Here is a 56,031-nt window from a genome sequence, read left to right as displayed (position 1 = left end):
AGGCCGCACGTTCCTACGACCGCGCGTTCAACCCGGAAGGCGTGCAGCGGCAATTGCTGGCAATCCTCGCCGAACCCAGCCGGGTGCCGCTGCTGAACCGTCTGCAGGTGCCGACCCTGGTGATCCATGGCACCGCCGATCCGCTGCTGCCGGTGATGCACGGCGTGCACGTGGCGGCGCATATCCGTGGCTCGGAGCTGAAGCTGATCCCCGGTCTCGCCCATCGCTTCCAGGAAGCCTTCAAGGAGCCGTTGCTGGCGGCGGTGGTGCCTTACCTGAAGGCCCATCGGCAGGCCAGCGTCGTCCAGCTCTGAAGCCGCGCTCGCGGTCTCAGGCGTGCAGGCGTACCCAGAGGCCCACCAGCACGCTTGCCGCCACCAGCCAGGCCAGCGCCGCCAGGGCCAGCGAGGTCTCCAGGCGGAAGCGCTCGACCAGCAGGTAGAGCGCGGCGAGATAGACGAAGTAGGGGATGATCGACCACATGCCGAAGACGATGGTGGTCTTCAGGTCGTCCAGCGAACGGCCCTTGCCGACGATGTAGTGGGCAATCAGGGCGAAGGTGGGAAACAGCGGCACCAGGCCGGCGATGTAGTAGTTGCGGGTCTTCGACAGGATGGCGAGGAGCACGACCACGGCGGCGCCGATCAGCGCCTTGAACATCAGGTCCACGGGATTCTCGACTGCGGCGGCGCCACCGGCTTGGTGGCGTCGCGCATTATGCCCGGATCGTCCCGTACCCTTCCATAACGAACGAGGCCCGCAAAAGCGGGCCTCGACGTTTCTGGCTGGCGATCAGGCCGCATGCACCCGCGGGCGATGCGGATGCTCGCTCTGCAGGTACTGGCTGAGGCGCACCTGCTGGCTCGGCGAGAGGAACAGGCCGAGCTTGCTGCGGCGCCAGAGGATGTCCTCGGCGTCCTGGGCCCACTCGTGCTTGCACAGGTAGTCCACTTCGCGGGCATACAGGCCGCCGCCCAGGTGCTCGCCGAGATCGGCTTCGCCATTGACCCCGTCCAGCAGGCGCCACACCCGGGTGCCGTAGGTGCGCGCCCAGCGCAGCGCCAGTTCGCGGTCGAGCCAGGCGTAGCGGTTGGCCAGTTGCTCGGTGAGCGCCTCGACGCTCTGCATCTGCTCGCCGCCCGGCAGCGGTGCCTTGGCGGTCCAGGCCGGGCCGAGATTGGTGAAGAACGGCTGGAGCTGCGCCAGCGCCGATTCGGCCAGCTTGCGGTAGGTGGTCAGCTTGCCGCCGAACACCGAGAGCAGCGGCGGCTCGCCGTTGCCGGCGGAGAGCGACAGGGTGTAGTCGCGGGTGATCGCCGAAGGCTCGTCGGACTCGTCGTCGCACAGCGGACGCACGCCGGCGAAGCTGTGCAGGATGTCGGCGGCCGCAAGCTGCTGCTTGAAATGGGCGTTCACCACTTGCAGCAGGTAGGCGGTTTCCTCTTCGCTGATCGCCACCTTGGCCGGGTCGCCCTGGTACTCGCGATCGGTGGTGCCGATCATGGTGAAGCGGTCCAGATAGGGGATGGCGAAGACGATGCGGCGGTCTTCGTTCTGCAGGATGTAGGCGTGCTCGCCTTCGTACAGCTTCGGCACGATGATGTGGCTGCCCTGGATCAGGCGGATACCGTAGGGCGACTTCTGTTTCAGGTCGTCCTGGATGAAGCGCGCCACCCAGGGGCCGGCGGCGTTCACCAGGGCGCGGGCGCGGATCGAATACAGGCTGCCGTCGCTGCGCTCCAGGTGCAGGTGCCAGAGTCCCTTGCTGCGACGGGCGCTGACGCAGCGGGTGCGGGTATGGACGTGGGCGCCGTGCTCGCGGGCGGAGATCGCGTTGAGCACCACCAGGCGCGCATCGTCCACCGCGCAGTCGGAGTACTCGAAGCCGCGGCGGATCTCGGCCTTCAGCGGGCTGCTGCCGGTGAAGCGCAGGCCGCGCGAGGCGGGCAGCTTCTCGCGCTTGCCGAGGTGATCGTAGAGGAACAGGCCGGCACGGATCATCCAGGCCGGGCGCAGGTGCGGACGGTGCGGCAGGACGAAGCGCAGCGGCTTGACGATGTGCGGCGCCTTGGCCAGCAGGACCTCGCGCTCGGCCAGGGCTTCGCGGACCAGGCGGAATTCGTAGTGTTCGAGGTAGCGCAGGCCGCCGTGGATCAGCTTGCTGCTGGCCGAGGAGGTGTGCTGGGCCAGGTCGTGCTGTTCGCAAAGGAACACGGACAGGCCGCGCCCGGCTGCGTCGGCGGCGATCCCTACACCGTTGATGCCACCGCCGACCACGGCGACATCGTAGACTTCGGCGAGTGGAGCGGAGGGGGTGTGCGCTTGACTCATGTGAAAGGCCCTGAAGTCGAAAGTGAACGTAGTTTTGTTCGAATTCGAAAATAGCTTAGTCGATTGCGCAGTTATTGACCAGCCCGATTCACCAGGCTTTTTCAATTTCGAAGGGGGGCCCGGGCGCTACCGGTTTGCCCGTCCGCGCTGGAACAGCCCCTCTTCCGCATGCGGGAAAGCGGCCACCGAGGGTCGTGGCGCATGGGCAGGGGTCGGCAGGTGGCTTTTCTGAAACGAACATTCACGGCGCCGAACGGCGCCGTGGCAGGGGAAATGCCTCAGACCAGGTCCAGGTGAACCTTGTGCTGTGCCATCAGGCGGGCGATGGCGGCGGGCGGCGGGCTGTCGCTGATGACCCGGTTGACCAGCGAGATCGGTCCCAGGCGGACCACCGCGTTGCGCCCGAACTTGCTCGAGTCGGCGGCCAGGAACACTTGCCGCGCGTTGTCGATGATCGCCTGGGATACGCGCACTTCCTGGTAGTCGAAGTCGAGCAGGCTGCCATCCTCGTCGATGCCGCTGATGCCGACCAGGGCGAAGTCGACGCGGAACTGCTGGATGAAATCCACCGCGGCCTGGCCGACGATGCCGCCGTCGCTGCGTACGGTGCCGCCGGCGACCAGCACTTCGAAGTCTTCCTTGGCGCTGAGGGTGGCGGCCACGTGCAGGTTGTTGGTGATGATCTTCAGGTTGCGGTGGTTGAGCAGGGCGCGGGCGATGGCCTCGGTGGTGGTGCCGATGTTGATGAACAGCGAGGCGTTGTCCGGCACCAGGCTGGCCACGGCTTCGGCGATGCGCTGCTTCTCGTCGCGCATCTGGTCGGCGCGCATGGTGTAGGCGGTGTTCTCGATGCTCGAATCGTAGGCCGCACCGCCGTGGTAGCGGCGCAGCAGTCCCTGTTCGGCGAGCTGGTTGATGTCGCGACGGATGGTCTGCGGGGTGACCGCGAACATCTGCGCCATCTCCTCGATGCTCAGGTAACCGCGCTCGCGGACCTCCTCGATGATGCTTTGCTGTCGGGGGGGCAGGTTCATGGGTTGTTCTCGTGCTGCCGGGCCGGGACCCTGGAAAGTCGCCAAGAATGCCGCACGCGGGGGGCCGTTGTCAGCCGTGCATGAGTCGTAGAGGGCGCCGCGGCGGCACCCGGCCGCCGCGCGCAAACGTTACCCAGGGCATGCCAGAGCGGCGCCCGGGAACACGCCATTCGCCGCATTGCGGCGGACGAATGGCGCCAGCTCGTCACAGTTCGCCGTCGTCCCAGCCGCGAGTGCGCTCCACCGCTTTCTTCCAGCCGGCATAGAGCTTTTCGCGCCGGGGCTCGTCGCACTCCGGCTCGAACACCCGCTCGATCACCGCCTTGCTCTTCAGCTCGTCGAGGCTGCTCCAGAAGCCGCAAGCCAGGCCGGCCAGGTAGGCGGCGCCGAGGGCGGTGGTCTCGCGCATCACCGGACGTTCCACGCGGGTGCCGAGGATGTCGGCCTGGAACTGCATGAGGAAGTTGTTGGCCACCGCCCCGCCGTCGACGCGCAGGGCGCGCAGGCGTTCGCCGGCATCGCGCTGCATGGCGTCGAGCACGTCGCGGGTCTGGTAGGCGATGGATTCCAGGGTAGCGCGGATCAGGTGGTCGGCCTTGACTCCACGGGTCAGGCCGAACACTGCGCCGCGCGCATAGGGGTCCCAATAGGGCGCGCCGAGTCCGGTGAAGGCCGGTACCAGGTAGACGCCGTTGCTGTCCTTGACCTTGGTGGCGAAGTATTCGGAATCGAAGGAGTCGTTGATCACCTTCAGTTCGTCGCGCAACCACTGCACCGTGGAGCCGCCGTTGAACACCGCGCCCTCCAGGGCGTAGCCGACCTCGCCGCGCGGACCGCAGGCGATGGTGGTGAGCAGGCCATGGGTGGACTTCACCGCCTTGTCGCCGGTGTGCATCAGCAGGAAGCAGCCGGTGCCGTAGGTGTTCTTCGCCTGGCCCGGTTCCACGCACATCTGGCCGAATAGGGCGGCCTGCTGGTCGCCGGCGATCCCGGCGATCGGCAGCTCGCCGCCGCCGACCCCGCCGATCCGGGCGTTGCCGTAGACCTCCGAAGAGTTGCGCACCTCGGGTAGCATCGAGCGGGGAATGTCGAGCACCTCGAGCATCCGTGCGTCCCAGTCGAGGCTGTGGATATTGAACAGCATGGTCCGCGAGGCATTGGTGTAGTCGGTGACGTGGACCTTGCCTTCGGTGAGCTTCCAGATCAGCCAGGTGTCGATGGTGCCGAACAACAGGTCGCCGTTGCGCGCGCGTTCGCGGGCGCCTTCGACGTTGTCGAGGATCCACTTCAGCTTGGTCCCGGAGAAGTACGGATCGGTGACCAGCCCGGTGGTTTCGCGGATGTAGTCTTCCAGCCCGTCGCGCTTGAGCTGCGCGCAGATCGCCGCGCTGCGCCGGCACTGCCAGACGATGGCGTTGTGGATCGGCCGACCGCTGTGACGGTCCCAGACCACCGTGGTCTCGCGCTGGTTGGTGATACCGATGGCGGCCACCTGGTCGTGCTCGATGCTGGCCTGGGCGAGGGCCTCGACCAGGGTCGAACTCTGCGTGGCCCAGATTTCCATCGGGTCGTGCTCGACCCAGCCGGCCTGCGGATAGAACTGGGCGAACTCGCGCTGGGCCTGGCTGACCACGTTGGCATCGCGGTCGAAGACGATGGCGCGGGAGCTGGTGGTGCCCTGGTCCAGGGCGACGACGTATTTCTTGTTGTGCTTGTCGGTCATGGCTGTGGCCTTGTGGCTATGGCAGGAAAGAGCGGGCGGTCAGGAAGCGCGAACCTTCTCCGGCTCGGCTTCGGCGGGCGCCGCGGCGCTCGGCAGATGGCGCGCGATCAGTACACGATAGCCGCCGGCGCCGAGGCAGGCACCGAGGATCGGGGCGAAGATCGGCACCAGAAAATAGGGAATCTCGCGGCCGCCGGTGAAGGCGATGGGCCCCCAGCCGGCCAGGTAGGTCATCAGCTTGGGGCCGAAGTCGCGCGCCGGGTTCATCGCGAAACCGGTCAGCGGGCCCATGGCGCTACCGATCACGGCGATCAGCAGGCCGATCAGCAGCGGCGCCAACGGACCGCGCGGCAGGCCGTTGCCGTCGTCGGTAAGGGCCATGATCACCGCCATGAGGATGGCCGTGATCACCACTTCGACGAGGAACGCCTGGCCGACCGACAGCGCCGGGTGCGGATAGGTGGAGAACACCGAGGCCAGGGCCAGGCTGTCCTGGCTGCCGCGGACGATGTTCTGCGCCTGTTCGAACTCGATGAACAGGCTGCTGTAGAGGGTGTAGACCAGCGCTGCGGCGCAGAACGCACCGGCCACCTGGGCGGTGATGTAGAACGGCAGCTTGCGCCCCTCGAAGCCGGCGAACAGCCACAGCGCGATGCTCACCGCCGGGTTCAGGTGGGCGCCGGAGACGCCGGCGCTGAGGTAGATCGCCATGCTCACGCCGCCCCCCCAGATGATGCTGATTTCCCACAGGCCGAAGCTGGCGCCGGCGACCTTCAGGGCCGCGACGCAACCGGTGCCGAAGAAGATGAGGAGGGCGGTGCCGAGGAACTCGGCCAGGCATTGGCCGAACAGGGACGGGGTCGGGGCGGCGGTGGTCATGGGGCCTCTCTTGTCTGTTCTTGTAATTATGGCGGGCAGCCGTGAAAATTGTTCAGTTTCGAAAAAATATATTCACAAAGGAATGCTGTCAAAGCGCGAAGATGAACGTTTGTCCGAAAAACGACCCTCCGGTTTCGTTTTCGCGGCCAATCGAATATCGCTACCGAGGCACGCGGGCCGCGGCATCGGCGCCCGTGCAGCAGGGGCGGCGATGGCTTAAGGTAGGCGCCGGTTTTCAGCCAACGTTCTTCTCCGGGAGTGACCATGACCCCTGCCATCGACCTGCTGAAAAAGGCCCGCGCCGCGCACAAGGTGCTCAGCTACAGCCACGACCCCAAGGCACCTTCCTATGGCCTGGAGGCCGCGGAAAAGCTTGGCCTGGACCCGCAGCGGGTGTTCAAGACGCTGCTCGCCGCCACGGAGAAGGGCGAGTTGCTGGTGGCGGTGGTGCCGGTGATCGGCAGTCTCGACCTGAAGGCCCTGGCCCATGCGGCGGGGGCGAAGAAAGCCGACATGGCCGATCCGCAGGCGGCGCAGCGGGCCACCGGCTACCTGGTGGGCGGGATCAGCCCGCTGGGGCAGAAGAAGCGCCTGCGTACCTTCATCGATGAAAGCGCGCGGCAGTACCCGAGCATCCATGTCAGCGCAGGACGGCGCGGGCTGGAAGTGGAGCTGGCGGCCGAGGTGCTGGCCCAGCTGACCCAGGGTTCGTTCGCCGCCATCGGCCGCGAATGAGCCGCTAATCCCGCCGGCCTAGCGGTCGGCATTCGTCTTACTTTTCAATCTGTCAGGTTTTCCATGTCCCACTATCTCCTCGCCATCGACCAGGGCACCACCAGCTCCCGCGCCATCGTGTTCAGTGCCCAGGGCTTGCCGGTGGCGAGCTGCCAGCAGGAATTCAAGCAGTACTTCCCGAAGGACGGCTGGGTGGAGCACGACGGCGAGGAAATCTGGCTGACCACCCTCCAGGTCTGTCGCGACGCGCTCGCCCGCAAGGGCTTGCGCGCGGCCGACATCGCCGCCATCGGCATCACCAACCAGCGCGAGACCACGCTGGTCTGGGATGCCGCCAGCGGCGACCTGATCCACCCGGCCATCGTCTGGCAGGATCGTCGTACCGCCGACTACTGTGCCGAACTCAAGGCCGCCGGCCACGAGGCGAACGTCAGCGCGCGTACCGGGCTGCTGATCGATCCGTATTTCTCCGCCACCAAGCTGCGCTGGATCCTCGACAACGTGCCCGGCGCCCGCCAGCGCGCCGAACGCGGCGAGCTGCGCTTCGGCACCGTCGACTGCTTCCTGCTCTGGCGCCTGACCGGCGGCCGCTCCCATCGCACCGACGCGACCAACGCTTCGCGCACCCTGCTGTTCAACATCCACAGCCAGGACTGGGACGAGGAATTGCTGGCGCTGTTCGAGATCCCGCGCAGCCTGCTGCCGGAGGTACTCGACTGCGCGGCGGAGTTCGGCGTCAGCGAGCCGTCGCTGCTTGGCGCGGCGATCCCGGTGCTGGGCATGGCCGGCGACCAGCAGGCCGCGCTGATCGGCCAGGCCTGCTTCCAGCCGGGCATGGTGAAGAGCACCTACGGCACCGGCTGCTTCATGATCCAGAACACCGGCGAGCAGCCGGTGACCTCGAAGAACCGCCTGCTCACCACGGTCGGCTACCGCCTGGACGGCAAGGTCAGCTACGCGGTGGAGGGCAGCATCTTCGTCGCCGGCGCCGCGGTGCAATGGCTGCGCGACGGCATCAAGCTGATCGACCACGCCCACGAGAGCGAAGCCCTGGCGATCCAGGCCGGCGACTCCAACGGCGTCTACCTGGTGCCGGCCTTTACCGGCCTCGGCGCGCCCTACTGGGACCCGAAGGCGCGCGGCGCGATCTTCGGCCTGACCCGCGACACCGGAATCAAGGAGATCGTCACCGCCGGTCTGCAATCGGTCTGCTACCAGACCCGCGACCTGCTCGAAGCGATGCGCCAGGACGGCACGCCGCCCAGCGCGCTGCGGGTGGACGGCGGGATGGTGGTGAATAACTGGGTGATGCAATTCCTCACCGACATCCTTGGCGTCACCGTGGAGCGCCCGGAAGTCACCGAGACCACCGCCCTCGGCGTGGCCTACATGGCCGGGCTGAAGGCCGGCTTCTATCGCGACCTGGACGACATCGCCAGCCACTGGCACCTGCAGCGCCGCTTCGCCGCGCACATGGCCGAGGAGCGCCGCGGCGAACTCTACGCCGGCTGGCAGAACGCGGTGCGACGGGTGCGCAGCGAGGCCTGAGCGGCGTTTCGCGGAAAAAGGCGGCGTTTTTGCCGGCGGCTTCACAACGCCGGCAGGTCGCCGCAAACGCCCGCTCGGGCAATGGGTCGAAGGCAGGGCGAAGTCCCACTGTTACGATCGGAAAAGATCGCACTGTATCGCCCATCCCGGAGCCTGCGGCGGCATGCTGTGGCGATCGTTCCCAGGAGGTCTGCCATGCAGCTCGAGTTCCACCAGGTCGACGCGTTTTCTTCCCGCCCGTTCAGTGGCAATCCCGCCGTGGTCTATCGCCTCGACGCCTGGCTGGCGGACGAGCTGATGCAGATGATCGCGACCGAGCACAACCTCTCCGAGACCGCCTTCGTCGTTCGCGAAGGAGAGGCCTGGCGGATCCGCTGGTTCACCCCGAGCGTCGAGGTGGCGCTCTGCGGCCACGCCACACTGGCTGCGGCCCACGTACTGTTCGAGGTCTACGACGAGCCGGGCGAGCGCCTGGAATTCATCTCGCGCTCCGGTGCGCTGCGGGTCAACCGCGAGGACGAGCGGCTGGTCCTGGATTTCCCCGCGCAGTATCCGAGCGAGGTCGGTAGCACCGTCGAGCTGGAGCAGGCCCTGGGCCTGCCGCCGGTGGACGTGCTGGGCTCCACCGACAAGCTGCTGGTGCTGCTCGAGTCCGAAGAGGCGGTGCGCGCCTGTCGCCCCGACTTCGCGGCCCTGGCGCGGCTGCCCTGGCGTGGAGTGATCGTCACCGCGCGGGGCCTGCAGAAGGATTTCGTCTCGCGCTTCTTCGCCCCGGCGATGGGCGTCGACGAAGACCCGGTCACCGGCTCCGCGCATTGCAGCCTGATTCCCTACTGGGCCCAGCGCTTGAACAAACTGTCGCTGACCGCCCAGCAGTGCTCGGCGCGCGGCGGCGAGCTGTGGTGCCGGTTGGAGGGCGAGCGGGTGAGTATCGCCGGGCATGCGGTGCTGGTGGCGAGCGGAAGGATTCGATTGGGCTGAGGGGCGCTTCAGGAGGGGGATGACCTCGTGCATGCCAGACTTCCACATACCGAAGCCCTGATCCGTAGAGTGAATGACCGCTTGCGGTTATCCGCCCTACGGATCGGGTTCCTGGCATGCACGAAGGGAGGTTTGCCCTCCAAGTGGTGGGGCGGCAAACCCGCCCCGTCAGGAGGCCGAGCGGAATCGTTGCGGAGGGGGACGAGTGGCAGGATGCAGGGGCGAGTCTTTTGGTTCCTTTTGGACGCTTGCAAAAGGAACTCGCCTGGGAAGGCGAAACAAGAGGTCAAGGCAGGCACAGAAAACAGCTTGACCACCAAACATGACGCCCGCTCAAGCGCTAAGCAACAGCGCCCCCCCTCACTGCCGTGTAGCTAAGAAATCGCGAGCGATATAGTCCCGTAGGGCGAATACCGCCACAGGCGGTATCCGCCGATGCCCCGGACAGCCGGCGGATAACCGCAAGCGGTTATTCGCCCTACGGATCGGGCTCCTGGCATGCCCTCCGAGTAGTGGGGCGAGTCTTTTGGACGCTTGCAGAAGGAACTCGCCTGGAAAGGCGAAACAAGAGGCCAAGGCAAGCACGACAAGCAGCTTGACCGGCAACCACGACGCCCGCTCAAGCGCTAAGCAACAGCTTCCCCCCTTAGTGCCGTGCAGGCAGCGACGGGAGCTGGGGGCCAGTCACGCATTCACGGCCCGCCAGGCAGTCCCCGTGCACCCGGTGCCGAAACGCCACCTTCGTGCCCTGAGTCATGGCCAATGCTCCACGGCAAGTCGCTACCCCTCAGTACCCATCCGCCACCGGTGCCAGGTAGAGCCCGCCCGCACCGAGGGTAATGCGCAGGTTGCGGATCTCTCCGGCGCGCAGGGTCAGGGTCTGTCCGGCGAGGATGGTCATGCCGTTCCGGCAGGCGTCGCCAGGACCGTTCGGCGCAAGACGCACGTCAACCGCGCCGGGTTGCAGGTTCAGGGCCAGGCTGGCGCCCGGTTGCAGGTTGCCGACCAGTTCGTCGTGGACGTACAGGCCGATATCGCAGGCAGTGCCGGACTCGACCCGCTCGCGGGAAACGTTCAGCACCGCATAGCCGATCGGCGCCGGGTCGGGTTGCGCCCAGCCACCGCTGGCCGGTTGCGGGTCCGCGGCGAGCGCCGGGAGGGCGCAGGCCAGGGCGGCGGTATGGAGCAGCGGGCGAAGAATGGGGAACATGGCGGGCCTCGGCGGCGGGGGCGTAGGGAAAAGCTTGGCCGAAGCCGGGGCCCGGGACAAGTCGGGACGGGCATCCGCGTGCCCGTCCGTCGCTGGGGTCAGGCGCCGCGTTGCGGCAGCATGGCGCGCAGTACGTCGTCCTTCTGCACGCGGTGGTGCCAGATGGCCGCGGCGGCGTGGCCGAGGATCAGCGCGAAAAGCAGGTACTGGACGGTGACGTGGGTGCCGCCGGCGAACGCCTTGAAGGCTTCCGGCAGGTCGAACGGGCCGATCTGCACCAGCCAGAACAGGTCCAGCGGACGCTTGCCGGCGAGCATGCCGGAGAGCGGCATGACGATCAGCACCGCGTACAGCAGGAAATGCCCGGCCTTGGCGGCCGCGCGCTGCCAGTCCGGGTTCCCCTCCAGGGTATCCGGGACACCTTGGACGCGGCGCAGCGCCAGGCGTGTCAGGGTCAGCAGGAGTACCGCCACGCCCAGCGACTTGTGCAGGGTGAAGACGTTGCCCTTGCCGCCGAGCAGGCCGGCGAAGAAGTCGGCGCCGTAGGGCAGGGCGATGATCAGCAGGACCGCGACGGCGCTGAGCCAGTGCAGGGCGATCTGTGATGGGGAATAGCGGCGGATGGACATGGTTCTACCTCGTGAAGAACAAGGTGAACATGTTAACCATGTGCTTTGTAGGGTTTAAGCCTCTTTACTCCGCCTTTACCCGTTCTTGACGCTTTGTCGGTTACCGGATATTTCGAGGATTGACCTTGACACCATGTCAAGGTCGAAAATCGCCCCATCGATGACCAACAGGAGGCAATACCATGCAAGTCTTCAAGGTTCAGGGCATGACCTGCGGCCACTGCGTACGGGCGATCACCCATGCGGTGCAGGCGAAGGATTCGGCGGCGGACGTCCAGGTGGATCTTGGCGCCGGCGAAGTCCGGGTCGCCAGCCGGCTCGACAGCACCCAGGTACTCGAGGCGATCCGCGAGGAGGGCTACGGCGCCGAGCTGGCCTGACCCCAGTCGCGCACCAGGCCACGGAACATCGGCTCCAGCAGGTGTTCCGCGTCCGTATCCGGATCGAACAGGCGCGGGTCGCGCAACCAGTCGTTGAACAGGCCCAGGATCAGCGCGTGCAAGGCGCGCGAGGCGATCCTGCAGCCGCACACGGCATTCGTCGCGGGCGAACAACTGCTCGCAGAGTTCGATGAACATCTGCACGAAGGCGTTGTTGCGTTCCTGCGCCTCGCGCAGTTCCTCGGTGAATTCGCAACGTTGCATCAGGATGGTCAGGATGCGGCGCTTCTTCTCCTGCGTCAGCAACGATTGCACGGCCTCCAGGCAGAGGTCGTAGAGCGAGCGCAGCGGGTCGCTGCCATCGCAGCCGGACAGGCGCTCGGTGAGTTGCTCCGGCGGCAGGCGTACCTGGTTGAGCATCTCGTTGAACAGGTGGGCCTTGTTCTGGAAGTGCCAGTAGACGGCGCCACGGGTCACCCCGGCGGCCCTGGCGATCTGTTCCAGGCTGGTATGGGACACGCCCTTTTCCAGGAACAGTTCCTCGGCGGCCAGGAGGATGGCCGTACGGGTTTTTTCAGAATCTTCCTTTGTGCGTCGCATGCTGTGCTGGGTAGTCGAATCGGTCTCGGCAACGGGGCGGGGAGTGTACCGATTTTAGCCGCGCTCGGGCGGACTCGAAGTATTTCGACACCACCTTTGTCTAATGCTGCTCATTCATGAGTCGTGGATTCCGCGGTTCCACGGTCTCCGGCCATGATCGGCGGGCGTCTTCGGTGTTATGCTGCGCGCTGCTTTTTCGGCGACTCCCCGGCTGTCCGTAGCATCTTCCCGCCAGTACCGGCCTTCAGGCCTGGAGCCGCCCGCCCTCACAGACGATTCAATGATAGGCGTCGTCGTCCCGCTTGCCGGGAGCCGCGCAGGGAAGTGCCTTGCCTGCCACCGACGCGCCCCGTGCCGAGCGATCCATGAACCTGCGCATCCTGCTGATACTGGGAGCCCTGAGCGCCTTCGGGCCACTGGCCATCGATTTCTACCTGCCGAGCTTCCCGACCCTGGCCAAGGCCTTCGCCACCGACGTCGAGCACGTCCAGCTGAGCCTGGCCGCCTACTTCGCCGGCCTGTCCATCGGCCAGTTGCTCTACGGCCCGGTGGCCGACCGCTATGGCCGGCGCCTGCCGCTGCTGGTGGGGGTGAGTATCTTCACCCTGGCCTCGGCCGCCTGCGCCCTGGCGCCGAGCCTGGAGTGGCTGATCGCCGCGCGCTTCGTCCAGGCCCTCGGCGGCTGCGCCGGGATGGTCATCTCGCGGGCAGTGGTGCGTGACCTGTGCGATCCGATCGGCGCCGCCAAGGCGTTTTCCCAGTTGATGCTGGTGATGGGCCTGGCGCCGATCCTCGCCCCCGTGGCCGGCGGCCTGCTGCTGGACTGGCAGGGCTGGCAATCGATCTTCGTCTGCCTGACCCTGTTCGCCGCCCTGGCCGGCCTCGGCGTGGCGTTGTGGCTGCCGGAAACCATCCCGGCCGACGGCGAGCGACCGCCGCTGTCCGGCGCGCTGGGGCAGTACCGGCGGCTGTTCGCCGACCGCCTGTTTCTCGCCTATGGCCTTTCCGGCGGGGTGGCGATGGCCGGGATGTTCGCCTACATCGCCGGTTCGCCCTACGTGTTCATCCAGCTCTACGGGATTCCCGCCGAGCACTATGGCTGGCTGTTCGGCAGCAATGCCGCGGGCTTCATCGTCATGGCACAGGTCAACGCGCGGCTGCTGCGCTATCGCGGGCCGGCGTTCTGGCTGCGGCGGATCATCTGGGGCTACCTGGCGTGCGGCCTGGCCCTGCTGGGCATCGCTTCGCTGCAACCGGCCACGCTGTGGCCGCTGCTGGTTCCGCTGTTCGGATGCGTGGCCAGCCTCGGCTGCATCATTCCCAACGCTTCCGCCTGCGCCATGGCCGGACAGGGACAGCACGCCGGCAGCGCCTCGGCGCTGATGGGCAGCCTGCAGTTCAGCGTGGCGGCGGGCGCTTCGGCGCTGGTCGGCGTGCTCCACGACGGCACGGCGATCCCCATGACTCTGGTGATCGCCGTCTGCGGCGCGGTCGCGACCCTGCTCGCCTGGCAGACCGGGCGCCTGGAGCGCCAGGCCGCCTGAGCGCGGATCAGGCCGTTCGCTGTTTCAGTTCGGGCAGCACATGGGGCGCGCGCAGGCGCGCCTCGAGGCGGTCGACGAAACGCCGGGCCTCGCTTTCGCTACGGAAGTTGACGGCCTGCTGGTCGAGGCAGACTTGCCAGCATTGGCCTTTCGGGGTTTGCGACGGGCGGACGAGGATGTTCATGGCGATTCATCCATCGGGGCTGGAAAGGGAGCTTCAGTCTAGTCCTGTCGGCCCGGAAAACACTGACCGGGATCAGTTTGCCGACAACTGGTCGCCGCTTCGTTTACAGCCCCGCCGCAGAGCGCTTCAGGCTCCTCCCTCGCCCTGCCTTACCCGCTGCCGGTAGGCGCTCGGCGACAAACCCATGACCTTGCTGAACAGGCGCGAGAAGTAGTAGCTGTCGTCGTAGCCGACCGCCTGGCCGACCCGGGCCACGCTCTGGTCGCTGCTGTCTAGCAACTGGCAGGCGTACTCGATCTTCAGGTGCAGGAAGTGCTGGATAGGCGTACGGCCGGTGATCGCCTTGTAGCGACTGACGAAATGGAACTTCGACAGGTTGCAGAAGGCCGCCAGGCGTTCCAGTTCGAGGCGCGCATGCAGGTGTTCGCGCATGTAGGCGTGCAGCCCGTCGAGGTCCAGGCTGCCCTCGCGCAGCGGGCGCAGCAGCGGTAGCTGGCAGAGCAGGCTGCGCAGGCGGCTGGCGGCGAGCAGGAAGTGCTGGAAGCGGTAGCCGCTGTGGCGCACCTCCAGCAGTTGCTCGAAGCCGCCGAGCAGGGCGTGTTGCAGGCCCCAATGGCGCAGCGGGGTGTCGCGGTAGCCGGCGCTGTGTTGCAGCCAGGTGGCGCTGTCGCCGCGCAGGTGGGTCCAAAAGATGGTCCAGGGTTGGCGGTCGTCGGCGGCGTAGTCGTGGGCCATGCCCGGCGGCAGCCAGAGCAGGTCGCCGCTGCCGACCCGGTATTCGCGCCAGGCCTCGCCCTCGCGCACGCGCAACAGGCCCTGGCCTTCGCTGCAATAGATCAGCAGGTGCTCGTCATGGCGCTCGCGGCTCATGCGGTGGTCGCGGGCGCGCCGGTAGTGGCCCAGGGAGGTGGGGTAGAGGTCGCGGCTGAGCGGGTGGACCGCCAGTTTCTCCAGCAGCGCCGCCGGGATCGGCAAGCGCAGGCTGTCGGCCGGCAGGGGCCAGTCGGAGGTGTGCGACATGTCGGTAGCCGGCTCCGCAATATAGTCCATGAACAACACAATTTAGTCGATCTCGCGACCTTCCGCCCAGTGATAGCTTCTTGGCCAAAGCGAGGTCCGAATCGACCTCGTACCAGTCCGCCACAACAATAAAAGCCGGCCTGGCCGGTGCAGGAGGGTTCATGTCAGTCCCAGTCCGCCACCTCATCGCGGGAGCCTTCGTCGAAGGTCTCGGCGCCCAGCGCATCCCGGTCAGCAATCCCCTCGACAACAGCACCCTGGCGGAGATCGCCTGCGCCAGCGCGGAGCAGGTCGAGCAGGCGGTGGCCAGTGCCCGCGAAACCTTCGCCAGTTGGAAGGAAACCCCGGTTTCCGAGCGTGCGCGGGTGATGCTGCGTTACCAGGCGTTGCTCAAGGAACACCACGACGAACTGGCGAAGATCGTCTCCAGCGAGCTGGGCAAGACTTTCGAGGACGCCAAGGGCGACGTCTGGCGCGGTATCGAGGTGGTCGAGCACGCCTGCAACGTGCCCTCGCTGCTGATGGGCGAGACGGTGGAGAACGTCGCCCGCAACATCGACACCTACAGCATCACCCAGCCGCTGGGCGTGTGCGTTGGCATCACCCCGTTCAACTTCCCGGCGATGATCCCGCTGTGGATGTTCCCGCTGGCCATCGCCTGCGGCAACGCCTTCATCCTCAAACCTTCCGAGCAGGTGCCGCTGACCAGCGTGCGGCTCGCCGAGCTGTTCCTCGAGGCCGGTGCGCCGAAGGGCGTGCTGCAGGTGGTGCATGGCGGCAAGGAACAGGTCGACCAGTTGCTCAAGCACCCGCAGGTGAAGGCGGTGTCCTTCGTCGGCTCGGTCGCCGTCGGCCAGTACGTCTACCACACCGGCACCGCGCACAATAAGCGCGTGCAGAGCTTCGCCGGGGCGAAGAACCACATGGTGATCATGCCCGACGCGGACAAGGCACAGGTCATCAGCAACCTGGTCGGTGCCTCGGTGGGCGCGGCCGGGCAGCGCTGCATGGCGATCTCGGTGGCGGTGCTGGTGGGGGCCGCCCGCGAGTGGATTCCGGAAATCCGCGACGCACTGGCCAAGGTCCGCCCCGGCCCATGGGACGACAGCGGCGCCAGCTACGGCCCGGTGATCAACCCGCAGGCCAAGGCGCGCATCGAGCGTCTGATCGGCCAGGGCGTGGAGGAGGGCGCGCAACTGCTGCTGGATGGCCGCGGCTACAAGGTCGAGGGATACCCGGACGGCAACTGGGTCGGCCCGACGCTGTTCGCCGGGGTGCGCCCGGACATGGCGATCTACCGCGAAGAGGTGTTCGGCCCGGTGCTCTGCCTGGCCGAGGTCGACAGCCTGGAGCAGGCGATCCGCCTGATCAACGAAAGCCCCTACGGCAACGGCACCTCGATCTTCACCAGCTCCGGCGCCGCGGCGCGGACCTTCCAGCACCACATCGAGGTCGGCCAGGTGGGCATCAACATCCCGATTCCGGTACCGCTGCCGTTCTTCTCCTTCACCGGTTGGAAGGGCTCGTTCTACGGCGACCTGCACGCCTACGGCAAGCAGGGCGTGCGCTTCTACACCGAGACCAAGACCGTGACCGCGCGCTGGTTCGACAGCGACAGCGTGGCCGGGACCAACTTCTCGATCCAGATGCGCTGAAAGGGAGACGGACCGATGACCGACATCGCATTCCTCGGCCTGGGCAACATGGGTGGGCCGATGGCCGCCAACCTGCTCAAGGCCGGCCACCGGGTGAATGTCTTCGACTTGCAGCCCAAGGCCGTGCTGGGCCTGGTCGAGCAGGGCGCGCAGGGCGCCGATAGCGCCTTGCAGTGCTGCGAAGGCGCCGAAGTGGTGATCAGCATGCTGCCGGCCGGGCAGCACGTGGAAAGCCTGTATCTCGGCGACGACGGCCTGCTCGCGCGGGTCGCCGGCAAGCCCCTGCTGATCGACTGCTCGACCATCGCCCCGGAGACCGCGCGCAAGGTCGCCGAGGCCGCCGCGGCGAAGGGCCTGACCCTGCTCGACGCGCCGGTTTCCGGCGGCGTCGGCGGCGCCCGCGCCGGCACCCTGAGCTTCATCGTCGGCGGCCCCGCCGAAGGCTTCGCGCGGGCCCGGCCGATCCTCGAGAACATGGGCCGGAACATCTTCCACGCCGGCGATCACGGCGCCGGCCAGGTGGCGAAGATCTGCAACAACATGCTCCTCGGCATCCTCATGGCCGGCACCGCCGAGGCCCTGGCGCTGGGGGTGAAGAACGGCCTCGACCCGGCGGTGCTGTCCGAGGTGATGAAGCAGAGTTCCGGTGGCAATTGGGCGCTGAACCTCTACAACCCCTGGCCCGGGGTGATGCCGCAGGCGCCGGCGAGCAACGGCTATGCCGGCGGTTTCCAGGTGCGCCTGATGAACAAGGACCTCGGCCTGGCGCTGGCCAACGCCCAGGCGGTGCAGGCCTCGACGCCGCTCGGCGCGCTGGCGCGCAACCTGTTCAGCCTGCACGCCCAGGCCGATGCCGAGCACGAGGGGCTGGACTTCTCCAGCATCCAGAAGCTCTACCGCGGCAAGGACTGACCCCTACGACCAAAGGTTGATGGCGGGTGCCCGGCGCCCGCCCATACTCCAAGGCTCACTCACTGCTTCATCCCTAATAAGAACAATCAGAGGGCTGGAACATGACGTACCTGCAGCAGCACGCCCGCTCGATCGCCGAGCCGGCCGCGTTCTGGGCCGAACAGGCCCGTTCCCTGGCCTGGTACCAGGCGCCCGCGAACATCCTCGAAAGCCTGCCCGACGGCACCCATCGCTGGTTCGCCGATGGCCGTCTGAACAGCGCCTACCTGGCCCTCGACCGGCAGATCGAGGAGGGGCGCGGCGAACAGACCGCGCTGATCTACGACTCGCCGGTGACCGGCACCCAGGACCGCTACAGCTACCTGCGGCTGCGCGACGAAGTGGCGCGCCTGGCCGGCGCCCTGCGGGCCCTCGGGGTCGGCAAGGGTGACCGGGTGATCATCTACATGCCGATGGTGCCGCAGGCGGCCATGGCGATGCTCGCCTGCGCGCGCCTGGGCGCGGTGCATTCGGTGGTGTTCGGTGGCTTCGCTCCCTACGAGCTGGCCCTGCGCATCGACGACGCCACGCCGAAGCTGGTGCTCACCGCTTCCTGCGGGCTGGAGTTCGATCGGGTGATCGAATACAAGCCGCTGGTGGACAAGGCCCTCGAACTGGCGATCCACCAGCCTGCCCACGTCATGGTCTGGCAACGCCCGCAGGCGCCCGCGCGCCTGCACCCGGGCCGCGACCTGGACTGGCAGGACTGCCTCGCCGCCGCCGAGCCGGCCGATCCGCTGCCGGTGGCCAGCGGCGATCCGCTGTACATCATGTACACCTCGGGCACCACCGGTAAGCCCAAGGGTATCGTCCGCGACAACGGTGGCCACGCGGTCGCGGTGCGCTACGCGGTCCGCACTATCTACGGCATGCAGGCCGGCGACGTCTGGTGGGGGATCTCCGACGTCGGCTGGGTGGTCGGCCACTCGCTGATCGTCTACGGCCCGCTGATGTGCGGCTGTACCACGGTGTTCTACGAAGGCAAGCCGGTGCGCACGCCGGACGCCGGCGCCTACTGGCGGGTGATCGAAGAGCACAGGGTGAACAGCCTGTTCTGCGCGCCGACGGCGATCCGCGCGATCCGCAAGGAAGACCCGCATGGCGAACGGGTGAAGCGCTACGACCTGGGTTCGCTGCGCCACCTGTTCCTGGCCGGCGAGAAGCTCGACAGCAGCACCCAGCACTGGCTGGAGGAGCACACCGGGCGGCCGGTCCACGACCATTGGTGGCAGACCGAGACCGGCTGGCCGGTGACCGCGCCCTGCATCGGGATCGCCGGCCACGACCTGCGGGCCGGCTCGACCAACCGCGCGGTGCCCGGCTACCACGTGCAGGTGCTGGACGACGAAGGCCGGCCGCTGGGAGCGAACCGACAGGGCGCGATCGTCATCGCCCTGCCGTTGCCGCCGGGCTGCGCGCAGACCCTCTGGGGCGACCACCCGCGCTACCTGCAGGCCTACCTGGGCAACTATCCCGGCTACTACCACACCGGCGACGGCGGTTATCTCGACGAGGACGGCTTCGTCTACATCATGGGGCGCACCGACGACGTGATAAACGTTTCCGGGCATCGCCTCTCCACCGGCGAGATGGAGGAACGCGTGGCGCAGCACCAGGCGGTTGCCGAGTGCGCGGTGATCGGCGTGCGGGACGAACTCAAGGGCCACGTGCCGCTGGGCCTGGTGGTGCTCAAGGACGATGCCGGGATCGCCGCCGAGCAACTGCAGCGCGAGCTGGTGGCGCTGGTCCGCGAACAGATCGGCGCGCTGGCCTGCTTCCAGCGGGTGGTGGTGGTCAAGCGGCTGCCGAAGACCCGCTCCGGGAAGATCCTCCGCGCGGTGCTGCGCAAGATCGCCGATGGCGAGGACTACGCGGCGCCATCGACCATCGACGACCCGACGATCCTTGGCGAGATCGAGGCTGCGCTGAGGGTGCGCAAGGCGGGATAGCAAAGGCCAGGGGCACGGCGGTAGGGTGGAAAACGCCGCGCCCCGTGGTCCTGCCGTTCAGAACCCTTCGAGAACGATCTTGCCCTTGGCCCGGCCGCTCTCCAGCAGCGCGTGGGCGCGGCGCAGGTTGGCCGCGTCGATGCGGCCGAAATGCTCGCCGACGGTGGTCTTCAACACGCCTTCGTCGATCAGCCCGGCGACCCGCTCCAGCAGCCGGTGCTGCTCGATCATGTCGTCGGTCTGGAACATCGAGCGGGTGTACATGAACTCCCAGTGCAGCGACAGGCTCTTCTGCTTCAGCTTGCCGATGTCCAGCGACGCCGGGTCGTCGATCAGCGCCAGGCGGCCTTGCGGGCGCAGCGCGGCGACGATCTGTTCGAGGTGCTGGTCGGTGTGGGTCAGGCTGGCGACGTGGCTGACCTCGGCGACACCGATCCGCTTCAGCTCTTCGGCCAGCGGCTTGCCGTGGTCGATCACATGGTGCGCGCCGAGGTCGCGGACCCAGGCCTGGGTCTCTGCGCGCGAAGCGGTGCCGATCACGTTCAGGCCGGTCAGTTGCCGGGCCAGTTGGACCAGGATCGAACCGACCCCGCCGGCGGCACCGACCACCAGCAGGCTCTGGCCCTGGTCGGCCTTGCCTTCGGCGATCTGCAAGCGCTCGAAGAGCAGTTCCCAGGCAGTGATGGTGGTCAGCGGCAGGGCCGCGGCCTGGGCGAAGTCGAGGCTTTTCGGCAGGTGCCCGGCAATGCGCTCGTCGACCCGATGCAGCTCGCTGTTGCTACCGGGGCGGGTGATGTCCCCGGCGTACCAGACCCGATCGCCAGGACGGAACAGGCTGACCTCGCTGCCGACCGCGCGCACCACGCCCGCCGCGTCCCAGCCCAGCACCTTGGCCTGGCCGGCTTCCGGCTGGGCGCGCTGGCGGACCTTGGTATCCACCGGGTTGACCGAGATGGCGCGAACCTCCACCAGCAGGTCGCGCGGGCCCGGCGTGGGCTCGGGCAGTTCGAGGTCGAGCAGGGCGTCGGGATGGTCGATGGGCAGGGATTGGTAGTAACCGACAGCTTTCATGGGAACTCCGGGAAACGGGCCTCAGGCGAGGCGATAGAGTTGGTCGATCTTCACGTTCTGCAGCAGGGCTTCGTTGCCGCGGCTGAAGCGCAGGAAGTGTTCGGTGTTCTGGTGCCGCTCCAGGGCGGCGTCGTCGCGCCACTGCTCGATCATGTAGAACAGGTGGGAGTCGTGGCGGTCCTGGTGCAGGTCGTACTGCAGGCAACCAGCCTCGGCGCGCGACGGGGCGACCAGGGCGCGCAATTCGCGTTCCAGGGCCTCGGCGTGGCCGGGGGCGGCGGTGATGGTGGCGATCAGGGTGAGGGGTGTGCTCATGGTGGGTTCCTTCGATGGGGCGGAGTCAGGATGGGCTATTTCAAATCGCTGAAAAACAGGCTATCAGGGAAGACTCTTTCAAAGGAATCTTGAAAATGCTGCGTTACGACGACCTCCAGGTGTTCGTCCACACCAGCGACAGCGGCTCGTTGTCCGCCGCCGCGCGCCAGTTGGAGATTTCCCCGGCGGTGGCCAGCGCGGCGCTGAAGCGCCTGGAAAGCGAGCTGGAGGTACGCCTGTTCGCCCGCTCCACCCGCAGCCTGCGCCTGACTCCCGAGGGCGACGCGTTCCTCCTGCATGCCCGCGCCTCGTTGCGCAGCCTGGAGGAGGGGCGCCGGTTGCTGCAGGGCGGCAAGGACCAGATCGCCGGGGTACTGCAGCTTTCCGCGCCCTCCGACTTCGGCCGCAACCTGCTGCTGCCATGGCTCGACGAGTTCCAGGCGCGCTATCCGCAACTGAGCCTGCGCCTGCTGCTCGGCGACCGGGTGACCGATCTCTACCGGCAACCGGTGGACGTGGCGATCCGCTACGGCGCACCGGCCGACTCCAGCCTGGTCGCCCTGCCGCTGGCGCCGGACAACCGGCGAGTGCTCTGCGCTGCGCCGGGCTACCTGGCGGAGCGCGGCGAGCCGCGCCAGCCGGACGACCTGCGCGAGCACAATTGCCTGCTCTACCAACTCGGCGGCCGGGTACACGACCGCTGGGCGTTCCAGCGGGGCCGCCGCAGCCTGACCCTGACGGTCGCCGGCGACCGGGTCTGCGACGACGCTGACGTGGTGCGGCGCTGGGCCCTGGCCGGCAAGGGGCTGGTCTACAAGTCCTGGCTGGACGTGGCCGAGGACGTGCGCGCCGGGCGCCTGCGCCTGCTGCTGCCGGACTGGCAGGGCGAGGCGACGCCGATGAACCTCTTGTGTACCCACCGCGCCCAGTTGACCCGCCCGGTGACCCTCTTGCGCGCGTTCGTGCGCGAGCGTTGCGACGCATTGCTGGCGGAGGCTCCATGGACGAGGAACTGAACCGGGCGGCGAGCCTGGCCATCGAGCTGGCGGACGTGGACAGCGCCGCGCGCTTGCACGAGGGGAAACCGCAGAATTCGGAAAAATCCTACGCTAAGGTTTCTGTGAGCCTGAGAATATGCTCTTCAATGAGTCAGCCTGGGGCGCAAGCCGAAACCGCCGAAAACTCTGCAAGCCAATTAAATGGACTCGTCAGGGCTAGAGTCAGTAGCGTCCAGAAAAATAAGGAAAGTCTCTCAAAAAACAAGCCCCGTCGGAACGGGGCTTGTTGGTGGCTAATTAGCCAGCCTTGAAGCCAGGGAGGCCGTTGGCGGCACGCCACTCTTTGACTTCTTTCACTATGCCTTCGGGCGTTTCAAAGCCAGGTTTCGGATGGAAAATTACCCCACTCTTTCGTGGGTGAGAAGTAACTTCCTCGAAGTGCTTGACCAGTTTATCCATTCTCTTTTCTAGCTCACTACCCTTTAGTCCTGATTTGTTCTTGAAGAACTCTTCAATGATCTCCAGGAACTCACTTTCAGTATAATCGGCAAGGTTATTTTTAATATCCATTATTATTTCTCCTTACGTTTAAATTTCAGTTCTTTATGAATTTCGCTGTGGCGTTTCGGAGTGACGATAACAAGATTGTCTGTATTGTAAAGAGCGCCGCCGCTTTCCAGAGGGACTACATGGTGAATCTCAAACTTTTCTTTGCTACCCAGATGCTCCTCTGGCACAGCATAAGGAGCAAGGCCCTGACTGACAAAGTACCTATTACTGGGGGAGAGGTTTTCGAGAACTGATGGGTCTTTGCTAACGGCCATCCAAAACTGCTCCCGAAAGTCTCGCCAACTCTTGAATTCCTTGCCGCGCAACTGATCGGCGATTTGGCTCGGAATCGGTACTCCGTTACCCTGTGAGGCGCCGGCCAGCCAGTTCCCAGTGACCGGCTGGCCATTACCGGTAGCAACGCCGGGCTCATCCCGCGGATCCCGATAAACAATATAGAGTGGCGGAATACCGCTGTCTTCCGGGTAGACGTAGATCCCGTCGTTGAACTCCCGTTGTTCGAGTTCTGGATAGGACTCGATCTGCGGTTCCTTCGGAATCAGCAGTGTGCCGGGCATGATCAGCGGGCCATGGGGCACTGCGGGTGTCGAAGACGACGGATCGATCTGGCCAGGTGGAGTATCCGGGGTGACTAGGATGGTGCCGCCGCCAGGGCCGGTAGTCGTGTATTTGTAGGTCCCCGAGGCGGAGTCCAGAGTCAGCGCCCTGACGGGGACCGCCGCACTACCCGGCTCGGTGGGTACGGCGATGATTTGAATCGACCCATCGACATTGAGGGTTTTCAGCCGGTAAGGTAGGTCCACCGTTCCTTTGGCGGCGGCAATGGCTTGCCAGTCAACCGCCAGGGGCGGAGACAGTTCCGCAACCGGAATGGCAAAGGAGGCCTGCCGTTCACCATTGTTCAGTTTCGGCCAGAAGGAACTGACCGCCATAGTGGCGATGACAGCGGCTACCTGACCCAACATTGCACCAGGGGGCTTGCGAGCCACCGAAAGCAAATCCACTGCGGTCTTGAGAGTCCTGGAAACGCTGGCGGCACCACCCCCTGCCGGGGCCAGAGGTTTGGGCGCTACCGGTACGCCGACGCCTGGAAAACTAGGGAAGGTGGGGAAGTCGGGAAAAGTAGGAACCAACGCGCCAAGATCCCTCCTTGGCTGGTCGGGAATTTTCGGGTCACGCCGGTCAGGGATTGAAACACTGCTGACATCGACCGGGCGCGCCGTGATGCCTCCTTGTCCAGTACCCGTATCAACATCCCGACCGGAACCGCCCGTTGCTCCAGTTTCTCCTCCAGAGGTCACACGGGTTCCGGTATGGGTGAGTGCGTCATCGACCCGAGAGCCGGCATCGACTGCGGGAGGTGTAGTGACGGTGGGGTTGCTGATTATGTCCTGTTCTTCCAGACGCTTGTAGATTTCCTCGATGCGCTTGGCCTCACTTTCCGATACGACAATGGCCTGAAGCCGCGCATTGATTTCGTCTTGACGCTTTTTCTCCGCCTCTGCGACTCGCTTGGCCTCTGCTTCGGCCAAGCGTTGCAGTTCGGCTTGTTGCTGAGCCTCGGCCTGGCGACGAGCCTCTTCGGCCTGCCGTCGGGCTTCAGCTTGACGTTGCTCTTGCGCTAAGCGCTCCGCTTCCGTCTGCCGGGCGGCCTCTGCGGCGCGCTGTGCGTCCTCCAGCCGCTGAAGCCGGGTCAGTTCGGCGACCTTGCCATCCAGGGCGGAGGAGCGGCTATTGAGGACGCTGATTTCCGCTTCGATCAAGCGGATCTTTTGTGCGGCTGAATAAGACTTCGACCAGTTGTCGAAACTGAAATCTTTATCTTCGCGGCGGCCGTAGATTTCATTCATTACATTGACATAATTGACCGTGAGAGGGTCATAGCCAAAGAATGCATTTGCAATGGTTCGTGCGTCAGCCAGTTCCTTCTGTTTGGACGCAAGCAGTTCCACCGCCGCGGCCTTTTCAGCAGTGGCCATCTGCAAGGGTGTCGCCCCGGTAGGATTTAATTTTTCCTTTTTCTGGCTAGCAAGATACGCCAGTTCGCCATCGACAATCGATCCCACATTGGCCAAGGCAGTGTTCGTGGATTTTTTGATCTCTTCCTGTACACCACGAATCATGATCGCAGCGGGGACTTGAGACCTTTCATATTGGTATCGCTTGATAAGATCCTTGATTTTTGCCCCTTCAGGAAGATCAAATTTATTTATGCCGGGACGGGCGATATAGGTAAGGTATGGGATAGGGGTGGGTGGCGGAGGTGTGTAGAAAGAGTACTGACCAGTAGCGGTTGCTACTGTGGTCATGCTTCCAAGGTCAAAAACGTCGCTCATGATATTTTCCTTAAGAATCCCCGTAAAGAGAACTTGCTTTTACTACCTGCCTGGTAGGCAATTGGGATTCTTCGGGTTTGCTGCGGAGCATTAAAGATAGTGACCATGAATAAGCTTTAATGCACGAGCGATACACGAAAATAAACTACAATATCTCCTCTTGCTGTCGCAGTAGCCGTGTATTCGCTTTCATCGTTACCGAGTTAGCTTGGCGCTGCCGCATCCTAAGTTCTCGCGATGTCAAATTGGGCTACGCCCTAACTGGGCGTCAGAGCGGCTGGGCAATGTCAGGGTAGGGTTTATCCATGCATTTTCTGACGCCTCGCCTGCTACCTCTAGGGCCTCACTGGCAGGCTGCACGCTTAGCGTACGATCTTGTCTTTGCTAGCTATCGTCCCCCACGAGCGCCTGTGCGAGGCCCTGGCGCTGCAGCAATGGTAAGGGCGCAACTGGGATGTTTAACTCCTGCGCGACGCTTGATCAGTCCCAGCCGAACAGCTCGGCGGCGTTGCGGCTGCTGCTCGCCGCCAGTTCCTCGGCGTCGACCCCGCGCAGCTTGGCGAGGGCGCGGCAGATGTCCGGCAGGTGCTCCGGACTGTTGCGCTGGCCGGGGTGCATCGATGGCGCCATGTCCGGCGCATCGGTTTCCAGCACGATGGCGTCGGCCGGCAGCTCCGCCGCCACTTTGCGCAGGCGGTTGGCCTGCGGCCAGGTCGGCGCGCCGCCGAGGCCGAGGCGGAAGCCGAGCTTGAGGTACTCGCGGGCTTCCTCGCGGCTGCCGGCGAAGGCATGGATGATGCCACGGCGCTCCAGGCGGATGCGCTTGAGGGTGGCGATGGTCGCCGCGTGGGCGCGGCGCACGTGGATCAGCGCCGGCAGGCGGAATTCCGCGGCCAGCCGCAGTTGGGCCTCGAACAGCGCCTGCTGGGCGTCGCGGTCGAGATGTTCCAGGTAGTAGTCCAGGCCGATCTCGCCGACCGCGCAGAGCTTGGTTTCGCCGCGCAGGCGTTGCAGCCACTGGCGCAGGTCGTCCAGGTGCTGCGGGCGGTGCCGTGCCAGGTAGACGGGGTGCAGGCCGAGCGCCGCGTACAGGCCATCCTCGGCCTGCGCCAGGTCCCAGACCCGTTGCCAGTTCTCGCGGTAGACGCCGAGCACCACCTGGCGCTCGACGCCCAGCGCGCGGCTGCGTTGCAGCAGCGCGGCGCGGTCGGCGTCGAAGTCCGGGAAGTCGAGGTGGTTGTGGGTGTCGACCAGGCGCATGGCGGCGGCTCAGTTGCGCAGCTTGAGTTGCCGGGGGACGGCGTGCAGGCCCGGCCGGTAATCGTTCTCCTCGACCGCGCGGAGCGCCAGTTCGAGGGCGTTGGCGGCGATCAACGCATGCTGCTGGTAGATCGAGTTGACCTTCAGCGGCACGAAGTCGAGCAACTGGGTGTCGCCGAAGGTCGCCACCCGCAAGCTCTCGGGCCAACCGTCGGCGCGCGCCTGGAACACGTCGAAGACGCCTTCGAGGAGTACATAGGCAGTGGTCACCAGGGCGTCGGGCAGGTAGCCCAGGCGTTCGAGCAACTGTTCCATGAGGCGGCGTCCGCACTCGCGGCTGAACACCTCGGCATGCTCGACGATGACCTCGCCGCGGAAGTCCTTCAGCGCCTGGCGGAAGCCGGCGGCGCGGTCGTGGCTGATGATCAGGTCCGCCCGCGCGCCGAGCAGGGCGATATGGCGCGGCGCCGGTTGCAACAGGGTTTCGGTGAGGCGGCGCGCGGCGTCCTGGTCGTCGCTGATCACCGAGGCGAAGCGCTGCGGGTCGAGCTGGCGGTCGATGGCCACCACCGGCAGGCCTTCGGCGACCAGCCGGGCATGGGTATCATCCCCGGCCGGCAGGCAACTGGCGACGATCAGCGCGTCGCAGCGGCGCGCGCGGAACAGGTTGACCACCTGGCGCTCGGTCTCCGGCTCGTCGTCGGAGCAGGCGATCAGCAACTGGTAGCCGCGCGCCCGGGCGCCTTGTTCGAGTTGCTTGGCGAGGCGGGCGTAGCTGGGGTTTTCCAGGTCCGGGAGGATGAAGCCGAGGGTGCGGGTCTGCCCGCGGCGCAGGCCGGCGGCCTGCTGGTCCGGCTGGTAGCCGTGTTCCTCGACCACGGCAAGCACGCGCTCGACGGTGGCGGCGCTGATGCGCCGCTGGGCGGCCTTGCCATTGATGACGTAGCTGGCGGTGGTCACCGAGACCCCGGCCAGGCGGGCGATATCACTGAGTTTCAAACCGATCTCTACTGGAGGCGACGACAAGTTGGGCTTCAAGGATCAATCATTATCGGGTAACGTGCCAATTTAATTAAGTGAATCGATTCAGCAAAAGATTCCGGCGAAGCCGGCGCCCCCTGCCCCAGGCTGCCTCGCGCAGCCCGAACGCGGCGCCGCCTACGCTATGGCAGGTCAATGACAACAAGCGGATCACCGCCCCAGGCTGTACGGAAGGCTCCCGCGAGCCGCTTTCCGCTACCGCCGGCACATCCCGCGCCCGCGCCTCGGCGCGGCGGGACGATCCGGACGTGAGACGGGGAGCCGTTCGCTCCTGAGGAGGTTTCCATGCTCGAACTCGATACCCGGCAGATCCGCATGGGCCAGCGCGCCGCGGACAAGGCCGAAGCCCTGCGCCTGCTCGGCGCGGCGCTGGTCGCCGACGGCCTGGCCGCGCCCGGCTATGCCGAGGGCCTGAAGGCGCGCGAGGCACAAGGCTCCACCTACCTCGGCCAGGGCATCGCCATACCCCATGGGACCCCGGATACCCGCGAGCTGGTCTTCAGCACCGGTGTGCGCCTGCTGCAATTCCCCGAGGGAGTGGACTGGGGCGATGGCCAGCAGGTCTACCTGGCCATCGGCATCGCGGCGAAGTCCGACGAACACCTGCAGCTCCTGCAATTGCTCACCCGCGCCCTCGGCGAGGCCGACCTGGGACCGGCGCTGAGCGCGGCCGCCAGCGCCGAGGAAGTCCTCGGCCTGTTGCAGGGCGCGCCGCAGGAACTGGCGCTGGACGCACAACTGGTCGGCCTCGGCCAGAACGCCGAGGACCTCGACGAACTGGCCTGGCTCGGCGCGCGCCTGTTGAAGAAGGCCGGCTGCGTGGAGAACGGCTTCGCCGCCGTGCTCCAGCAGACCGAACCGTTGCCGCTGGGCGACGGGCTGTGCTGGTTGCACAGCGAACAATTGGTGAAGCGCCCCGGGCTGGCCTTCGTCACTCCGGCGCAACCGTTGCAGCACCAGGGGCAACTGGTCACCGGGCTGTTCTGCCTGGCCAGCCTGGGCGAAGCGCACCAGGCGCTGCTCGAACGCCTGTGCGACCTGTTGCTGGAAGGGCGTGGCGCCGAGCTGGTGCGCGCCACCAGCAGCCGCAGCGTACTCGCGGCGCTCGGTGGCGAGCTGCCGCCGGACTGGCCCAGCGCGCGAGCAGTCCTGGCCAACCCGCATGGCCTGCATGCCCGCCCGGCGCAGGCGCTGGCGCAGCTGGCCAAGGGCTTCGCCGGCGAGATCCGGGTACGCCTGGCCGACAGCGAGGCGGCCCCCGTCTCGGCGAAGAGCCTGAGCAAGCTGCTCGCCCTCGGCGCGCGACGCGGCCAGACGCTGGAGTTCAGCGCCGAGCCGGCGATCGCCGAGGACGCGCTGCCAGCCTTGCTGGCCGCGGTGCGCGAGGGGCTCGGCGAGGAGGTCGAAGCGCTGGCGGAGGAGGCCTTGCCCGATGCCGTCGGCGAGGCGGAAGAGGATGCCCGGCCGGCGCCGCTGCGCGCCGGCGAGCGCCTGCAGGCAATCGCCGCGTCGCCGGGCATCGCCAGTGGTCCGGCGCATGTCCAGGTGGCGCAGCGCTTCGAGTTCCAGCCGCGCGGCGAGTCGCCGGCCCATGAACGCGAGCGCCTGCTGCGGGCCAAGCGGGCGGTGGACGAGGAGATCGTCGGCCTGGTCGAACGCAGCACGGTGAAGGCGATCCGCGAGATTTTCGTCACCCACCGGGAGATGCTCGACGATCCGGAACTGGCCGAGCAGGTGCAACTGCGCCTGAATCGCGGCGAAAGCGCCGAAGCGGCCTGGAGTCGGGTGGTGGAAGACAGCGCGGCGCAACAGGAGGCGCTGCACGACGCGCTGCTCGCCGAGCGCGCCGCCGACCTCCGCGACCTCGGCCGGCGGGTGCTGGCCAGGCTCTGCGGGGTGGAGGCGCCGCGCGAGCCGGAGCAGCCGTACATCCTGGTGATGGACGAGGTCGGCCCCTCCGATGTCGCCCGCCTCGACGCCCAGCGGGTCGCCGGCATCCTCACGGCGCGCGGCGGCGCCACTTCGCACAGCGCGATCATCGCCCGCGCCCTCGGCATTCCGGCATTGGTCGGCGCCGGCGCGGCGGTGCTCGGCCTGGAGCCGGGCACGGCACTGCTGCTGGATGGCGAGCACGGCTGGCTGCAGGTGGCGCCGAGCACCGAACAGTTGCAGCAGGCCGCCGCCGAGCGCGACGCCCGCCAGCAGCGCCAGGCCCGCGCCGACGCGCAGCGGCTGGAGCCTGCGCGGACCCGCGATGGCCACGCGGTGGAAGTCTGCGCCAACCTTGGCGACACCGCCGGCGCCGCGCGCGCGGTGGAGCTGGGCGCCGAGGGCGTTGGCCTGCTGCGCACCGAGTTCGTCTTCATGAACAACGCCCGCGCGCCGGACCTGGCGACCCAGGAAGCGGAATACCGTCGGGTGCTCGACGCCCTCGACGGACGTCCGCTGGTGGCGCGGACCCTGGATGTCGGCGGGGACAAGCCGCTGCCGTACTGGCCGATTCCCCACGAAGAGAATCCCTATCTGGGCCTGCGCGGTATCCGCTTGACCCTGCAGCGACCGCAGATCCTCGAGACCCAGTTGCGCGCGCTGTTCCGCGCCGCCGGGGAGCGGCCGCTGCGGGTGATGTTCCCGATGGTCGGCAGCCTCGACGAATGGCGCCAGGCGCGTGACCTGGCGCTGCGCCTGCGCGAGGAAATCCCGCTGGCCGACCTGCAACTGGGGATCATGGTCGAGGTGCCCTCTGCGGCGTTGCTCGCGCCGGTGCTGGCCCGCGAGGTGGACTTCTTCAGCGTCGGCACCAACGACCTGACCCAGTACACCCTGGCTATCGATCGCGGCCACCCGAGTCTTTCGGCCCAGGCCGACGGTCTGCATCCGGCGGTGCTGCAACTGATCGACATGACCGTCCGCGCCGCCCACGCCGAGGGCAAGTGGGTCGGCGTCTGCGGCGAACTGGCGGCCGACCCGCTGGCGTTGCCGCTGCTGGTCGGCCTGGGAGTGGACGAGCTGAGCGTCTCGGCGCGCAGCATCGCCCTGGTCAAGGCCGGCGTGCGCGAACTGCAGCTGGTCGCTGCGCGCGGCCTGGCCCGCAAAGCCCTGGGCCTGGCGAGCGCCGCCGAGGTCCGGGCCCTGGTGGAAGCGGAGGTGCAGTAATGGCGCGGATCCTGACGATTACCCTGAACCCGGCGCTGGACCTCACCGTGCGCCTGCGCCAGCTGGAACTGGGGGCGGTTAACCGCAGCGAGGCGGTGCTGACCCAGGCCGCCGGCAAGGGTCTGAACGTCGCCCAGGTGCTTGCCGACCTCGGCCATCGGTTGACGGTCAGCGGCTTCCTCGGCGAAGACAACCAGCCGCCGTTCACCGCCATGTTCCAGCGTCGTGGCTTCGCCGATGCGTTCGTCCGGGTGCCGGGCGAAACCCGCAGCAACATCAAGCTGGCCGAGCGCGGCGGGCGCGTCAGCGACCTCAACGGGCCGGGCCCGGAGGCCGACGAGCGAGCCCAGGCGGCGTTGCTCGAACGCCTCGACCGGCTTGCCGGGGAGCACGAGCTGGCGGTGGTCGCCGGCAGCCTGCCGCGCGGGGTCGAGCCGGAATGGCTGGGCGAACTGCTGCGGCGCTTGCGGCGCCTCGGCCTGAAGGTCGCCTTCGACAGCAGTGGCGCGGCCCTGCGCGAAGGTGTGAAGGCTGCGCCGTGGATGATCAAGCCTAACCTCGAGGAACTGGCCGACCTCTGCTCGGCGCCGATGGACGACCTGGCCGCACAGCGCCAGGCGGCCGAACGCCTGCGCCAGGACGGGGTAGGCCAGGTGGTGATTTCCCAGGGCGCCGCGGGGGTCAACTGGTTCGCCGCCGAGGGTGCCTGGCAGGCGCGGCCGCCGGCGGTGGAAGTGGCCAGCACGGTGGGCGCCGGCGATTCCCTGCTGGCCGGCATGCTGCACGGCCTGGCCAGCGGCTGGCCGGCCGAGCGGGTGCTGCGTCAGGCCACCGCCATCGCCAGCCTGGCGGTGACCCAGTTCGAGTTCGGCATCGGCGATCCGCAGCGCCTGGCGCGGATCGAAGCGGGCGTCGTGGTGCAGCCATTGGTCGAGGAGGCCTGAGATGAAACTAGCGATCGTCACCGCCTGCCCTGGCGGACAGGTCACCAGCGTGCTCGCCGCGCGCCTGCTGCGGGGCGCCGCCGAGCGCCTGGGCTGGGAAACCTGCGTCGAGGCGAATGCCGGGTCGAGGCCCGAGGGCGAACTGAGCGCCGAACAGATCGCCGAAGCCGACTGGGTCCTGCTGGTCGGCGTCGAGCCGCTGGCGGCGGCGCGTTTCGTCGGCAAGCCGGTGTATCGCGCGCGTCCCGCCGAGGCGCTGGCCGATCCGCGCGCCTTCCTCCAGCGGGCCGCCGCCCTGGCGAGCGTGGAGGTCGCCGGGGACGAGGCCGGCCTGGTTGCGCCGGAGGCCGGAGCGGCACCGCGGATCGTCGCGGTGACCGCCTGTCCGACCGGCGTGGCGCACACCTTCATGGCCGCCGAGGCGTTGCAGCTCGCGGCGGGGCAACTGGGCTTCGCGTTGCAGGTCGAGACCCAGGGCTCGGTCGGCGCGCGCAACCCGCTCGACCCGGCGGACATCGCCGCCGCCGACGTGGTCCTGCTGGCCGCCGACATCGACGTGGACACGGCCCGTTTCGCCGGCAAGAAGATCTACCGTTGCGGCACCGGCGTGGCCCTCAAGCAGGCCCGCGCGACGCTCGAGCGGGCGCTGGCGGAAGGGCAGGTCGAGAGCGCGGGCGCAGCCAGCGCGGTGGTCGCCAGGGACGAGAAGCGCGGGGTGTACAAGCACCTGCTGACCGGGGTGTCGTTCATGTTGCCGATGGTGGTCGCGGGCGGCCTGCTGATCGCCCTGTCGCTGGCCTTCGGCATCGATGCCTACAAGCAGCCGGGCAGCCTGGCGGCGGTGCTGAGGACGGTCGGCGACACGGCTTTCGTCCTGATGGTGCCGATGCTCGCCGGCTACATCGCCTATTCCATCGCCGACCGCCCGGGCCTGGCGCCGGGCATGCTCGGCGGCCTGCTCGCCGGGACCCTCGGCGCCGGGTTCATCGGCGGGATAGTCGCCGGCTTCATCGCCGGCTATGCGGCGCGGGCCATCAGCCACGGGCTGAGGCTGCCGGCGAGCCTGGAAGCGCTGAAGCCGATCCTGGTCATCCCGTTGCTGGCCAGCCTGGTCACCGGCCTGCTGATGCTCTACGTGGTCGGCAAGCCGGTGGCCGGGATGCTCGCGGCACTGACCGGGTTCCTCGACGGCATGGGTACCTCCAATGCCATCCTCCTCGGCCTGCTGCTCGGCGGGATGATGTGCGTCGACCTCGGCGGACCGGTCAACAAGGCCGCCTACGCCTTTTCCGTCGGCCTGCTCTCGTCGCACAGCTACGCGCCGATGGCGGCGGTGATGGCGGCGGGCATGGTGCCGCCGATCGGCATGGGCCTGGCGACCCTGCTGGCGCGGCGCAAGTTCGCCGAGAGCGAGCGGCAGGCCGGCAAGGCAGCCTCGGTGCTGGGGCTGTGCTTCATCTCCGAAGGCGCCATCCCGTTCGCCGCCAAGGACCCGTTGCGGGTGATCCCGGCGAGCATCGCCGGCGGCGCGCTGACCGGCGCCCTGTCGATGTATTTCGGCTGCAAGTTGCAGGCGCCTCACGGCGGGTTGTTCGTGATGCTGGTGCCCAACGCGATCAACCACGCCCTGGCGTACCTGCTGGCGATCGTCGCCGGCAGCCTGCTTACCGGGCTGCTCTACGCCGTGCTCAAGCGCGGCGCCGAGCCGGGACTGGCGTTGGGGACCTCGTCCTCGCGGGAGCCGGCGGCTGGCGGATAGCCGCGAGGCGGTCATGCGCCCTACGCCACCTGAGCTACGTGGCAGAGGGTAGGGCGAATAACGCCGCAGGCGTTATCCGCCGAGACTCCGGAGAACCGGCGGATAACCGCAAGCGGTTATTCGCCCCAGCGGTCGATCCGACCTGGGGCGGCCTCAGGCCTGGCGCAACAGGCGCATGCCATCTTCCTGTGCGAGGCTGGCCTCGTTGATCGGCAACGAGCAGGACTGCCCGCGTCCCATCGGGTAGTAGTGGAAGCCGTGGCGGGCCATGCGCTCGGGGTCGTAGAGGTTGCGCCCGTCGAAGATCACCGGGGCCTTCAGGCGCTCCTTGAGCAGCTCGAAATCCGGTGCCTTGAATTGCTGCCACTCGGTGCAGATGACCAGCGCATCGGCGCCTCCCAGGGTCGCCTCGGGGGTGCCCATCAGGCTCAGGCGTTCGTCGTGGCCATAGAGCCGCTGGGTTTCCTGCATGGCTTCGGGATCGTAGGCGCGCACCTGCGCGCCGTGGCGCCAGAGCGCTTCCATCAGTTCGCGGCTGGGCGCGTCGCGCATGTCGTCGGTGTTCGGCTTGAAGGCCAGGCCCCAGAGGGCGAAGGTCTTGCCGCGCAGGTCGCCGTCGTAGAACACCCGGATGCGTTCGAACAACTTGAGCTTCTGCCGCCGGTTGATCGCTTCCACTGCCTGCAACAGGTCGCTGGAGCAATGCGCCTGCTCGGCGCTGTGGATCAGCGCGCGCATGTCCTTGGGGAAGCAGGAGCCGCCGTAGCCGCAGCCGGGGTAGATGAAGTGGTAGCCGATCCGCGGGTCGGCGCCGATGCCCTGGCGCACCGCCTCGATGTCGGCACCGAGGTGTTCGGCCAGTTCGGCGATCTGGTTGATGAAGCTGATCTTGGTCGCCAGCATGCCGTTCGCCGCGTACTTGGTCAGTTCGGCGCTGCGCAGGCCCATGAACAGCATGCGGTCGTGGTTGCGGTTGAACGGCTCGTAGAGTTCGCGCATCACCTGGCGCACCTCTTCGTTGTCGCAGCCGACCACGATGCGGTCCGGGCGCCGGCAGTCGGCGACGGCGGAGCCTTCCTTGAGGAATTCCGGGTTGGAGACGATCTCGAATTCCAGCTCGCGTCCGTCGGCTTCCAGGCGCCGCTCGATGTGCGCGCGCAGGCGGTCGCCGGTGCCTACCGGGACGGTCGATTTCTCCACCACGATGACGGGCTTGCGGCGATGCTCGGCGATGGCATCGGCCACCGCGAAGACCGCGCCGAGATCGGCCGCGCCGTCCTCGCCAGGCGGGGTGCCGACCGCGATGAACTGCACCCGGCCGTGTTCCACGGCCAGGCGCGCATCGCTGCTGAAACGCAGGCGGCCGCTGTCCAGGCCTTCGCGCAGCAAGGCGTCGAGCCCGGGTTCGTAGATGCTGGCGAGGCCCTGCGCGAGGCGTTCGACCTTGTTCCGGTCGATGTCCATGCACAGTACATCGTGGCCCACTTCGGCGAGGACGGCGGCCTGCACCAGTCCTACATAGCCACTGCCGAATACGCTGATCTTCATGGTGCTTTCCTCGACGGATGATGCGCGGGCGCGGCAGCGGTGCGGCGGGCGTTGACGGTCAACACGCCGAGCACCACCAGGCCTACGCCCAGGGTCTTGCTGGTACTGAAGGTTTCATCGAACGCCGGCAGGCTCGCCGCCAGCAGGTAGACCAGCGCGTAGCTGGCGCTCAACAGGCTGTAGGCGCGGCCCAGCGGCAGGTGGCGCAGGGCGGCCAGCCAGCACAGCAGGGAGGCGGCGTAGGCTGCCACCGCCAGGGCTACCGCGAGCAGCGCGGCGCGCTCCGGCGTTTGCCCGGCCCAGGCTTCCGGTAGCGGCAGGCGGCTCATGCCCCAGCGCATGCCGAGCTGGGCGGCGCTGGCCAGCAGCATGCTGCCCAGCGCCGCCAGCCAGCCGCGTAGCGCGTTCATGCGCTCCTCCCGAGCAGGGCCACGCCGGCGACGATCAGCAACAGGCCGGCGAGGTGGCGGCGATCCACCGGCTCATCGAAGACGAAGCGTGCCGCCAGGGTGACCAGGACGAAGTTCAGCGCCAGCATCGGATAGGCGCTGCCGACTTCCACCCGTTGCAGGAGCAGCAGCCAGCAGAGCAGGCCGAGCCCGAGGGCGAGCAGCGCCAGCCACGGCCACGGACTGCGCAGGCGCGCCGTCCAGCCGTCGGCGGCGACCAGGCGCCAGTGCTCCACGGTGAGCTTCTGCGCAACCTGGCCGAGGCCGGTCATGAGCAGGGTGGCGAGCAGCAGCGCGGCGCTCATGGGCGCACCTGCGGCAGGATCGCCAGGACCAGGTTGCCGTTCCGGTAGCGTTCGCCGTCGCCCGGCAACAGCGCCAGCTGGTAGCGGTCGCTGGCGCTGTTGATCCGCAGCAGCACGGCAACCGAGCCGTCCTGGCGTGCCTGCCAGAGCCACTGGCGGATGTCTGCCAAGGGCACGCTGCGCTGGCTGTGCTCGGGGTAGGAGAGGCCGTACTTCAGCTCGCCGCGCTTGTCGTAGAGCGTCACGTCGCTACGACGCAGGCGCCAGGCGAGGGCCGAGGCGGCGCCGAGGTCGTTGCTCAGCAGATGGCGGGCGCCGGTCAGTTCGTCGAGGTGTTCGGCGACGAACAGGTCGGGGGTCTTGTTCTGCACCACATGGTTGGGCATCGCTGCCGGCAGCAGCGCGATCAGCACCCAGCTCGCCAGCAGCGGCGCGGCCCAGGCGCGTAGCGGGTAGCGCCACTGGGCGAGGCCGGCGGCGGCCCAGGCGCCGATCACCAGCAGGACCAGGAACAGCTCGAAGGGTTCTTCCTGGTACACCGGCTTGCGCAGTTGCAGGTAGGCCAGGGCCGCCAGCGCGAGGAGCGCCAGGCCCAGGTTGAGCAGCCCGTTGCCGCGCAGCGCGACGCTGTTCCCCAGGCGCAGCCGCTGCACCAGGACGTGGCCCATGAGCAGTGCCAGCGGCAGCAGGCAGGGCATGATGTAGGTCGGCAGCTTGCCCCGGCTCAGGCTGAAGAACGCCAGCGGCAACAGCAGCCATAGCGCCAGGAAGACCACCGGCGCCTGGCGCCGCTCGTGCCAGGCCTGGCGCAGCGCGCTCGGCAGCAGGCCGCTCCAGGGCAGGCAGGAGACCGCCAGCAACGGCAGGTAGAACCACCACGGGCGAGAGTGCTGGGCGTCTTCGCCGGCGAAGCGGCGGATGTGTTCGTGCCAGAAGAAGAACCGCCAGTAGTCCGCTTCCCGCGCATGCACGGCGAGCGCCCAGGGCAGGCAGACGAGCAGCGCCGCCAGCACCGCCAGCGCGCCGTAGCCAAGCAGCTCGCGCCAGCGCCGCTGCCAGAGCATGTAGGGCAGGGCGACCAGCACCGGCAGCAGCCAGGCGAGGAAGCCCTTGGTCAGGAAGCCCATGCCGCAGGCGAGGCCGAGCAGGGTCCAGCCGAGCAGGCGCGCGCGGCGGCTCCCCGCGTCGAGGGCATGCCACAGCGCCACCAGGCTCAGGTTGACCCAGAAGGTGAATTGCGGGTCGAGGTTGGCATAGCCGGACTGCCCGGCGATCAAGCCGAAGCTGGCGTAAAGCAGCGCGCACGCCAGGCTGGTGCGTGGGTCGCGCCACAGGCGGCGGGCCAGCAGGTAGGCGAGCAGGACGCTGAGGGCGGTGGCGACGACCGAGGCGATGCGCACGCCGAACAGGTTTTCGCCGAAGACCGCCTGGCCGAGGGCGATCATCCAGTAGCCGGCGACCGGCTTCTCGAAGTAGCGCAGGCCGAGGAAGTGCGGCGACACCCAGTCGCCGCCCAGCAGCATCGCCTGGCTGATCTGCGCGTAGCGGGTCTCGTCGGGAATCCACAGGCCATGGTTGCTCAATGGAACCAGGTAGAACAGGCCGAAGGCGATCAGCAGCAGCGAACAGGTCTGGCGGCGGCTCATGGCTGGCGCACTCCCAGCCAGCCCTCGCGGCCGGCCAGGCGACCGCGCACCAGTTCGGCCAGCGGCAGGCTGCGCGGATCGTCCGGCAGCAGTTCGCCCAACGGGCGGAAGCGGATGCCGCGCCGTTCGGCGCGCCGCAGCAGTTCGCGGAACGCCGGGGCGAGGAGCAGCCCCTCGACCTCGGCGTGGATGGTGTAGACGTTGTCGCGGCCAGCGGCGAAGCGTTCCAGGATGAAGTCGTTGTAGGCCTCGCGCGGCAGGCCGGGACCGACCACCTCGTCGAAGGTCGGCAGGTTCACCGGCACCTGCGGGATGCCAGGGCTGCCGTCGGCCAGGCGCGGGCGGAACGCGCCGCGTCCGCGGCAGTCGCTGTTGTAGCGGAAGCCGAAGGGCTGCTTGGCCTCGACCACCCGGCCGTCGGCGCGCCAACCGGCGGCGGCGGAACAACGCACCGGCTGGCCGAGGATGTCCGCCAGGCAATCGCTGCCGCGGCGGATCTGCTCGCCGAGCTGCTGCACGCTCCAGACGCCGGCGTGGGTCTGCCAGGCATGGTGGTCCCAGGCGTGCAGGCCGACCTCGTGGCCGGCGGCCTGGGTCCGCCGCATCAGCGGGCCGAGTTCGCGGCCGATCGGCTTGCCCGGCCAGGCGGTGCCGGCCAGCAGGATGTCCCAGCCATACAGGCTGGCGGCGCGCGAGCGGAGCATCTTCCAGAAGAACGCCGGGCGCGCCAGGCGCCAGAGGTGGCGGCCCATGTTGTCCGGGCCGACGCTGAAGAAGAAGGTCGCCTTCAGCCCGGCTTCGTCGAGCAGCTCGAGCAGCCGCGGCACCCCGTCGCGGGTGCCGCGGAAGGTGTCGACGTCGATGCGCAGGCCGGCCTGGATCACGCCTGTGCCTCGCGCTCGCGGAGCGCTTCGTGGAGGAAGAAGTCGAGGGTCTTGCCGATGGTCTCGCGCAGTTCGATGGTGGGCTGCCAGTCGAGCAGGCGCCGGGCGTTGTCGATGCTCGGCTTGCGGTGGGCCACGTCCTGGTAGCCGTCGCCGTAGAAGCTGCGGCTCTCCACCTCGCGGAAGCCGGCGAAGGGCGGGAACTGCGCGCGCAGCGGGTGGGCCTCGAACTGGCGCAGCAGTTCCTCGCCGAGCTGGCGGATGCTCGCCTCGTTGTCCGGGTTGCCGATGTTGACGATCTGCCCGTCGCAGCGGCCGTCGCGGTTGTCGATGATCCGCGCGAGGGCCTCGATGCCGTCGTCGACGTCGGTGAAGCAGCGCTTCTGCGCGCCGCCGTCGACCAGGCGGATCGGCGTGCCTTCGACCAGGTGCAGGATGAGCTGGGTGATCGCCCGCGAGCTGCCGATCCGCGCCGAATCCAGGCGGTCCAGGCGCGGGCCCATCCAGTTGAACGGACGGAACAGGGTGAAGCGCAGGCCCTGCTGGCCGTAGGCCCAGATCACCCGGTCGAGCAACTGCTTGGACACCGAGTAGATCCAGCGCTGCTTGTTGATCGGCCCGACCACCAGGTTCGAGCGGTCTTCGTCGAAGTCCGGGTCCTGGCACATGCCGTAGACCTCGGAGGTGGAAGGGAACACCACGCGTTTGCCGTATTTCACGCAGTAGCGGACGATCCGCAGGTTTTCCTCGAAGTCCAGTTCGAACACCCGCAGCGGGTTGCGCGTGTACTCGATGGGCGTGGCGATGGCCACCAGCGGCAGGATCACGTCGCATTTCTTCACATGGTATTCGAGCCACTCCGAATGGATGCCGATGTCGCCTTCGACGAAGTGGAAATGCGGGTCGGCCTTGAGCCGTTCGATGGCGTCGGAGCCGATGTCCATGCCGTGGACCTCGTAGCGACCGTCGCGCAGCAGGCGTTCGGACAGGTGGTTGCCGATGAAGCCGTTGACCCCGAGGATCAGCACCCGCGTGCGGCGCTGCGGGCCGGACGCCGCGCCACGCAGGCGCGCGCCCTCGACCAGGCCCAGCTCGGTGGCCAGTTGCGTGCCGGCCAGGTACAGGCCGCGCTCGCCGCGCTGGCCGAAGCGCAGCACCAGCGAGTCCTCGCCGCAGGCGATCCGCAGCGGGTCGCAGGACAGTACGCTGCCCGGCTCGCGGCCGTGGTTGCCGGCGACCACCTCGGCGCTCCAGACGATCAGCTTCTGTTCGCCGACCTGGCAGAAGGCGCCAGGGTAGGGCTGGGTCACCGCGCGCACCAGGTCGTACAACTGCCGTGCCGGCCTGTGCCAGTCGAGCAGGCCGTCCGCCGGGGTGCGCCGGCCGAAGTGGCTGGCCTGGCTCTCGTCCTGCTCGACTTCCGGCAGCACGCCGAGGGCGAGCAGCGGCAGGCTGTCGCGCAGCAGGGCGCCGGCGGCCTTGCGCAGCTTGCCGTGCAGGCTCAGGGCGGTGTCCTCGGGGTCGATGGCGACGGCCTGCTGGGCGAGGATCGGCCCGGCGTCGGCGCGCTCGATCATGCGATGCAGGGTCACCCCGGTCTGCGTTTCGCCGTTGACCAGCACCCAGTTCGCCGGGGCGCGTCCGCGGTAGCGCGGCAGCAGCGAACCGTGCAGGTTGTAGGCGCCGCGTGCGGCGCAGGCGAGCAGCTCGGCGCCGAGCAGGCGGCGGTAGTAGAAGGAGAACAGGAAGTCCGGGCGCAGTTGGCGGATGCGCTCCAGCCACAGCGGATGGTTCAAGTCCTCGGGCGCGTGCAGCGGAATGCCGCGCTCGGCGCAGAGGCGTGCGACCGAGGCGTAGAAGGTGTTTTCCCGTGGGTCGTCGGCATGGGTGAAGACGGCGGCGATCTCGTAGCCGGCATTGAGCAGGGCTTCGATACCGGTGCAACCGATGTCGTGGTAGGCGAAGACGACGGCTTTCGAGGTCATGGCGTGGAAGGCTCGCTGGATGAAGAGGTGAAACCGACCCGCTGCAGGGCCGAGGGAAGCGCGGAGGGCGTTGCGCGGACCACGCGCTCGATGAAGAAGCGCGGCCGCGCGCGCACGTCGCTGTACATGCGCCCGAGGTACTCGCCGAGCAGGCCCATGCCGAGCAACTGCACGCCGCTGAACATGAACAGCACGGCGAACAGCACGAACAGGCCGTTGCCGGCCCAGGCGGCGCCGAAGGCCAGGCGCAGCACGAGGAGGAACAGGGCGAAGAGGAAGCCGGCCAGGGCCATGCCGCCGCCGACCAGGCTGAGCAGGCGCAGCGGCGTGGTGGTCATGCAGGTGACCAGGTCGAACATCAGGTTGAGCAGGCGCATCGCGCTGTATTTCGATTCGCCGTGGGCGCGCTCGGCGTGGGCGACGCGGATCTCGCAGGTATGCCGGGCGAAGCCGTTGGCCAGGATCGGGATGAAGGTACTGCGTTCGCGGCAGGCCAGCATCGCTTCGACGATGCTGCGCCGGTAGGCGCGCAGCATGCAGCCGTAGTCGTGCATGGCGACCCCGGTGGAGCGCTGCACCGCCAGGTTCACCAGGCGCGAAGGCCAGCGCCGCCAGGCCGAGTCCTGGCGCTCGGCGCGGATGCTGCCGACCACGTCGTAGCCCTGCGCGGCGCGCTCCACCAGGCGCGGGATTTCCTCCGGCGGGTTCTGCAGGTCGGCATCGAGGGTGATCACCAGGTCGCCACGGGACTGTTCGAAGCCGGCGAGGATCGCCGCGTGCTGGCCGTAGTTGCGGTTGAGGATCACCGCCACCACGGCGCTGCCGTCGCGTTCGGCGGCGGCCTGCAAGAGTTCCGCGGAGCGGTCGCGGCTGCCGTCGTCGACCAGCACGATCTCGAAGGCGCGGCCCAGCTCCAGGCAGGCGGCCTCGGTGCGGCGCAGCAGTTCGGGCAGGCTGGCTTCCTCGTTGTAGACCGGGATCACCACCGAGACCAGGTCGATCGGATAGGGCTTCATCGACGTTTCTCCAGGATCTCCTCGATGGCGCGGGCGACGCGCTCGATGTCGTCGTCGCGCATGTCGGGGAACAGCGGGATGGAGCACAGGCGGGCCGAGTTCCACTCGCTGTTGGGCAGGCTCAGGCGCGGCTGGCGCTGGCGGTAGTAGTGGTGCAGGTGACTGGCGATGAAATGGATGCCGCTACCGATGCCGCGCACCTTCAGGGCTTCCATGAAGGCGTCGCGGCCCAGGCCGCAGGCCTCGGCGTCGATGCGCAGGATGAACAGGTGCCAGGCGTGGCGCTGCTTGTGCGCGGGCAGGCCGAGCGGCGCCAGCGGCAGGCCGGCGAGGCGCTCCAGGTAGCGTTCGGCGAGGGCCTGGCGGCGCGCGTTGAGCGCGTCCAGGCGCTTGAGCTGGACCAGCGCGAGGGCGGCGTTGAGGTCGGCCAGGTTGTATTTGAAACCGGGCTCGATCACTTCCGCCTGCGGCTTGCGTCCATGGCTCAGGCGGTCGTAGGCATCGACCCCGAGGCCGTGGAACTTGAGGCGGCGGACCCGTTCGGCGAGGGCACTGTCGTCGCTGACGAACATCGCGCCTTCGGCGCAGGTCAGGTTCTTGATCGCGTGGAAGGAAAAGATCGCCGTGCCGCGGGAGCCTACCGGGCGCCCGCGGTATTCGCTGCCGACCGCGTGGGCGGCGTCCTCGACCAGGGCGATGCCGTGGCGCCCGGCGACCGTGCGCAGGCCTTCGAGATCCAGGGTGGAGCCGGCGTAGTGAACCGGCACGATGGCGCGGGTGCGCGGGCCGATGGCGGCTTCCACTGCCTGCGCCGAACACATCAGGGTGTCGCGGTCGACGTCGACGAACACCGGGGTGGCGCCGAGCAGGGTGATGACGTTGGCGGTGGAGACCCAGGTCAGCGACGGCGTGATCACTTCGTCGCCGGGGCCGATGCCCAGCGCCAGCAGGGTGACGTGCAGGGCGCCGGTGGCCGAGGATAGCGCCACCGCGTGGCGGCAGCCGAGGCGTTCGGCGAAGCGCTGTTCGAGCTCCTGGTTCTTCGGCCCGGTGGTGATCCAGCCGGAACGCAGGACCTGCTCCACGGCGGCGATTTCGTCCTCGCCGATGCTTGGCCGGGAGAATGGCAGAAAGTCCAGTGACATGTAATGAAGCCTCGGTACTGGGAGGGCGGTACGAAGAGGTTATTTATATGTCGCTGAATGCTGCCTGAACGTTTGTTAAGACTCGCTTAACAACGGCTGAATGAAGACTGAACGAACTCGAAGAAACTGGAGGATAAAGCCGGAAGCCTCGTTTTCAGGGGCTTGCAGGGTTGGTTGGAATGGATCTCGGGTGTTTTCTGAGTGGCTTTTATTAATAACCCGAGTCCTGTTTCTTTAAGGGTTCATTAATACTTGATGTCCGCTCCCCGTGAATATTCCGGAAACTTCATGGAAACATGGGGAGGGCCAGGGAAAGTCAATCCCGTAGGTTGTCGGAAAAAAACAACCCCCTGGCGGATCGCTCCGCCAGGGGGCCGGGTCGACGCTTCAGCGGCTGCCGGCGACCACTTGCAGGGCCGGTTCTGCGGTGCGCCCGTAGACGTCTTCCAGGCGCTCGATGTCGTCCTCGCCGAGGTAGCTGCCGGACTGCACCTCGATGATCTCCAGCGGGATCTTGCCGGGGTTGGCCAGGCGGTGCACGGAGGCGATCGGGATGTAGGTCGACTGGTTCTCGGTGAGCAGGAAGGTCTTGTCGTCGCAGGTCACCTGGGCGGTCCCGGAAACCACGATCCAGTGCTCGGCGCGGTGGTGGTGCATCTGCAGCGAGAGGCGCGCGCCGGGCTTCACGGTGATGTGCTTGACCTGGAAGCGGCCGCCCATGTCCACCGAGTCGTAGGAGCCCCACGGGCGGTAGACCTCGCAGTGGTTCTGGGTCTCGCTACGGCCCTGGGCGTCGAGGTCCTTGACCACGTGCTTGACGTCCTGCACCCGGTCCTTGTGGGCGATCATCATGGCGTCCTTGGTTTCCACCACCACGATGTCCTCCAGGCCGATCACCGAGACCAGCTTGCCGTTGCCGTGCACCAGGCAGTTGTGGCTGTCGTGGACCAGCACGTCGCCCTTGGTGACGTTGCCGTTGGCGTCCTTGGCGTGCACGTCCCAGATCGACGACCAGCTGCCGACATCGTTCCAGCCGGCGGACAGCGGCACCACGCAGGCGCGTGAGGTCTTCTCCATCACCGCGTAGTCGATGGAGTTGTCCGGGCAGCATTCGAAGGTGGCGGCGTCGATGTTCACCAGGTCGCCGTCGTGCTGGCTGCGCTCCAGGGCCAGCAGGCAGGTGTCGTAGATGTCGGCGTCGTGCTTCTTCAGTTCTTCCAGGTAGCGGCTGGCGCGGAACAGGAACATGCCGCTGTTCCAGTAGTAGCCGCCGGCGGCGACGAACTCGCGGGCGCGGGCTTCGTCGGGCTTCTCGACGAAGCTCTGCACCCGGCTGACGCCTTCCGGCAGTTGCGCATCGGCGCTCGCGCGGATGTAGCCGTAGCCGGTCTCGGGGCGGCTGGCGGGAATGCCGAAGAGCACCATCTCGCCCTTTTCGGCGGCGTTGGTGGCCAGCGCCAGGGCCTGCTGGAAGGCGCGCTGGTCCTCGATCACGTGGTCGGCGGGAAGGATCAGCAGCAGTTCGTCGCGGCCCTCGGCGACCAGTTTCATCGCGGCGATGGCCACCGCCGGCGCCGTGTTGCGGCCGAAGGGTTCGAGGAGGATCGCCTGGCTCGCCAGGTTCTGTGCCTCCAGCTGTTCCTGGACGATGAAGCGGTGCTCCTTGTTGCACACCAGCAGCGGTGCCTGCATGCCGTCGAAGGCCAGGCGCTTGATGGTCTGCTGGAACAGGGTGTCGTCGCCGGTGAGGGCGAGGAACTGCTTGGGGTACTGCTTGCGGGAAAGAGGCCAGAGTCGCGAGCCGCTGCCACCGGAAAGGATTACTGGGATCATGTTGTTTCTCCTTGAAGCGATGCGTCTGTCTAGGGATCCCGCCGCGCGGCGGGATATCTCGTTACCGGGCTCCACGGAGCCCCGGGTGACCTCTCCAGTGCGCTCCTTCTGCGGGAGCGCTGACGGTTGGTGCGCCGGTGTCGGGCCGGTCTTGTTGTGTGGAATGCCGGGAGGGGCGAGCCTCTCCCGGTCGGTCTCAGTCCGCCTTCACCGGGCGCTTGACCCAGACCGGCGCGAGCTTGCCGCCGCTGCCGGTGACGTACAGGCAGACCACCTCGCCGCGGGCCAGGGTGACTGGCTTCAGGTCGCTGACCTTCTTGCTGCCGTCGAACAGCGCCAGGTTCACCTTCACCGGGTTGATCTCGCGGTCGCCGTGGCTTTGCGGGCCGACGTCCTTGACCACGTCGGTCTTGCCGTCGGCGGTCTTCAGGGTCAGCTTCGAGCCGCTGAGGTTCTGCACCCGTACCAGCGCCTTCTGCTTGTTCTTGAACGGCGGCTCGGCCACCAGCTGCGGCTTGCCGCCGGGCTGGCTGACCAGGGTGTAGTAGCTGTCCGGGTCGAGCTTGACCGGCAGGCTCTGCTGGCCGACCTGGGCGGTGTAGCTGCCGGGGGGGAGGAACTTGAAGTCGCTGGAACCGAGCGGCGCGACGTCGTTCAGGCTGGTGCTGCCGACCGACACGTCGAGTTCGCTGTTGCCGGCGTTGTAGGCGCGGACGAAGGCCGAGCCCTTGGGTGCCTGGGGCCCGTACAGGGCGCCCTCGTCGGCCTGCGCGGCGAATGCGGCGACGCCGAGGGAAAGTGCGCAGGCCAGGCGGTTCCAGGTGTGGCGGCGGGTCATCGGGTTCATGGGTATTCCTCCGTTGCTTCTTCTTCAGCGGGGCGCTCGGCCCCGTGGGTAAACAGCCTTGGCTGTGTTCGTTCAATCGTTGCGGCTGGCGGCCAGGCGCTCATCGCGGCCGCCGCTGGCCTTCAGCTGGGCGACCCAGTCGGCGTCGAACTGGCTGAGGTCGCTGGCCATCGGCAGGTAGCGCTCGGGAAACTCCCAGACCAGCAGTTGCGGCGGGTCCTTGCGGAAGCCTTCGTCCTGCAGCAGTTCCAGCATCGGTTCGAGGGGGCCCTTGCCTTCCTTCGCGTAATTGATCAGGTCGGCGGACAGCGCCTGTTTCAGCGCGCCCTCGAAGTTCCACCTGGGGTTGGCGCTGTAGCTGGTGCCGACCAGCGCCAGGCGCGGTTGCTGGCTATCGCCGAAGAGGTCGTCGCCCGCGCCGGACTGCTGGCCGCCCGGCAGTGCCGGCGCGGCTTCGGTGGTGCGTTGCTGCAACTGCTCCGGACGCGGCAGCAGTTCGTCGAACAGCGGGTCCAGCGGCAGGAAGCTGAGCAGGTCGCCCTTGTGCGTGCGTTCTTCGCCGACGCGGGTGACGAAGTTCTGCGCCGGCACATCCAGCAGGTGCGTCTCGCGGATCTCCGCGCCGAGGCGCTGGGCCACGGTTTCCGCGCCGAGCGGCGACCAGTGGGTGTCGGTGCGCAGGAACACCGCGCCGTTGTCCTTGGCCTGGCGCAGGCTGCCGAGCAGGTCGGGACTGTCGATGCCGGCGGCGCGGGCGCGGGCCAGGAAGTCCTGGTAGAGGCTGTCGTGCAGCGCGGCCGGCTGCTCGCGGCCGATGTGCTCGGGATACAGGCGGGCCTTGGCCGGGATCACCGCGAGCACCAGCTTGACGCCGCGCCGGTTCAGCTCCCGCTGCACGCCGCGTACCAGTGCCCAGTTGTCTTCCAGTTGCTGGCCGCTCGGTGCCGGCTTGAACTCTTCGTCGGTGAACAGCCAGCCGTCCTTGCCGATCACCACGCCGGGGCGGCCTTCGTGGAACAGCGTGTAGTCGAGTGCGGCCCAGAGGTTGGTGCCCAGGCGCTTGATCGGGAATTCCTTGTCGTAGTGGGCTTCGAAGGCGTGCGCCAGCTTGCCGTTGAGCAGTGGCGTATCGGCCGCGGCGGAGAAGCCCGGCACGCTCTTCAGCGACCATCCGGCGAGCCCCAGCAGCAGCCCGCCGAAGGCGGCGATATAGGCGTATTGCAGGGGGCGGGAAATGCTCTGTGTCATGGCGTGGGCCTCGCTCAGAACTGGAAGTAGAGGAATGGCGAGTAGCTCTGCGCGGAGAGCTTCAGCACCGAGGCGGCGAACAGCAGGAGCAGCGCCAGGCGGGTGGCCAGGACGGGCAACTGGCTGAGCCAGCTCGGCTGGTAGACCAGCGCGCCGCTCGGCGAGTAGGCGATCGCCGCCGGGTCGCCGGCGGCCTCGCGCGGGGCGCGCGGCTGGGCACTGGCCGGGCCGTCGGCGGCCACTTCGTCGCTGTTCGCCGCGGCCTTGGGCGCCTTGGTCTGCAATGGCTGGTTGTAGAACTGGCGCAGGCCGAAGAACGCCAGCACCAGGTAGGCCAGGACCAGGGTGCCGACCTGCAGGCCGGTGAGGCTGGCGCGGTTCAGTTCGGAGAGCTGCCAGGTGCCGAAGCTGAACATGGCTTCGTACATGCGCCAGGCGACCTGCAGGTTCTCGGCGCGGAAGATCACCCAGCCGATCACCACCAGGAGGAAGGTGAACGCCCACTTCAAAGGGTTGAGCACGCGCGGCGCGGCGTTCACTCCGAGGGCCCGCTCGATCGCCAGCCACATGCCGTGCCAGGCGCCCCAGATGATGTAGGTGAAGTTGGCGCCGTGCCACAGGCCGCCGAGGAGCATGGTCAGGAACAGGTTGCGGTAGGTCTGGAAGGTGCTGCCGCGGTTGCCGCCCAGGCTGATGTAGAGGTAGTCGCGCAGCCAGGTCGACAGGCTGATGTGCCAGCGCCGCCAGAACTCGGTGATCGACTGGCTGATGTAGGGCTGGTTGAAGTTCTCCATGAAGCGGAAGCCCATCATCAGGCCGAGGCCGATGGCCATGTCGCTGTAGCCGGAGAAGTCGAAGTAGAGCTGCGCGGTGTAGGCCAGGGCGCCGAGCCAGGCGTCGCCGGTGGTCGGGTTCTGCAGGGCGAAGCAGTGGTCGGCGAGGGCGGCCAGGGTGTCGGCGATGAACACCTTCTTGACGAAGCCCTGCATGAAGCGGGTGCAGCCTTCGGCGAACTTGTCGACGGTGTGGGTGCGGTGGTTGAACTGGTCGACCAGGTCCTTGAAGCGCAGCACCGGGCCGGCGATCAGGTGCGGGAAGATCGCGACGAAGGCGGCGAAGTCGATCAGGTTGTGGGTCGCCGGGGTATCGCCGCGGTAGACGTCGATGATGTAGCTGATCGACTCGAAGGTGTAGAAGGAGATGCCGATCGGCAGCAGGATGTGGGTCAGCACGAACGGCTGCATGCCGAACGAGGTGATGATCTCGTTGAGGCTGTCGACGCCGAAGTTGGCGTACTTGAAGTACCCGAGCACGCAGAGGTCGACCACCACGCCGAGGATCAGCCAGCGTTGCGCGGCCCTGGTGCGTACGCCGGCGGCGCCGATGCGCAGGCCGATCCAGTAGTTGAAGACGGTGACCCCGGCGAACAGCAGGAGGAAGTCCACCCGCCACCAGGCGTAGAACACGTAGCTGGCGATCAGCAGCAGCAGGTTCCGGTAACGTTCGCCGCTCAGGTAGTACAGGCCGAGAAAGACCGGCAGGAACAGGAACAGGAACACGTTTGAAGAAAAGACCATGCCGTCTCTCTCTCTAGAGCGTCAACCATTCAGGTCGGCCCTGCCTTTCCGCGCCCTGGAGCGCTCGAGGAAAGGCGGGACGACCCGCCGTTTTCCTCCCCGTGGTGTTGCCTAAGGTGTTGCGCCCGCCCGCGTCTGTCGCGCATGGGTCGGGGTGTGGCGCCTGGTCGGCGAGCGGGGTAGAGGGGCGCGTGGCCCCCGGCCTGTGCGCCCGCTTCCCGCCACGCCCTCAACTTCCCCCTTCGCGGCTGAACACCCGCGTCACTTCGCCGCCGAGGCGGAAACTGTTGAACGGCTCGCGGTCCTTCTTCGCCTCGAGCATCTTCGGCTCGCAGCGGTAGAGGGCGCAGTAGGGCTCCAGCCAGGCGTACTTGTTGTCGACCTTGAGGTCGGTCATGTCCTGGTCCTCGCCGGTCTTCTCCTCGAAGGTTTCCTCGTCGTCGACTCCCTTCATCACCCGCTCGGCCAGGCGCTGCAGGGCGCCGTGGTTCTCCTGGCGCAGGTCGACGCCGTTGACCTGGGCGAACGCGGCGATCATCGCCAGCGGTGGCAGCGCATAGTTGTGGTAGGCGAGGGCGCGCTGGCGGCGCTTGAGTTCGTTGGGCAGGAAGCCCTGCTCGTCGACCTGGTTGGCGGCGACCTTGAACTCGCTCACCGCCCAGTCGAAGAGGTCGCGGCGGTTGGTCACCACCGCGGTGGACATCACCGACCAGGCCGCCCAGTAGGAATGGTTGTTGATCTTCTTCAGCGGCAGGCCGCTCCAGTCGCGGACTACCTGGGTGCCGAGCCGGGCGAACCAGTCCTCGATTTCCCGGCTCTGCTCGGCGTGGGCCGCGAGCGGCCGCGAGCTGGAGAACTTCAGGCGCATGTAGGCGCCGGAGAGGCTGCCCAGCGCCCATTTGCGCATGGACTTGCCGGTGTGGTTGAAGTCGTCGCTCTGCAAGGCGCCGGCGCGGGCCCAGGCGCTCATCCAGTTCAGTGCGCAGGCCAGGTCGCCGTCGCGGCCGCTGCGCATGTACTGGGTGACCAGCTTGGTGGCGCCGCGCTCCATGTCGGTGATGTCCTTGATCTGCGAGCGGAAGGTCTTCTCCGCCTTGACGTTGAGGGTCGCCCGCGCCGAATCGGAGCCTTCGTACTTGCTGGTGAAGACCAGGCTGCCGGTATACGGCGGCGGCACCGCGGGGCAGCTGCCGGCGTTGCCCTTGCGCTCGCCGACCGCCGCGTAGTAGCCGGGCGGGGGTACCAGGTCGGCGGCCTGGCTGACCTGGCTGGCGAGCAATGCCGCGGCGAGGGCACCGGGCAGGGCGATACGGATCAGGTGGGACGTTTTCATCGTTTACCTCCCGGCCACCGACTGGCTGGCCTTGGCGGGCGCCGCCTGGCAGATGCTGGCCTGGACCTCCAGGCCCTGGGGCATGTCCTCCGGCGCTTCGATTTCCAGGGAAAGGAACTGCTGGTCGGCCCAGTCGCTGTCGTTGCGCAGCTGGAAGACGTAGCGGCCGCCGGTATCGACGGCTTTCGACTGCTCGATCTTCAACTGCTCGCGGCGGCCGTTCATGTACCAGATGGTGTTCTTCAACTCGTGTACCGAAGGGTCGCTGTAGGTCACGTCGGCGACGTAGCTGCCGCTACGGATCGGTAGCGCGGCGCTGTTCAGCAGCACCTCGTTGCGGCCCTGGCGCAGCTTGACCTTGCGGCTGAGTACGGTCTTCCGGCCGGAGCAGCCGTTGTCCACCAGCGGCATGGCCTGGCGGTAGAAGCTCTTCTGCGCCATGTCGTAGTGGGTGGCGAATTCCCAGATGAGGATCTTCGGCGGGTTCTTGTGGAATTCCTCGCTGGTCATGTACGCCAGCAGCGAACTGTCGAAGCCGCCGCCGGACACCGCGTTGTTGAGGATGTCGGCGCCGCTGAACTCCTCCAGGAAGCCGGCGAAGTTGTAGGCCGGGCCGCTGTTGGAGGTGCCGACCAGGGCGATCTGCGGGTTGCCGCCGTCGCCGAACAGGTCGCCGCTGTCGCTGGCGCCCACCGGCTCGGTCTCGAAGCGGTCGACGTACTGGGTGGCGTAGCTGTTGCCGCAGAGTTGCGCGGCGGCCTTGTGGAAGGTGCCGAGCTTGGACAGCAGGCCGACGCGCTTGCTTTCGAACTGCTTCTTCGGGATCTCCTCGAAGCCGGGCACCTGCTTCAGCGTCTCGGCCACGATCTTCGCGCTGCGCCGGGCGCCATGGGGAGTCCAGTGGTGGTCGCCCTTGAAGTAGTAGGCGTGCTCCTCCTTCTCGTCGAACAGCGGCGAGAAGTCCGGGGTCCAGATGCCGGCCTGGCGGAAGCGGGCGATGGTCGCCAGGTAGTTCTTCTTCGCCAGCTCGTAGTCGAAGCCGGCCTTTTCCGCCGGGCTGAGCTTCTCGCGGTTCACCAGGCCGCGGGTCGGCTGGTAGACCACCACCAGCTCGATGCCCTTGCGCTTGAGTTCGTCGCGCAGTGCGCGGAGTTCGCGCCAGCCTTCGGCGCTGGTGCCGAAGTCGGTACGCAGGTCGTAGGTGGTGCGGAACAGCCAGTCGTCCTGGGCCTGCACCAGGTGGGTGAAGAAGCCCAGGTACTTGGTGTTGTAGCGCGAGTCGTCGGCGGCGGCCGGGCACAGGTTGCCGGCCGGCAGCGCCTGGTAGCTCGGCGCCGCGCCGGGGTCGGCGGCCAGGGCTGCCTGGGCCAGGCAGAGGCCGGCGGCCAGGGCGCTCAGGCGGAACAGTCGGGAAGTGCGGGTTTTCATGCGTCTGGGTCCTCAGTCCTGGAGTTCGGCCTGGCTTTCCACGGGGTCGATCAGCACCGCCTTGTCCTGGCGCACCAGCAGGTCGAGGATCTGGTCCTGCTTCTCGCCGAGAACGCCGGGCAGGCTGATGCCGGAGGATTTGGTCGGGGCGAGCATCGCCACCCGGTACAGTTCGAGGCTCAGCGGCGAATCCACCGAGAGCGGGCCGGAGCCGTTGCCGGCGAGCTTGCCGCCGACCACGATCAGCGAGACCTTGGTGTCGAATGGGTCGAGGGCGATGTTGCGGTCGGTGTTGGTGAGGTCCTTGATGTGGCCGTACACGCCGATCAGCTGGTTGCCCGCCGCGAGGTTCTCGTAGAGGCGGATGTTCACGCTGTTGCGCACGCGGATGCCGTGGCGGCGGTTGGCCAGGACCTGGTTGCCCCAGAGCAGGTTGTCGCCGCTCTCGTAGAGGGTGATACCGTCGGAATGGTTGCGATAGACCTCGTTGTAGGCCACCAGGTTGCCCTCGCTGTTACGGTCGAGGACGATCCCGGAAAGCTTGTTCTCGTAGCTGCGGTTGTTGAAGATGAAGCTGTCGTTGACTTCCCGCGAGACGATGATGCCGTGCTTCTTCCTGGTCCCGTGGACGGTGTTGTCGGCGATGATCAGGCGGTGCGAACGGTCGTGCGGGTCGATGCCGTAGACGATGTTGTCGCGGTAGGTGTTGCCCTTCACCACCAGGTCGTCGGCCTCGTAGCAATAGAAGCCGTACCAGCTGTCGACGATGGTCGAGTCGATCACCCAGCCCTTGGGGCGCGGGCGCTTCATCTGCTTGTCCATGCCCGGGCTGTACTGCGAGATGGAGATGCCGTAGGCCTTGGAGGCGTTGTAGCCGAAGCTGGTGAAGGTGCTGTTGCTCAGGTACACCTCGGCGCCGCCCCAGGAGATCAGGAACGGACGGAACTCGTTGGGCGTCTTGAACCAGGCCGGCTCCTTCTTCGATTCGCTCCAGCCGGTGACCTTGCTGTCGCGGACGAACAGCATGCCGTCGTTGACCAGGAACGCGCCGCGCTCCTGGGACAGGCGCAGTTCCTTGACCTGCTTGTCGATGTCGAGGGTCGCGCCCTGGCTGACCACGATCGGCAGGCGGGCGACGAACACCCCCGGCTCGACCTGTTCCAGCGCGCTGGCGGGAAGCTTGCCGGCGAGCTGGGCGAGGTTCACGTAGCCGCCTTCGATGAAGATCGCCTGGGGCATCTGGCGCTGGCGCTTGACCCATTCGGCGAGGCGGTTGCTGCCACCGGTGAACTCCTTCAGCGGCTGCTGCTGGACCATGCGCTGCACGCTGGCGTGGCCACCCGGCTTGCGCACGATCTTGGCTTCCACCGCGGCGGCGGTGTAGCCGGAGAGGTCGGGCAGTTTCGGCGGGTCCAGGTGCAACGGTTCGGCCGGCGCGGTGGTCACCGTGTAGTTGCCGGTTTCCTTCAGGCCCTGGGTCAGGCCCGGCTCGTTGCCGGCCTGCGCCGGGACCGGCTGCGGTTTCTCCACCGGCTGCGCCGCCCACGCCTGGCCGTGCAGCAGCACCGCGCCGAGCACTGCCGCGGCCAGCGGGCGCAGGCGCGGGAGCCGGCGGCGGGGGATCGAAAGGGAAATGTCGGGCATGTCCGGTTTCCTCGCGGGGCTCAGAAGCGCCAGATGAAGTCGACGAAGGCGCGGTGCATGGTCGAGTCGGTGCCCGGCCCGTAGGCGTCGCCCGGCTTGAACAGGCCGCCGCGGAAGCGGATCAGCGCCGAGGGCTCGTCGACGTACTGGCTCATCGAGGCCGGCAGCAGGCCTTGCTTGAAGTACTTGGTCACCACCAGGTCGAGTTCCTGGCCGATGTCCTTCTCGCCCGGTTGCAGGGCGGCGTTGATGCCGCTGGTACCGATGTCGGAGTCGTCGTCGACGCGCCAGAACTTGTGGTAGACCAGGCTCGCGTCGTAGTCCTCGCGCAGTTGCCAGGAGCCGAACAGGGTGGCTGCCTGGAGGTTGCTCAGTTCGCCGCGGAAGGCTTCGCCGAAGCGGTGCACGCGCGAGCGGGTGCCGGTGAAGTTGGAGCGATTGCTCTCCAGCCCGGTCTGCTGGAACTGCTCCTCGCCGTCCTTGCCACCGCCGCTGCCGCGGGCGTAGCCGACGCCGGCCTTCCATTGCTCGTCGATGTTCCAGCGCAGGCCGAGGTCGACGCCGAAGGCATTGACGTCGCCGCTCTGCTTGCCGGTGGCGATGCGCCGGTCGTCGACCGTGGTGGTGGTCAGGTTGTCGCGGTCGCCGGTCAGCCAGGTGGCGCTGGCCCAGTAGTTCAGCGGCATGCTCGAACGATAGTTGTAGGCATCGCCGGTAGCCTCGATGCCGAGCCAGGTGAGCTGGCCGGTATAGGTCTTGTCGAGGTTGTCGACTTCCTCGCCGGGGCGGCGCAGGTGGCCGCTGTCGTCGGCGTGGTGGATGCGCACGCCGATGCGGTGGTGCGGCGCCCACTGGGTGGAAATGTCGCCGAACACATGGGTGCGGTCCTTGTCCTCCGGAGCCAGTTCGTCGAGGTCGGTGCGGTATTCGCTGAAACGCTGGGCGACCCCGGCGTGGGCGTTGAGCAGGGTGGTCTCGAAGCTCCAGTTCAGCGCCTCGATGTTGGTGTCCTGCCACTGGCCGCTGTCTTCCCGCAGGCGCTGGCGGCCGAAGCGCAGGTGCTCGCCGGGGTAGGCGGTGAGGCCGGCGTAGTCGACCCAGAATTCGCGTGCGGCGAGGTAGCTCTTGTCCGGCTCGCGACCGTCGTTGCGGCTGTTGTTGCCGTCGTCGGTGTCCGATTGCAGGGTGTCGGTCTCGATGGTGTCGGTGGCGGCCACCGCCTGGCCCATGAAGTAGGCGCTCCAGTCGCCCCACTGGCCGAAGGCCCAGGGCCGCAGGTCGATACCGATGTCGTTGAGGGTGCCGCCGGGAGCGGTGCCGAGGTCGCGATCGTTTTCCGATTCGCCGGTGATCTTCACGTCCAGGCCGAAGTTCTTCGGCGCCTCGCCGCTGTTGGCGGCGAACGCCGGCGCGCCGAGCAGCAGGGCGATGGCCAGGGACAGGGCGCGCGGCGCGAAGGACGGCCGCGGGTTGACGGAACGGGAGCTGTTCATAGGCTTTCTGGCTCTTCTTCGTTGATCGGCGAGTCCTGGCTCTGCAGCAGGCTGACGGTGGCCTGCCAGTTGTTGCCGCGGCTCTGTTGTTCGCGCTTGAGCAATTGCTGCGCCTGGCTGCGTTCGGCCGGCGGCAGTTGCGCTTCGATCTGCCCGAGCAGGTCGCTGGCCTGCGGTACCTGCTGCTGCACGGCGAGCTGGCCGAAGACGTAGGCGTTGACCCGGTTCGGCTGGATGCCGCGGCCCTGCGACCAGAGCTGGGCCAGGGCCATGTCGGCGCTGGCCTGGCCGGCGCGGGCGGCGAGGATCAGGTGGTCGACGGCCTTCTGCGGATAGACCTTGCCGAGGAAGCCGCGGCGGTAGATCTGCCCCAGGTAGTAGTTGGCCTGGGGTTCGCTGGCGGCGGCCTTGAGCAGGTGCCGCTCGGCCTTGCGCGGGTCCTGCGGCGCCCACTTGCCGTCGTAGTAGAGGCGCCCGAGGAGCAGTTCGGCGCGTGGCTGGGCGGCGTCCTGGGCGTTCTTCAGGTAGCCGAGCATCTTTTCCAGGTCGCCCTGGTCGGGATAGTCGTAGAGCAGCTTGGCCAGGCTGACCCAGGCCGCGGGGTAGCTCGGCGCGATCTCTTCCAGCAGCGCCTGGGCGGTCTGCGGGTCGGGCTGGCCGAGTTCGCCGTCGGCGAGCACCCCGGCCACCGAGTCGACCCGCTCGCCGGGCACCCGGCCGGCCTTGTAGGCGGCGCGCAGCTGTTCGAGCAGGACCTTCTGCTTTTCCGCGTTGCCCTGCATCTGGTAGACCGTGGCCAGTTCGTACCAGCACACGTCCATGCGCCGCAGCCAGCGCTGGCAGACCTGCTCGATCTCGCCCAGGTGCTGGGCGTAGGTGCCCTGGGTGCGGTAGAGGATGATCTGCGCCAGGTCGGCCTGCGGCAGTCCGCGCGCGCGCCACTGGTCGATGCGCTGCTGCGGGTCGATTTCCGGCCAGGACTGCGGGTACTGCAGGTAGAGCACGATGAGCGGCACCAGGGCACTGTCCTCGCCCTGTTCGAAGGCCTGGCTGAGCAGGCGCTCGGCCTCGCGGTGCTCGGCGTCGCTGGCGCCGGGCTTGGCCGCCAGCCACTTGCCAAGGCGCGCGCGGGCCCGCGGCGAGGTCTGCGCGGCCTCGCGGTAGAGCTTTTCGGCCTTGGCCTGCTGGGCGCTGTCGCCGCTGGCGACCTGCATGTCGGCGAGGCCGACCTGGGCGTCGGCGTAACCCATCGCGGCCAGGGCCTGGTAGTTGCTCTGGGCGGTGGCGAGGTCGCCGCGCTCCAGGGCCTCCTGGGCCAGGCGCTGGTCGGGCAGCCCGGCGCAGCCGGCGGCCAGGGCGATGGCCGAGGCCAGCAGCAGGTGCCGGGACGCCAGGGGCAGGGGAGGGAGGATGGGCATCTTCATGGTCGGGTACCGGTCAGCGAGCGGTGGCCAGGGTCACGGCCTTGTTCAGCAGGGTGCGGCCGGGCAGGCCGCCGATGCTGACCTCGGCCGGGCGGCCGGCGTACTGGGCGTCGAGCGGCTGGTCGGGCTGGATCTGCACGCGGATTTCCGAGGACAGGTCGCCGTCCACCGGCGCGGTGTTGACGATGCGGCCGCTGCGGTTGACGCCGTCGCCGGCGACCTGGAAGTTCACCCGGGTGCCCGGCGCCAGCTCGGCGGCGTTGCGGTAGGGGAAGCGCGCCTCGATGCTGGCCACGCTGTCGCGCGGCGCGAGGGTGAAGATCACCTGGCCCTTGTTAGCGTATTGCCCGTCGGCTACCAGTTGCTGGACCACGCGGCAGTCGCAGGGGCTGGTCAGGGTCCCTTTCATCTGGTGGCCGAAGAGCTTCTCGATGTTGCCCGGGTTGAGCTGCTCCTCGGTCAGGTTGCCCTTGAGCATGTCCAGCAGGTTGGCCGAGAAGGTAGCGATCGGCGCGCCTTTGGCGACTTCCGCGTTGGGCCCAAGAAGGCTCTGCACGGTGCCCTCGCGGGGCATGGTGATCTGCTGGTTGGGGACGCTGACCACGCCGGAATCGGCATGGGTGACGAAGTACAGGTTGTACATCTGGTTGAGGATGAAGGCGAAGGCGCCGACCCCGACGACGAAGATCGCGGTGCTCAGGGTCACCGCCCGGACCCGGCCGAAGAAGCCCATCCCGCCGTTGCCGCCGCCCTGCTTGCGGGCCTTGGTGAAGTTCTCGCGCTGGAGGGTATTGAGCATGTCGCCGACGCCGATCACCTCGCCGGCCAGGTAGGAGGTGATCAGGTAGCGCAGGGCCGCCACCTCGCGCGGCTTGAGGTTCTGGAACTCGCAGCCGACGCGGCGGCTGGCGGGGTCCACCGAGCGCACCTGGAACTCCACTTCGAGGGAAAAGCTGATGCTGTCGACCTGGAACAGCAGCTTGCCCTTGTACAGGTCGCCGGGCTGGATCGGCGCGCCGCTCGCGGTGAAGGCGAAGCCGCCGGCGGAGAGATCCAGCAGGCGTGCGTCGACGCCTTCGCGGTTGGCGCCGATGTAGCGGATGCGCGCCGGCAGCTTGACCCGGGCGAACTGGCGCTGGGCTTCGGATTCGTGCACGACGTTGACGTTGACGGCTGTATTCATGGTGTCGGGTCCTGTTCGGTCCAATCTGGGTCGATTTGCGCGCGGGCCGCGGCCCTGGCGTTGTCCGTAGTCGATTCGGTGGTCATACGATGGTCAGCAGCACGGCGACGAAGATGCTGGCGGCAGAGAAGGTCATGGCCCGCGACGACCAGGCGTTGAACCAGCGCTGGAAGCTGGCCAGGCCGCGCTCCAGCTTGGTCGGCTGGCGGGTCCAGGACTGCCGGTCGAGGCGGAAGAACA

The 56,031-nt window shown here is 67.6% G+C and carries 48 protein-coding genes and 1 pseudogene (2 of these 49 cut by a window edge); 14 read left to right on the top strand and 35 right to left on the bottom strand.

Translation table 11 applies throughout. From position 1 onward, the window contains the following. Positions 1–314 carry the final stretch of an alpha/beta fold hydrolase gene (locus ACTJJX_RS11960; RefSeq protein WP_003098462.1) on the top strand. It extends 673 nt beyond the left edge of the window, so the window shows 314 of its 987 coding nt (coding positions 674–987); the start codon falls outside the window, past its left edge; the stop codon is at positions 312–314. A 16-nt stretch (positions 315–330) separates the two neighbouring features. Here the strand turns inward: ACTJJX_RS11960 and ACTJJX_RS11955 are convergent, their stop codons facing one another. From ACTJJX_RS11955 to glpF, 5 genes are all read right to left on the bottom strand, one after another. Next, positions 331–660 carry a GlpM family protein gene (locus ACTJJX_RS11955; RefSeq protein WP_023082210.1) on the bottom strand — a complete coding sequence of 110 codons (330 nt, stop codon included), beginning with the start codon at positions 658–660 and terminating at the stop codon, positions 331–333. 132 nt (positions 661–792) lie between these two features. Beyond that, positions 793–2,331, bottom strand: a complete 1,539-nt coding sequence (gene glpD, locus ACTJJX_RS11950) for a glycerol-3-phosphate dehydrogenase (protein WP_016852578.1) — start codon at positions 2,329–2,331, stop codon at positions 793–795. 278 nt (positions 2,332–2,609) lie between these two features. Next, entirely contained in the window at positions 2,610–3,365 is a 756-nt protein-coding gene (locus ACTJJX_RS11945; RefSeq protein ID WP_003092173.1) for a DeoR/GlpR family transcriptional regulator, read from the bottom strand. Positions 3,366–3,570: 205 nt separating this feature from the next. After that, positions 3,571–5,088, bottom strand: coding sequence for a glycerol kinase GlpK (glpK, locus tag ACTJJX_RS11940; protein WP_003092168.1), 1,518 nt, complete (start codon positions 5,086–5,088; stop codon positions 3,571–3,573). A gap of 39 nt (positions 5,089–5,127) precedes the next feature. Beyond that, the gene (gene glpF, locus ACTJJX_RS11935; protein ID WP_016852579.1) at positions 5,128–5,967 is read right to left on the bottom strand and encodes a glycerol uptake facilitator protein GlpF; all 840 of its coding nucleotides are present in this window, start codon (positions 5,965–5,967) and stop codon (positions 5,128–5,130) included. Positions 5,968–6,231: 264 nt separating this feature from the next. Between glpF and ybaK the strand changes: the two genes are divergently transcribed. From ybaK to ACTJJX_RS11920, 3 genes are all read left to right on the top strand, one after another. Further along, a complete protein-coding gene (gene ybaK, locus ACTJJX_RS11930; protein ID WP_003098459.1) occupies positions 6,232–6,702 on the top strand; it encodes a Cys-tRNA(Pro) deacylase in 471 nt (156 codons plus the stop codon). A gap of 63 nt (positions 6,703–6,765) precedes the next feature. Further along, a complete protein-coding gene (gene glpK, locus ACTJJX_RS11925) occupies positions 6,766–8,250 on the top strand; it encodes a glycerol kinase GlpK (protein ID WP_003092161.1) in 1,485 nt (494 codons plus the stop codon). A gap of 195 nt (positions 8,251–8,445) precedes the next feature. Beyond that, positions 8,446–9,231 carry a PhzF family phenazine biosynthesis protein gene (locus tag ACTJJX_RS11920; RefSeq protein WP_003159513.1) on the top strand — a complete coding sequence of 262 codons (786 nt, stop codon included), beginning with the start codon at positions 8,446–8,448 and terminating at the stop codon, positions 9,229–9,231. A 787-nt stretch (positions 9,232–10,018) separates the two neighbouring features. Here the strand turns inward: ACTJJX_RS11920 and ACTJJX_RS11915 are convergent. Together ACTJJX_RS11915 and ACTJJX_RS11910 are read right to left on the bottom strand one after the other, a co-directional pair. Further along, entirely contained in the window at positions 10,019–10,441 is a 423-nt protein-coding gene (locus ACTJJX_RS11915; RefSeq protein WP_003143305.1) for a hypothetical protein, read from the bottom strand. Positions 10,442–10,539: 98 nt separating this feature from the next. Continuing rightward, positions 10,540–11,070 carry a cytochrome b gene (locus ACTJJX_RS11910; protein WP_003092155.1) on the bottom strand — a complete coding sequence of 177 codons (531 nt, stop codon included), beginning with the start codon at positions 11,068–11,070 and terminating at the stop codon, positions 10,540–10,542. 182 nt (positions 11,071–11,252) lie between these two features. On the opposite strand from ACTJJX_RS11910, the gene ACTJJX_RS11905 reads away from it, so the two are divergent. Beyond that, positions 11,253–11,450 carry a heavy-metal-associated domain-containing protein gene (locus ACTJJX_RS11905; RefSeq protein WP_003092153.1) on the top strand — a complete coding sequence of 66 codons (198 nt, stop codon included), beginning with the start codon at positions 11,253–11,255 and terminating at the stop codon, positions 11,448–11,450. Here the strand turns inward: ACTJJX_RS11905 and nalD are convergent. After that, a pseudogene (gene nalD, locus ACTJJX_RS11900) lies at positions 11,429–12,050 on the bottom strand (efflux system transcriptional repressor NalD). The gene ACTJJX_RS11905 and the pseudogene nalD overlap by 22 nt on opposite strands. A 365-nt stretch (positions 12,051–12,415) precedes the next feature. Here nalD and ACTJJX_RS11895 point away from each other — a divergent pair. Further along, positions 12,416–13,594: a multidrug effflux MFS transporter gene (locus ACTJJX_RS11895; RefSeq protein WP_003092150.1), complete on the top strand. Its 1,179-nt coding sequence runs from the start codon at positions 12,416–12,418 to the stop codon at positions 13,592–13,594. A gap of 7 nt (positions 13,595–13,601) precedes the next feature. Here ACTJJX_RS11895 and ACTJJX_RS11890 read toward each other — a convergent pair whose 3' ends face one another. Together ACTJJX_RS11890 and mmsR are read right to left on the bottom strand one after the other, a co-directional pair. Beyond that, positions 13,602–13,778, bottom strand: coding sequence for a hypothetical protein (locus tag ACTJJX_RS11890; protein WP_003104346.1), 177 nt, complete (start codon positions 13,776–13,778; stop codon positions 13,602–13,604). Positions 13,779–13,904: 126 nt separating this feature from the next. Further along, positions 13,905–14,828 carry an MmsAB operon transcriptional regulator MmsR gene (mmsR, locus tag ACTJJX_RS11885; protein ID WP_003122160.1) on the bottom strand — a complete coding sequence of 308 codons (924 nt, stop codon included), beginning with the start codon at positions 14,826–14,828 and terminating at the stop codon, positions 13,905–13,907. Positions 14,829–14,959: 131 nt separating this feature from the next. On the opposite strand from mmsR, the gene mmsA reads away from it, so the two are divergent. From mmsA to ACTJJX_RS11870, 3 genes are all read left to right on the top strand, one after another. After that, entirely contained in the window at positions 14,960–16,453 is a 1,494-nt protein-coding gene (gene mmsA, locus ACTJJX_RS11880) for a CoA-acylating methylmalonate-semialdehyde dehydrogenase (RefSeq protein ID WP_003104350.1), read from the top strand. 15 nt (positions 16,454–16,468) lie between these two features. Beyond that, entirely contained in the window at positions 16,469–17,365 is an 897-nt protein-coding gene (gene mmsB, locus ACTJJX_RS11875) for a 3-hydroxyisobutyrate dehydrogenase (protein WP_003143309.1), read from the top strand. A gap of 101 nt (positions 17,366–17,466) precedes the next feature. Next, positions 17,467–19,353 carry a propionyl-CoA synthetase gene (locus ACTJJX_RS11870; RefSeq protein WP_003104354.1) on the top strand — a complete coding sequence of 629 codons (1,887 nt, stop codon included), beginning with the start codon at positions 17,467–17,469 and terminating at the stop codon, positions 19,351–19,353. A gap of 57 nt (positions 19,354–19,410) precedes the next feature. On the opposite strand, the gene ACTJJX_RS11865 is transcribed toward ACTJJX_RS11870, so the two are convergent. Together ACTJJX_RS11865 and ACTJJX_RS11860 are read right to left on the bottom strand one after the other, a co-directional pair. After that, positions 19,411–20,424, bottom strand: coding sequence for a zinc-binding alcohol dehydrogenase family protein (locus ACTJJX_RS11865; protein ID WP_003104356.1), 1,014 nt, complete (start codon positions 20,422–20,424; stop codon positions 19,411–19,413). A gap of 21 nt (positions 20,425–20,445) precedes the next feature. Next, positions 20,446–20,739, bottom strand: coding sequence for a putative quinol monooxygenase (locus tag ACTJJX_RS11860; protein WP_003104358.1), 294 nt, complete (start codon positions 20,737–20,739; stop codon positions 20,446–20,448). A 95-nt stretch (positions 20,740–20,834) separates the two neighbouring features. Between ACTJJX_RS11860 and ACTJJX_RS11855 the strand changes: the two genes are divergently transcribed. Both ACTJJX_RS11855 and ACTJJX_RS11850 read left to right on the top strand, forming a co-directional pair. Further along, positions 20,835–21,755 (top strand): LysR family transcriptional regulator, encoded by a 921-nt coding sequence (locus ACTJJX_RS11855; RefSeq protein WP_003104359.1) that lies wholly within the window; start codon positions 20,835–20,837, stop codon positions 21,753–21,755. Then, positions 21,740–22,048, top strand: coding sequence for a hypothetical protein (locus ACTJJX_RS11850; RefSeq protein ID WP_020750605.1), 309 nt, complete (start codon positions 21,740–21,742; stop codon positions 22,046–22,048). The genes ACTJJX_RS11855 and ACTJJX_RS11850 overlap by 16 nt, the downstream gene beginning before the upstream one ends. Here ACTJJX_RS11850 and ACTJJX_RS11845 read toward each other — a convergent pair. From ACTJJX_RS11845 to cra, 4 genes are all read right to left on the bottom strand, one after another. Further along, positions 22,035–22,307 (bottom strand): bacteriocin immunity protein, encoded by a 273-nt coding sequence (locus tag ACTJJX_RS11845; RefSeq protein WP_003104361.1) that lies wholly within the window; start codon positions 22,305–22,307, stop codon positions 22,035–22,037. The genes ACTJJX_RS11850 and ACTJJX_RS11845 overlap by 14 nt on opposite strands. A 2-nt stretch (positions 22,308–22,309) precedes the next feature. Beyond that, complete coding sequence (locus tag ACTJJX_RS11840) at positions 22,310–24,643, bottom strand: S-type pyocin domain-containing protein (protein WP_020750606.1); 2,334 nt, start codon at positions 24,641–24,643, stop codon at positions 22,310–22,312. A 480-nt stretch (positions 24,644–25,123) separates the two neighbouring features. Next, positions 25,124–25,903 carry a TatD family hydrolase gene (locus ACTJJX_RS11835; protein WP_003453587.1) on the bottom strand — a complete coding sequence of 260 codons (780 nt, stop codon included), beginning with the start codon at positions 25,901–25,903 and terminating at the stop codon, positions 25,124–25,126. A gap of 9 nt (positions 25,904–25,912) precedes the next feature. Further along, positions 25,913–26,902, bottom strand: a complete 990-nt coding sequence (gene cra / locus ACTJJX_RS11830; protein ID WP_003453584.1) for a catabolite repressor/activator — start codon at positions 26,900–26,902, stop codon at positions 25,913–25,915. A gap of 327 nt (positions 26,903–27,229) precedes the next feature. Between cra and ptsP the strand changes: the two genes are divergently transcribed. The 3 genes from ptsP to ACTJJX_RS11815 are packed head-to-tail and all read left to right on the top strand — an operon-like array spanning position 27,230 to position 32,803. After that, complete coding sequence (ptsP, locus tag ACTJJX_RS11825) at positions 27,230–30,100, top strand: phosphoenolpyruvate--protein phosphotransferase (protein ID WP_003119534.1); 2,871 nt, start codon at positions 27,230–27,232, stop codon at positions 30,098–30,100. Beyond that, positions 30,100–31,044: a 1-phosphofructokinase gene (gene pfkB / locus ACTJJX_RS11820; RefSeq protein ID WP_003119535.1), complete on the top strand. Its 945-nt coding sequence runs from the start codon at positions 30,100–30,102 to the stop codon at positions 31,042–31,044. The genes ptsP and pfkB overlap by 1 nt, the downstream gene beginning before the upstream one ends. A 1-nt stretch (position 31,045) precedes the next feature. Further along, positions 31,046–32,803 (top strand): PTS fructose-like transporter subunit IIB, encoded by a 1,758-nt coding sequence (locus tag ACTJJX_RS11815; protein ID WP_003107161.1) that lies wholly within the window; start codon positions 31,046–31,048, stop codon positions 32,801–32,803. Positions 32,804–32,956: 153 nt separating this feature from the next. Here the strand turns inward: ACTJJX_RS11815 and ACTJJX_RS11810 are convergent, their stop codons facing one another. The 19 genes from ACTJJX_RS11810 to alg8 form a co-directional block, all read right to left on the bottom strand. Next, a complete protein-coding gene (locus ACTJJX_RS11810; RefSeq protein WP_003119536.1) occupies positions 32,957–34,351 on the bottom strand; it encodes a UDP-glucose 6-dehydrogenase in 1,395 nt (464 codons plus the stop codon). Continuing rightward, positions 34,348–34,761 carry a 4-amino-4-deoxy-L-arabinose-phosphoundecaprenol flippase subunit ArnF gene (gene arnF, locus ACTJJX_RS11805; protein WP_003124269.1) on the bottom strand — a complete coding sequence of 138 codons (414 nt, stop codon included), beginning with the start codon at positions 34,759–34,761 and terminating at the stop codon, positions 34,348–34,350. Before arnF ends, ACTJJX_RS11810 begins: the two co-directional genes overlap by 4 nt. Further along, complete coding sequence (locus ACTJJX_RS11800; RefSeq protein ID WP_003112876.1) at positions 34,758–35,105, bottom strand: EamA family transporter; 348 nt, start codon at positions 35,103–35,105, stop codon at positions 34,758–34,760. Before ACTJJX_RS11800 ends, arnF begins: the two co-directional genes overlap by 4 nt. Beyond that, entirely contained in the window at positions 35,102–36,751 is a 1,650-nt protein-coding gene (gene arnT / locus ACTJJX_RS11795; RefSeq protein WP_016852580.1) for a lipid IV(A) 4-amino-4-deoxy-L-arabinosyltransferase, read from the bottom strand. Before arnT ends, ACTJJX_RS11800 begins: the two co-directional genes overlap by 4 nt. Then, positions 36,748–37,635, bottom strand: a complete 888-nt coding sequence (gene arnD / locus ACTJJX_RS11790; RefSeq protein ID WP_003112878.1) for a 4-deoxy-4-formamido-L-arabinose-phosphoundecaprenol deformylase — start codon at positions 37,633–37,635, stop codon at positions 36,748–36,750. Before arnD ends, arnT begins: the two co-directional genes overlap by 4 nt. Beyond that, positions 37,632–39,620, bottom strand: a complete 1,989-nt coding sequence (gene arnA, locus ACTJJX_RS11785) for a bifunctional UDP-4-amino-4-deoxy-L-arabinose formyltransferase/UDP-glucuronic acid oxidase ArnA (RefSeq protein WP_003453579.1) — start codon at positions 39,618–39,620, stop codon at positions 37,632–37,634. Before arnA ends, arnD begins: the two co-directional genes overlap by 4 nt. Continuing rightward, positions 39,617–40,636, bottom strand: coding sequence for an undecaprenyl-phosphate 4-deoxy-4-formamido-L-arabinose transferase (arnC, locus tag ACTJJX_RS11780; RefSeq protein ID WP_003092115.1), 1,020 nt, complete (start codon positions 40,634–40,636; stop codon positions 39,617–39,619). The genes arnA and arnC overlap by 4 nt, the downstream gene beginning before the upstream one ends. Further along, positions 40,633–41,781 carry a UDP-4-amino-4-deoxy-L-arabinose aminotransferase gene (gene arnB, locus ACTJJX_RS11775; RefSeq protein ID WP_003117513.1) on the bottom strand — a complete coding sequence of 383 codons (1,149 nt, stop codon included), beginning with the start codon at positions 41,779–41,781 and terminating at the stop codon, positions 40,633–40,635. The genes arnC and arnB overlap by 4 nt, the downstream gene beginning before the upstream one ends. A 387-nt stretch (positions 41,782–42,168) precedes the next feature. Then, a complete protein-coding gene (locus tag ACTJJX_RS11770; protein WP_003092113.1) occupies positions 42,169–43,614 on the bottom strand; it encodes a mannose-1-phosphate guanylyltransferase/mannose-6-phosphate isomerase in 1,446 nt (481 codons plus the stop codon). 196 nt (positions 43,615–43,810) lie between these two features. After that, positions 43,811–44,461: an alginate O-acetyltransferase AlgF gene (gene algF, locus ACTJJX_RS11765; RefSeq protein ID WP_016852581.1), complete on the bottom strand. Its 651-nt coding sequence runs from the start codon at positions 44,459–44,461 to the stop codon at positions 43,811–43,813. Between the two features lie 72 nt (positions 44,462–44,533). After that, positions 44,534–45,709, bottom strand: coding sequence for an alginate O-acetyltransferase (gene algJ / locus ACTJJX_RS11760; protein WP_003092111.1), 1,176 nt, complete (start codon positions 45,707–45,709; stop codon positions 44,534–44,536). 14 nt (positions 45,710–45,723) lie between these two features. Further along, positions 45,724–47,286: an MBOAT family O-acyltransferase gene (locus ACTJJX_RS11755; protein ID WP_003110467.1), complete on the bottom strand. Its 1,563-nt coding sequence runs from the start codon at positions 47,284–47,286 to the stop codon at positions 45,724–45,726. A gap of 229 nt (positions 47,287–47,515) precedes the next feature. Beyond that, complete coding sequence (gene algL, locus ACTJJX_RS11750) at positions 47,516–48,619, bottom strand: alginate biosynthesis protein AlgL (protein WP_003453578.1); 1,104 nt, start codon at positions 48,617–48,619, stop codon at positions 47,516–47,518. A 3-nt stretch (positions 48,620–48,622) separates the two neighbouring features. After that, the gene (gene algX, locus ACTJJX_RS11745) at positions 48,623–50,047 is read right to left on the bottom strand and encodes an alginate biosynthesis protein AlgX (RefSeq protein WP_003092107.1); all 1,425 of its coding nucleotides are present in this window, start codon (positions 50,045–50,047) and stop codon (positions 48,623–48,625) included. 12 nt (positions 50,048–50,059) lie between these two features. Continuing rightward, positions 50,060–51,691, bottom strand: a complete 1,632-nt coding sequence (algG, locus tag ACTJJX_RS11740; RefSeq protein ID WP_003453577.1) for a mannuronan 5-epimerase AlgG — start codon at positions 51,689–51,691, stop codon at positions 50,060–50,062. 20 nt (positions 51,692–51,711) lie between these two features. Then, positions 51,712–53,184, bottom strand: coding sequence for an outer membrane porin AlgE (algE, locus tag ACTJJX_RS11735; protein WP_003092105.1), 1,473 nt, complete (start codon positions 53,182–53,184; stop codon positions 51,712–51,714). Next, positions 53,181–54,608: an alginate biosynthesis TPR repeat lipoprotein AlgK gene (gene algK, locus ACTJJX_RS11730; RefSeq protein WP_003112887.1), complete on the bottom strand. Its 1,428-nt coding sequence runs from the start codon at positions 54,606–54,608 to the stop codon at positions 53,181–53,183. Before algK ends, algE begins: the two co-directional genes overlap by 4 nt. 13 nt (positions 54,609–54,621) lie before the next feature. Next, positions 54,622–55,791: an alginate biosynthesis protein Alg44 gene (gene alg44 / locus ACTJJX_RS11725; protein ID WP_003092101.1), complete on the bottom strand. Its 1,170-nt coding sequence runs from the start codon at positions 55,789–55,791 to the stop codon at positions 54,622–54,624. An 82-nt stretch (positions 55,792–55,873) separates the two neighbouring features. Beyond that, positions 55,874–56,031: the end of a mannuronan synthase gene (gene alg8, locus ACTJJX_RS11720; RefSeq protein WP_003119545.1), read on the bottom strand. It continues 1,327 nt past the right edge of the window; only the last 158 of its 1,485 coding nucleotides appear in the window; the start codon falls outside the window, past its right edge — the gene reads right to left on this strand; the stop codon is at positions 55,874–55,876.

It is taken from the genome of Pseudomonas sp. 22490, from assembly GCF_052044465.1.
Classification (GTDB): domain Bacteria; phylum Pseudomonadota; class Gammaproteobacteria; order Pseudomonadales; family Pseudomonadaceae; genus Pseudomonas; species Pseudomonas aeruginosa.
This window is presented reverse-complemented; position numbering and strand designations above follow the sequence as displayed.

Excerpts from the sequence above, each read along its gene's own strand:
- ptsP (WP_003119534.1), top strand. The coding sequence starts at position 27,230 with ATGCTCGAACTCGATACCCGGCAGATCCGCATGGGCCAGCGCGCCGCG.
- ACTJJX_RS11840 (WP_020750606.1), bottom strand. The coding sequence starts at position 24,643 with ATGAGCGACGTTTTTGACCTTGGAAGCATGACCACAGTAGCAACCGCT.
- ACTJJX_RS11915 (WP_003143305.1), bottom strand. The coding sequence starts at position 10,441 with ATGTTCCCCATTCTTCGCCCGCTGCTCCATACCGCCGCCCTGGCCTGC.
- ACTJJX_RS11945 (WP_003092173.1), bottom strand. The coding sequence starts at position 3,365 with ATGAACCTGCCCCCCCGACAGCAAAGCATCATCGAGGAGGTCCGCGAG.
- ACTJJX_RS11770 (WP_003092113.1), bottom strand. The coding sequence starts at position 43,614 with ATGATCCCAGTAATCCTTTCCGGTGGCAGCGGCTCGCGACTCTGGCCT.
- arnC (WP_003092115.1), bottom strand. The coding sequence starts at position 40,636 with ATGAAGCCCTATCCGATCGACCTGGTCTCGGTGGTGATCCCGGTCTAC.
- alg44 (WP_003092101.1), bottom strand. The coding sequence starts at position 55,791 with ATGAATACAGCCGTCAACGTCAACGTCGTGCACGAATCCGAAGCCCAG.
- ACTJJX_RS11855 (WP_003104359.1), top strand. The coding sequence starts at position 20,835 with ATGCTGCGTTACGACGACCTCCAGGTGTTCGTCCACACCAGCGACAGC.
- ACTJJX_RS11895 (WP_003092150.1), top strand. The coding sequence starts at position 12,416 with ATGAACCTGCGCATCCTGCTGATACTGGGAGCCCTGAGCGCCTTCGGG.
- arnA (WP_003453579.1), bottom strand. The coding sequence starts at position 39,620 with ATGACCTCGAAAGCCGTCGTCTTCGCCTACCACGACATCGGTTGCACC.
- glpF (WP_016852579.1), bottom strand. The coding sequence starts at position 5,967 with ATGACCACCGCCGCCCCGACCCCGTCCCTGTTCGGCCAATGCCTGGCC.
- algK (WP_003112887.1), bottom strand. The coding sequence starts at position 54,608 with ATGAAGATGCCCATCCTCCCTCCCCTGCCCCTGGCGTCCCGGCACCTG.
- ACTJJX_RS11865 (WP_003104356.1), bottom strand. The coding sequence starts at position 20,424 with ATGAAAGCTGTCGGTTACTACCAATCCCTGCCCATCGACCATCCCGAC.
- glpK (WP_003092161.1), top strand. The coding sequence starts at position 6,766 with ATGTCCCACTATCTCCTCGCCATCGACCAGGGCACCACCAGCTCCCGC.
- ACTJJX_RS11755 (WP_003110467.1), bottom strand. The coding sequence starts at position 47,286 with ATGGTCTTTTCTTCAAACGTGTTCCTGTTCCTGTTCCTGCCGGTCTTT.
- ybaK (WP_003098459.1), top strand. The coding sequence starts at position 6,232 with ATGACCCCTGCCATCGACCTGCTGAAAAAGGCCCGCGCCGCGCACAAG.
- ACTJJX_RS11835 (WP_003453587.1), bottom strand. The coding sequence starts at position 25,903 with ATGCGCCTGGTCGACACCCACAACCACCTCGACTTCCCGGACTTCGAC.
- ACTJJX_RS11920 (WP_003159513.1), top strand. The coding sequence starts at position 8,446 with ATGCAGCTCGAGTTCCACCAGGTCGACGCGTTTTCTTCCCGCCCGTTC.
- ACTJJX_RS11810 (WP_003119536.1), bottom strand. The coding sequence starts at position 34,351 with ATGAAGATCAGCGTATTCGGCAGTGGCTATGTAGGACTGGTGCAGGCC.
- arnT (WP_016852580.1), bottom strand. The coding sequence starts at position 36,751 with ATGAGCCGCCGCCAGACCTGTTCGCTGCTGCTGATCGCCTTCGGCCTG.
- mmsB (WP_003143309.1), top strand. The coding sequence starts at position 16,469 with ATGACCGACATCGCATTCCTCGGCCTGGGCAACATGGGTGGGCCGATG.
- ACTJJX_RS11890 (WP_003104346.1), bottom strand. The coding sequence starts at position 13,778 with ATGAACATCCTCGTCCGCCCGTCGCAAACCCCGAAAGGCCAATGCTGG.
- arnB (WP_003117513.1), bottom strand. The coding sequence starts at position 41,781 with ATGTCACTGGACTTTCTGCCATTCTCCCGGCCAAGCATCGGCGAGGAC.
- algG (WP_003453577.1), bottom strand. The coding sequence starts at position 51,691 with ATGCCCGACATTTCCCTTTCGATCCCCCGCCGCCGGCTCCCGCGCCTG.
- algF (WP_016852581.1), bottom strand. The coding sequence starts at position 44,461 with ATGAACCCGATGACCCGCCGCCACACCTGGAACCGCCTGGCCTGCGCA.
- algJ (WP_003092111.1), bottom strand. The coding sequence starts at position 45,709 with ATGACACAGAGCATTTCCCGCCCCCTGCAATACGCCTATATCGCCGCC.
- arnF (WP_003124269.1), bottom strand. The coding sequence starts at position 34,761 with ATGAACGCGCTACGCGGCTGGCTGGCGGCGCTGGGCAGCATGCTGCTG.
- ACTJJX_RS11800 (WP_003112876.1), bottom strand. The coding sequence starts at position 35,105 with ATGAGCGCCGCGCTGCTGCTCGCCACCCTGCTCATGACCGGCCTCGGC.
- ACTJJX_RS11870 (WP_003104354.1), top strand. The coding sequence starts at position 17,467 with ATGACGTACCTGCAGCAGCACGCCCGCTCGATCGCCGAGCCGGCCGCG.
- mmsA (WP_003104350.1), top strand. The coding sequence starts at position 14,960 with ATGTCAGTCCCAGTCCGCCACCTCATCGCGGGAGCCTTCGTCGAAGGT.
- ACTJJX_RS11815 (WP_003107161.1), top strand. The coding sequence starts at position 31,046 with ATGAAACTAGCGATCGTCACCGCCTGCCCTGGCGGACAGGTCACCAGC.
- ACTJJX_RS11910 (WP_003092155.1), bottom strand. The coding sequence starts at position 11,070 with ATGTCCATCCGCCGCTATTCCCCATCACAGATCGCCCTGCACTGGCTC.
- algE (WP_003092105.1), bottom strand. The coding sequence starts at position 53,184 with ATGAACAGCTCCCGTTCCGTCAACCCGCGGCCGTCCTTCGCGCCGCGC.
- mmsR (WP_003122160.1), bottom strand. The coding sequence starts at position 14,828 with ATGGACTATATTGCGGAGCCGGCTACCGACATGTCGCACACCTCCGAC.
- pfkB (WP_003119535.1), top strand. The coding sequence starts at position 30,100 with ATGGCGCGGATCCTGACGATTACCCTGAACCCGGCGCTGGACCTCACC.
- ACTJJX_RS11955 (WP_023082210.1), bottom strand. The coding sequence starts at position 660 with ATGTTCAAGGCGCTGATCGGCGCCGCCGTGGTCGTGCTCCTCGCCATC.
- glpD (WP_016852578.1), bottom strand. The coding sequence starts at position 2,331 with ATGAGTCAAGCGCACACCCCCTCCGCTCCACTCGCCGAAGTCTACGAT.
- ACTJJX_RS11850 (WP_020750605.1), top strand. The coding sequence starts at position 21,740 with ATGGACGAGGAACTGAACCGGGCGGCGAGCCTGGCCATCGAGCTGGCG.
- algX (WP_003092107.1), bottom strand. The coding sequence starts at position 50,047 with ATGAAAACCCGCACTTCCCGACTGTTCCGCCTGAGCGCCCTGGCCGCC.
- glpK (WP_003092168.1), bottom strand. The coding sequence starts at position 5,088 with ATGACCGACAAGCACAACAAGAAATACGTCGTCGCCCTGGACCAGGGC.
- ACTJJX_RS11860 (WP_003104358.1), bottom strand. The coding sequence starts at position 20,739 with ATGAGCACACCCCTCACCCTGATCGCCACCATCACCGCCGCCCCCGGC.
- ACTJJX_RS11905 (WP_003092153.1), top strand. The coding sequence starts at position 11,253 with ATGCAAGTCTTCAAGGTTCAGGGCATGACCTGCGGCCACTGCGTACGG.
- ACTJJX_RS11845 (WP_003104361.1), bottom strand. The coding sequence starts at position 22,307 with ATGGATATTAAAAATAACCTTGCCGATTATACTGAAAGTGAGTTCCTG.
- algL (WP_003453578.1), bottom strand. The coding sequence starts at position 48,619 with ATGAAAACGTCCCACCTGATCCGTATCGCCCTGCCCGGTGCCCTCGCC.